The organism is Pararhizobium sp. PWRC1-1 (assembly GCF_049897905.1).
Classification (GTDB): Bacteria; Pseudomonadota; Alphaproteobacteria; order Rhizobiales; family Rhizobiaceae; genus Pararhizobium.
The window spans coordinates 1-55,147 of sequence record NZ_JAFCXE010000006.1; the positions used below are offsets into that span (position 1 = coordinate 1).

At 60.7% G+C, this 55,147-nt stretch carries 56 protein-coding genes and 2 tRNA genes (1 of these 58 cut by a window edge); 37 read left to right on the plus strand and 21 right to left on the minus strand.

Annotated elements, in window-relative coordinates:
- Nucleotides 1-479 precede the first annotated feature (479 nt).
- Entirely contained in the window at nt 480-740 is a 261-nt protein-coding gene (locus tag ACP7E0_RS11320; RefSeq protein ID WP_426124956.1) for a DUF1344 domain-containing protein, read from the plus strand.
- Between the two features lie 121 nt (nt 741-861).
- On the opposite strand, the gene ACP7E0_RS11325 is transcribed toward ACP7E0_RS11320, so the two are convergent.
- The 3 genes from ACP7E0_RS11325 to ACP7E0_RS11335 all read right to left on the minus strand — a co-directional run bounded on the left by ACP7E0_RS11325 (nt 862) and on the right by ACP7E0_RS11335 (nt 3,894).
- Nucleotides 862-2,667, minus strand: coding sequence for a GGDEF domain-containing protein (locus ACP7E0_RS11325; RefSeq protein WP_426124958.1), 1,806 nt, complete (start codon nt 2,665-2,667; stop codon nt 862-864).
- Nucleotides 2,668-2,813: 146 nt separating this feature from the next.
- Entirely contained in the window at nt 2,814-3,362 is a 549-nt protein-coding gene (locus tag ACP7E0_RS11330; RefSeq protein ID WP_426124959.1) for an HdeD family acid-resistance protein, read from the minus strand.
- Nucleotides 3,363-3,456: 94 nt separating this feature from the next.
- Nucleotides 3,457-3,894, minus strand: coding sequence for an EamA family transporter (locus tag ACP7E0_RS11335; protein WP_426124961.1), 438 nt, complete (start codon nt 3,892-3,894; stop codon nt 3,457-3,459).
- A 154-nt stretch (nt 3,895-4,048) separates the two neighbouring features.
- Between ACP7E0_RS11335 and betI the strand changes: the two genes are divergently transcribed.
- From betI to betA, 4 genes are all read left to right on the plus strand, one after another.
- Nucleotides 4,049-4,651: a transcriptional regulator BetI gene (gene betI, locus ACP7E0_RS11340; protein ID WP_426124962.1), complete on the plus strand. Its 603-nt coding sequence runs from the start codon at nt 4,049-4,051 to the stop codon at nt 4,649-4,651.
- On the plus strand, nt 4,648-6,171 hold the full coding sequence (gene betC, locus ACP7E0_RS11345; protein ID WP_426124963.1) for a choline-sulfatase: 1,524 nt from the start codon (nt 4,648-4,650) through the stop codon (nt 6,169-6,171). The genes betI and betC overlap by 4 nt, the downstream gene beginning before the upstream one ends.
- Before the next feature lie 2 nt (nt 6,172-6,173).
- Entirely contained in the window at nt 6,174-7,637 is a 1,464-nt protein-coding gene (gene betB / locus ACP7E0_RS11350; protein WP_426124964.1) for a betaine-aldehyde dehydrogenase, read from the plus strand.
- Nucleotides 7,638-7,979: 342 nt separating this feature from the next.
- A complete protein-coding gene (betA, locus tag ACP7E0_RS11355; RefSeq protein ID WP_426124965.1) occupies nt 7,980-9,632 on the plus strand; it encodes a choline dehydrogenase in 1,653 nt (550 codons plus the stop codon).
- 170 nt (nt 9,633-9,802) lie between these two features.
- Here betA and ACP7E0_RS11360 read toward each other — a convergent pair whose 3' ends face one another.
- Together ACP7E0_RS11360 and ACP7E0_RS11365 are read right to left on the minus strand one after the other, a co-directional pair.
- The gene (locus ACP7E0_RS11360; RefSeq protein ID WP_426124966.1) at nt 9,803-10,282 is read right to left on the minus strand and encodes a DUF6644 family protein; all 480 of its coding nucleotides are present in this window, start codon (nt 10,280-10,282) and stop codon (nt 9,803-9,805) included.
- Nucleotides 10,282-10,620 (minus strand): DUF6152 family protein, encoded by a 339-nt coding sequence (locus ACP7E0_RS11365; protein WP_426125316.1) that lies wholly within the window; start codon nt 10,618-10,620, stop codon nt 10,282-10,284. The genes ACP7E0_RS11360 and ACP7E0_RS11365 overlap by 1 nt, the downstream gene beginning before the upstream one ends.
- Before the next feature lie 356 nt (nt 10,621-10,976).
- Between ACP7E0_RS11365 and ACP7E0_RS11370 the strand changes: the two genes are divergently transcribed.
- From ACP7E0_RS11370 to cysN, 3 genes are read left to right on the plus strand one after another with little or no spacing between them, the layout of a single operon-like run.
- Nucleotides 10,977-11,777: a phosphoadenylyl-sulfate reductase gene (locus ACP7E0_RS11370; protein WP_426124968.1), complete on the plus strand. Its 801-nt coding sequence runs from the start codon at nt 10,977-10,979 to the stop codon at nt 11,775-11,777.
- 41 nt (nt 11,778-11,818) lie between these two features.
- The gene (cysD, locus tag ACP7E0_RS11375) at nt 11,819-12,772 is read left to right on the plus strand and encodes a sulfate adenylyltransferase subunit CysD (RefSeq protein WP_426124970.1); all 954 of its coding nucleotides are present in this window, start codon (nt 11,819-11,821) and stop codon (nt 12,770-12,772) included.
- On the plus strand, nt 12,772-14,280 hold the full coding sequence (cysN, locus tag ACP7E0_RS11380) for a sulfate adenylyltransferase subunit CysN (RefSeq protein ID WP_426124971.1): 1,509 nt from the start codon (nt 12,772-12,774) through the stop codon (nt 14,278-14,280). Before cysD ends, cysN begins: the two co-directional genes overlap by 1 nt.
- A gap of 368 nt (nt 14,281-14,648) precedes the next feature.
- On the opposite strand, the gene ACP7E0_RS11385 is transcribed toward cysN, so the two are convergent.
- Nucleotides 14,649-14,891 (minus strand): hypothetical protein, encoded by a 243-nt coding sequence (locus ACP7E0_RS11385; protein ID WP_426124972.1) that lies wholly within the window; start codon nt 14,889-14,891, stop codon nt 14,649-14,651.
- Between the two features lie 69 nt (nt 14,892-14,960).
- Nucleotides 14,961-15,440, minus strand: coding sequence for a DUF2938 domain-containing protein (locus tag ACP7E0_RS11390; RefSeq protein WP_426124973.1), 480 nt, complete (start codon nt 15,438-15,440; stop codon nt 14,961-14,963).
- Nucleotides 15,441-15,817: 377 nt separating this feature from the next.
- On the opposite strand from ACP7E0_RS11390, the gene ACP7E0_RS11395 reads away from it, so the two are divergent.
- Complete coding sequence (locus ACP7E0_RS11395) at nt 15,818-16,006, plus strand: hypothetical protein (protein ID WP_426124975.1); 189 nt, start codon at nt 15,818-15,820, stop codon at nt 16,004-16,006.
- 195 nt (nt 16,007-16,201) lie between these two features.
- Here ACP7E0_RS11395 and ACP7E0_RS11400 read toward each other — a convergent pair.
- Nucleotides 16,202-16,278, minus strand: a tRNA-Pro gene (locus ACP7E0_RS11400).
- A gap of 376 nt (nt 16,279-16,654) precedes the next feature.
- Between ACP7E0_RS11400 and ACP7E0_RS11405 the strand changes: the two genes are divergently transcribed.
- Entirely contained in the window at nt 16,655-17,065 is a 411-nt protein-coding gene (locus ACP7E0_RS11405) for a hypothetical protein (protein WP_426124976.1), read from the plus strand.
- 83 nt (nt 17,066-17,148) lie between these two features.
- Here the strand turns inward: ACP7E0_RS11405 and ACP7E0_RS11410 are convergent, their stop codons facing one another.
- Entirely contained in the window at nt 17,149-17,325 is a 177-nt protein-coding gene (locus ACP7E0_RS11410; protein ID WP_113316089.1) for a YegP family protein, read from the minus strand.
- Nucleotides 17,326-17,597: 272 nt separating this feature from the next.
- Nucleotides 17,598-17,671 (minus strand) — tRNA-Gln (locus tag ACP7E0_RS11415).
- 393 nt (nt 17,672-18,064) lie between these two features.
- Between ACP7E0_RS11415 and ACP7E0_RS11420 the strand changes: the two genes are divergently transcribed.
- From ACP7E0_RS11420 to ACP7E0_RS11440, 5 genes are all read left to right on the plus strand, one after another.
- Nucleotides 18,065-18,361 carry a cupin domain-containing protein gene (locus ACP7E0_RS11420; RefSeq protein WP_426124978.1) on the plus strand — a complete coding sequence of 99 codons (297 nt, stop codon included), beginning with the start codon at nt 18,065-18,067 and terminating at the stop codon, nt 18,359-18,361.
- A gap of 11 nt (nt 18,362-18,372) precedes the next feature.
- Complete coding sequence (locus ACP7E0_RS11425) at nt 18,373-19,305, plus strand: MBL fold metallo-hydrolase (protein WP_426124979.1); 933 nt, start codon at nt 18,373-18,375, stop codon at nt 19,303-19,305.
- Nucleotides 19,305-19,760 carry a thiol-disulfide oxidoreductase DCC family protein gene (locus tag ACP7E0_RS11430; protein ID WP_426124981.1) on the plus strand — a complete coding sequence of 152 codons (456 nt, stop codon included), beginning with the start codon at nt 19,305-19,307 and terminating at the stop codon, nt 19,758-19,760. Before ACP7E0_RS11425 ends, ACP7E0_RS11430 begins: the two co-directional genes overlap by 1 nt.
- Nucleotides 19,757-21,451 (plus strand): DUF4166 domain-containing protein, encoded by a 1,695-nt coding sequence (locus tag ACP7E0_RS11435; protein ID WP_426124982.1) that lies wholly within the window; start codon nt 19,757-19,759, stop codon nt 21,449-21,451. Before ACP7E0_RS11430 ends, ACP7E0_RS11435 begins: the two co-directional genes overlap by 4 nt.
- 203 nt (nt 21,452-21,654) lie before the next feature.
- Nucleotides 21,655-22,551 carry a LysR substrate-binding domain-containing protein gene (locus ACP7E0_RS11440; RefSeq protein ID WP_426124983.1) on the plus strand — a complete coding sequence of 299 codons (897 nt, stop codon included), beginning with the start codon at nt 21,655-21,657 and terminating at the stop codon, nt 22,549-22,551.
- A gap of 10 nt (nt 22,552-22,561) precedes the next feature.
- On the opposite strand, the gene ACP7E0_RS11445 is transcribed toward ACP7E0_RS11440, so the two are convergent.
- Nucleotides 22,562-23,470, minus strand: coding sequence for a DUF1499 domain-containing protein (locus ACP7E0_RS11445; protein ID WP_426124984.1), 909 nt, complete (start codon nt 23,468-23,470; stop codon nt 22,562-22,564).
- Nucleotides 23,471-23,776: 306 nt separating this feature from the next.
- Between ACP7E0_RS11445 and ACP7E0_RS11450 the strand changes: the two genes are divergently transcribed.
- The 3 genes from ACP7E0_RS11450 to ACP7E0_RS11460 all read left to right on the plus strand — a co-directional run bounded on the left by ACP7E0_RS11450 (nt 23,777) and on the right by ACP7E0_RS11460 (nt 25,437).
- Entirely contained in the window at nt 23,777-24,163 is a 387-nt protein-coding gene (locus ACP7E0_RS11450; RefSeq protein WP_426124986.1) for a hypothetical protein, read from the plus strand.
- A gap of 38 nt (nt 24,164-24,201) precedes the next feature.
- Nucleotides 24,202-24,453, plus strand: a complete 252-nt coding sequence (locus ACP7E0_RS11455) for a hypothetical protein (RefSeq protein ID WP_426124988.1) — start codon at nt 24,202-24,204, stop codon at nt 24,451-24,453.
- Nucleotides 24,454-24,594: 141 nt separating this feature from the next.
- Entirely contained in the window at nt 24,595-25,437 is an 843-nt protein-coding gene (locus ACP7E0_RS11460; protein WP_426124989.1) for an alpha/beta fold hydrolase, read from the plus strand.
- A gap of 53 nt (nt 25,438-25,490) precedes the next feature.
- On the opposite strand, the gene ppdK is transcribed toward ACP7E0_RS11460, so the two are convergent.
- Both ppdK and ACP7E0_RS11470 read right to left on the minus strand, forming a co-directional pair.
- Nucleotides 25,491-28,157 carry a pyruvate, phosphate dikinase gene (ppdK, locus tag ACP7E0_RS11465; protein WP_426124991.1) on the minus strand — a complete coding sequence of 889 codons (2,667 nt, stop codon included), beginning with the start codon at nt 28,155-28,157 and terminating at the stop codon, nt 25,491-25,493.
- A gap of 133 nt (nt 28,158-28,290) precedes the next feature.
- Nucleotides 28,291-29,913 (minus strand): diguanylate cyclase domain-containing protein, encoded by a 1,623-nt coding sequence (locus ACP7E0_RS11470; protein WP_426124993.1) that lies wholly within the window; start codon nt 29,911-29,913, stop codon nt 28,291-28,293.
- Between the two features lie 256 nt (nt 29,914-30,169).
- On the opposite strand from ACP7E0_RS11470, the gene ACP7E0_RS11475 reads away from it, so the two are divergent.
- Nucleotides 30,170-31,969 (plus strand): caspase family protein, encoded by a 1,800-nt coding sequence (locus tag ACP7E0_RS11475; RefSeq protein WP_426124994.1) that lies wholly within the window; start codon nt 30,170-30,172, stop codon nt 31,967-31,969.
- A gap of 3 nt (nt 31,970-31,972) precedes the next feature.
- On the opposite strand, the gene smc is transcribed toward ACP7E0_RS11475, so the two are convergent.
- The 3 genes from smc to ACP7E0_RS11490 form a co-directional block, all read right to left on the minus strand.
- Nucleotides 31,973-35,437, minus strand: a complete 3,465-nt coding sequence (smc, locus tag ACP7E0_RS11480; protein WP_426124996.1) for a chromosome segregation protein SMC — start codon at nt 35,435-35,437, stop codon at nt 31,973-31,975.
- 180 nt (nt 35,438-35,617) lie between these two features.
- Nucleotides 35,618-36,547 carry a DsbA family protein gene (locus tag ACP7E0_RS11485; protein ID WP_426124998.1) on the minus strand — a complete coding sequence of 310 codons (930 nt, stop codon included), beginning with the start codon at nt 36,545-36,547 and terminating at the stop codon, nt 35,618-35,620.
- Between the two features lie 123 nt (nt 36,548-36,670).
- Nucleotides 36,671-37,177 (minus strand): DUF721 domain-containing protein, encoded by a 507-nt coding sequence (locus ACP7E0_RS11490; protein ID WP_426125000.1) that lies wholly within the window; start codon nt 37,175-37,177, stop codon nt 36,671-36,673.
- An 82-nt stretch (nt 37,178-37,259) separates the two neighbouring features.
- Between ACP7E0_RS11490 and mutY the strand changes: the two genes are divergently transcribed.
- The 4 genes from mutY (at nt 37,260) to ACP7E0_RS11510 (ending at nt 40,175) form a co-directional block, all read left to right on the plus strand.
- Nucleotides 37,260-38,378 carry an A/G-specific adenine glycosylase gene (mutY, locus tag ACP7E0_RS11495; protein ID WP_426125002.1) on the plus strand — a complete coding sequence of 373 codons (1,119 nt, stop codon included), beginning with the start codon at nt 37,260-37,262 and terminating at the stop codon, nt 38,376-38,378.
- Nucleotides 38,378-38,995: an HAD family hydrolase gene (locus tag ACP7E0_RS11500; protein ID WP_426125004.1), complete on the plus strand. Its 618-nt coding sequence runs from the start codon at nt 38,378-38,380 to the stop codon at nt 38,993-38,995. Before mutY ends, ACP7E0_RS11500 begins: the two co-directional genes overlap by 1 nt.
- 14 nt (nt 38,996-39,009) lie before the next feature.
- A complete protein-coding gene (locus ACP7E0_RS11505) occupies nt 39,010-39,366 on the plus strand; it encodes a nuclear transport factor 2 family protein (protein ID WP_426125317.1) in 357 nt (118 codons plus the stop codon).
- Nucleotides 39,367-39,974: 608 nt separating this feature from the next.
- Entirely contained in the window at nt 39,975-40,175 is a 201-nt protein-coding gene (locus tag ACP7E0_RS11510) for a hypothetical protein (protein ID WP_426125006.1), read from the plus strand.
- A 55-nt stretch (nt 40,176-40,230) separates the two neighbouring features.
- Here ACP7E0_RS11510 and ACP7E0_RS11515 read toward each other — a convergent pair whose 3' ends face one another.
- A complete protein-coding gene (locus ACP7E0_RS11515) occupies nt 40,231-41,361 on the minus strand; it encodes a site-specific DNA-methyltransferase (RefSeq protein ID WP_426125008.1) in 1,131 nt (376 codons plus the stop codon).
- Nucleotides 41,362-41,502: 141 nt separating this feature from the next.
- Between ACP7E0_RS11515 and ACP7E0_RS11520 the strand changes: the two genes are divergently transcribed.
- The 3 genes from ACP7E0_RS11520 to ACP7E0_RS11530 are packed head-to-tail and all read left to right on the plus strand — an operon-like array spanning nt 41,503 to nt 42,297.
- Nucleotides 41,503-41,799, plus strand: coding sequence for a nucleotidyltransferase family protein (locus ACP7E0_RS11520; protein ID WP_426125010.1), 297 nt, complete (start codon nt 41,503-41,505; stop codon nt 41,797-41,799).
- 32 nt (nt 41,800-41,831) lie between these two features.
- The gene (locus ACP7E0_RS11525) at nt 41,832-41,975 is read left to right on the plus strand and encodes a HepT-like ribonuclease domain-containing protein (RefSeq protein WP_426125318.1); all 144 of its coding nucleotides are present in this window, start codon (nt 41,832-41,834) and stop codon (nt 41,973-41,975) included.
- Nucleotides 41,932-42,297, plus strand: coding sequence for a DUF86 domain-containing protein (locus ACP7E0_RS11530; RefSeq protein ID WP_426125012.1), 366 nt, complete (start codon nt 41,932-41,934; stop codon nt 42,295-42,297). Before ACP7E0_RS11525 ends, ACP7E0_RS11530 begins: the two co-directional genes overlap by 44 nt.
- Here the strand turns inward: ACP7E0_RS11530 and ACP7E0_RS11535 are convergent.
- A complete protein-coding gene (locus tag ACP7E0_RS11535; RefSeq protein WP_426125014.1) occupies nt 42,209-42,574 on the minus strand; it encodes an antibiotic biosynthesis monooxygenase family protein in 366 nt (121 codons plus the stop codon). The two genes, ACP7E0_RS11530 and ACP7E0_RS11535, sit on opposite strands and share 89 nt — an antisense overlap.
- Nucleotides 42,571-42,900 (minus strand): NIPSNAP family protein, encoded by a 330-nt coding sequence (locus ACP7E0_RS11540; protein WP_426125016.1) that lies wholly within the window; start codon nt 42,898-42,900, stop codon nt 42,571-42,573. Before ACP7E0_RS11540 ends, ACP7E0_RS11535 begins: the two co-directional genes overlap by 4 nt.
- Before the next feature lie 117 nt (nt 42,901-43,017).
- On the opposite strand from ACP7E0_RS11540, the gene ACP7E0_RS11545 reads away from it, so the two are divergent.
- A complete protein-coding gene (locus ACP7E0_RS11545; protein ID WP_426125018.1) occupies nt 43,018-43,746 on the plus strand; it encodes an ArsR/SmtB family transcription factor in 729 nt (242 codons plus the stop codon).
- Here the strand turns inward: ACP7E0_RS11545 and ACP7E0_RS11550 are convergent.
- Nucleotides 43,705-44,136, minus strand: a complete 432-nt coding sequence (locus ACP7E0_RS11550) for a DUF1284 domain-containing protein (RefSeq protein ID WP_426125020.1) — start codon at nt 44,134-44,136, stop codon at nt 43,705-43,707. The genes ACP7E0_RS11545 and ACP7E0_RS11550 overlap by 42 nt on opposite strands.
- Nucleotides 44,137-44,347: 211 nt before the next feature.
- Between ACP7E0_RS11550 and ACP7E0_RS11555 the strand changes: the two genes are divergently transcribed.
- The 3 genes from ACP7E0_RS11555 (at nt 44,348) to ACP7E0_RS11565 (ending at nt 45,920) form a co-directional block, all read left to right on the plus strand.
- Nucleotides 44,348-45,043 carry an HAD family hydrolase gene (locus tag ACP7E0_RS11555; protein WP_426125022.1) on the plus strand — a complete coding sequence of 232 codons (696 nt, stop codon included), beginning with the start codon at nt 44,348-44,350 and terminating at the stop codon, nt 45,041-45,043.
- Nucleotides 45,044-45,230: 187 nt separating this feature from the next.
- Nucleotides 45,231-45,626 carry a PIN domain-containing protein gene (locus tag ACP7E0_RS11560; RefSeq protein WP_426125023.1) on the plus strand — a complete coding sequence of 132 codons (396 nt, stop codon included), beginning with the start codon at nt 45,231-45,233 and terminating at the stop codon, nt 45,624-45,626.
- A gap of 33 nt (nt 45,627-45,659) precedes the next feature.
- Nucleotides 45,660-45,920 carry a hypothetical protein gene (locus ACP7E0_RS11565; RefSeq protein WP_426125025.1) on the plus strand — a complete coding sequence of 87 codons (261 nt, stop codon included), beginning with the start codon at nt 45,660-45,662 and terminating at the stop codon, nt 45,918-45,920.
- Between the two features lie 156 nt (nt 45,921-46,076).
- On the opposite strand, the gene ACP7E0_RS11570 is transcribed toward ACP7E0_RS11565, so the two are convergent.
- Nucleotides 46,077-46,631, minus strand: a complete 555-nt coding sequence (locus ACP7E0_RS11570; RefSeq protein ID WP_426125026.1) for a hypothetical protein — start codon at nt 46,629-46,631, stop codon at nt 46,077-46,079.
- 384 nt (nt 46,632-47,015) lie between these two features.
- Here ACP7E0_RS11570 and thrC point away from each other — a divergent pair, with 384 nt between their 5' ends.
- The 7 genes from thrC to ACP7E0_RS11605 form a co-directional block, all read left to right on the plus strand.
- Nucleotides 47,016-48,422 carry a threonine synthase gene (thrC, locus tag ACP7E0_RS11575; protein ID WP_426125028.1) on the plus strand — a complete coding sequence of 469 codons (1,407 nt, stop codon included), beginning with the start codon at nt 47,016-47,018 and terminating at the stop codon, nt 48,420-48,422.
- Nucleotides 48,423-48,438: 16 nt separating this feature from the next.
- Nucleotides 48,439-49,740, plus strand: a complete 1,302-nt coding sequence (locus ACP7E0_RS11580; RefSeq protein ID WP_426125029.1) for a M16 family metallopeptidase — start codon at nt 48,439-48,441, stop codon at nt 49,738-49,740.
- Between the two features lie 88 nt (nt 49,741-49,828).
- Nucleotides 49,829-50,440 (plus strand): GNAT family N-acetyltransferase, encoded by a 612-nt coding sequence (locus ACP7E0_RS11585; RefSeq protein WP_426125030.1) that lies wholly within the window; start codon nt 49,829-49,831, stop codon nt 50,438-50,440.
- Nucleotides 50,440-53,352, plus strand: a complete 2,913-nt coding sequence (locus ACP7E0_RS11590) for an EAL domain-containing protein (protein ID WP_426125032.1) — start codon at nt 50,440-50,442, stop codon at nt 53,350-53,352. The genes ACP7E0_RS11585 and ACP7E0_RS11590 overlap by 1 nt, the downstream gene beginning before the upstream one ends.
- A gap of 348 nt (nt 53,353-53,700) precedes the next feature.
- The gene (locus ACP7E0_RS11595) at nt 53,701-54,573 is read left to right on the plus strand and encodes an AI-2E family transporter (protein WP_426125033.1); all 873 of its coding nucleotides are present in this window, start codon (nt 53,701-53,703) and stop codon (nt 54,571-54,573) included.
- A 69-nt stretch (nt 54,574-54,642) separates the two neighbouring features.
- Nucleotides 54,643-54,807 (plus strand): hypothetical protein, encoded by a 165-nt coding sequence (locus ACP7E0_RS11600; RefSeq protein ID WP_426125034.1) that lies wholly within the window; start codon nt 54,643-54,645, stop codon nt 54,805-54,807.
- Nucleotides 54,804-55,147, plus strand: partial view of a potassium channel family protein gene (locus ACP7E0_RS11605; RefSeq protein ID WP_426125036.1) — the 5' portion only. Its footprint extends 106 nt past the window's final position; the window shows 344 of its 450 coding nt (coding positions 1-344); its start codon is at nt 54,804-54,806; the stop codon falls past the right edge of the window. Before ACP7E0_RS11600 ends, ACP7E0_RS11605 begins: the two co-directional genes overlap by 4 nt.

Genomic DNA, 55,147 nt, shown 5'->3' on the forward strand with positions numbered 1-55,147 from the left:
GTTCAGGTTCGGGTATCAAAAGCGGGCGGAGGACCAGAGCCAGCAAACGGTCTCCAACGACCGGGATCCCGACGGCCTTCCGCCCGCCCCCATTAAAGCACAGTTCAGACACACAGGATTCCTGTGACAGGCACAGGAATGACGGAGGTTTTGACAATCGCAAATTTCCCAAGCGACCTCCCAAATGACGAGAAAATAACTTTTCCTACAGTCTAAACGGCAAAGCCATTGTTTTTCATCCGCCACCCGCACCGGTGCGACTCGAAAGGCCTTGAGCGGCAGGCACTGCGCTGCATCGTGGCAAAATTGCGCCGTGCGCAACCGCGCAAACATTAAGTTTCTTTAATTTGAAACCGCCAAAAACCCGGCCTAGCGTTACAGTCGAACCGGGAGCCGCCGGCGGCTCCCCAGCCGCGACGCGACGGGCTTCGGACGGTTTCGAGACGGTCCCGTGTGCGGGACCAAACAAGGACGACACCATGCGTGCTCTTCTGACCTCATTGACGATCCTCAGCGCCATCACCCTTTCATCGGCTGCTTTTGCTGCCAGCACGACCACCGGCACGATCCGCGCGATCGATGCAAAGGCGATGACGGTGACCTTGAAGAACGGCACCAAATACATGCTGCCGGCGTCCTTCAAGAATCCGGGGCTCAAGGTTGGTGAAAAAGTGACGATCGCCTATGAGACGATGGGTAAGAAGCATCAGGCAACCGCCGTGACGCCGGTTATGCACTGATACCGGTCGCATGAGCGTCCCCGATCGCGGCCAGACGCTTCGGGATCATGCAGAAGCGGGCTGGAACCCATGATGGGTTCCAGCCCGTTTTCGTTTGAGCAAGGCCAGTGCTAATGCGCGCTCACCCCTGTGCGACGCCAAACGTCTCGAAGACCAGGCCGTCGTCGCTGTCCTTGGCCAGGCTCTTGATCTCGGCGATGCGGGCGCTGACGGCCTGGGCGTCGGAGAAGACAAAGCCCTCCGGCAGGATGAGAACGGCGATCGAGCAGCGCATCAGCGGAAAGACGGTGGTCTCGCCGCTGCGGCCATGGCCGGTCATATAGCCGGCCTCGCGATGTTCCGGCGAATAGAGTTGGCGCACGTCGCTGCGGAATTCCGACAGGACGCGGAAGAGAACGGTCGCAATCTCCTCGCGCGTCCAGCCGCTGACGCCGATGAAGAAATCGTCGCCGCCGACATGGCCGAGAAACTTTTCCTCGCCGATGAAGTGGCGGCGCATCAGGGCGGCAAACAGCGAAATCGCCAGATCACCCTTCTGGAAACCGTAATGATCGTTGAACGGCTTAAAGCTGTCGAAATCGCAATAGCAGAAGTAGCGCGCTTCATCGGCATCAAGCACGGCACCCTGCACGTAATCGCGAATGGCGCGGTTGCCGGGGAGGCCGGTCAGCGGGTTCTGCTCCTGCGCTGTCTTCAACTGCTTTTCGCTGATGATCTTCAGGAGCGACGACGCCGACAGAATGCCGGCATAGCGCATGTTTTCCGTCAGAATCACGCAATCGCTGCCATCCATACCGGCAAAGATCTTCAGCATCTCATCGGCCGGCGTCTCCAGATCGGCGATCGGCGCCGGGCTGACGAAATGCGAGATATGGCGCTGATAGAGGTGGTTCTTCAGGAGATCGCGGCCGAAGGGATGATAGATCATTTCCTTGACGTGATATTCATGCAGCACGCCGCGCGGTTCGCCATTGGCGTTCAAAACCGGGAAGAAGCTGCGCTGCGGCGAGCGGCGGAACAGTTCGAACACCGAATCCAGATCGTCGTTCTCGCGCAACGCCGGCACCTGTTCGATCTGCTTGCGGATCAGGATGCTGTCCAGCGAGGTCGATTGGCGCCGCGCGCCGGCGGTCTGCTCCAGATGCGGATAGGCCGGCTGCAGATCGGCGAGATGCACGGTGGGACGGGCGACGAAATAGCCCTGGACGAGATCGCAGCCGAGATCGCGGCAGATGGCAAATTCGGCTTCGGTCTCGACCCCTTCGGCGATCACCCTTGTGCCTAGAACATGGGCGGTGTTGACCGTATGGCGCACCATATGGCGTTTGCGCGGGCTGGATTCGATGCCGGAGATGAAATGCCGGTCAATCTTCAGATAGTCCACCGGCTGGTCGCAGAGCAGTTTCAAACCGTTGAAGCCGACACCGAAATCATCGATCGCCAGCTTGAAACCCGCCAGCCGCAGCCGTTTCACCAGGCCGGAAAAATCCGGCATCTTGCCGCTGTCGAAGCGTTCCGACAGTTCGAAGCAGATCGACGACGGCGGAATATTCGATCGTTTGAGGTGCTTGCCGAGCCGCTCGACGAGATCACCTTCCTGGCCAATCAACCGGCTGTCGAAATTGACGAACAGGGTGCGCGCGGAGAAATCCGGCAGGCTGGCAAACCCCGCAAAGGCGCGGGTGTTGATCATGTGCTCCAGTGCCAGGAGCTGGCCCGCCTCCTCAGCCTTGTCGAGCAGTTCGATCGGCGATTTGAAGCCCAGCCGCTCGAAGCCGCGCATCAGCGTTTCGTAACCGAACACGGCCCCTGTGGCGATCTCGGCGATCGGCTGAAAGGCATTTTCGATCGCAAGCTTGGCAAGCGTGACGATCTGGTCATCACCAAAGCGGCGCAGGGACAGCATTTCGGCGGGAACGGCGGACATGCGGGAACTCCGGAGACGGATGAGATCACGCGCAAGATCGTTCCGCAGGCCTGAATTTTCCGTTTCCCCAACATGACAGTTTGATGAAAGTTCAATGACTGCCGTAAGTTAGCGGCACAACGCAGGCACGGCCCTACAACCCGCCACTACCCTTTGGCGAACACTCCGAAGGCGATGAGGGCAAGGCCCTGCATGACCAGATCGATGGCCAGGAACAGGCCAAGGATCCACAGGCTGTTGACCGGCCAGCCGGCCGCAATGATCAGGCCTGCGATGAGCGTGACGAGACCGCCGAGCGCGATCCATCCCCACCCGGCGAGCGGCCGCAATTTGAACGCCGTCCAGATCCGGAAGCCTCCGGCGATCACCAAGGCAATAGCCATCAGCAACGTCAGAGCGGCTGAGGCGAGCAACGGGTTGAGGAAGGCAAAGACGCCGGCGATCGTGTAGCAGGCACCGCTGAGGATCCAGTAGAACACGCTTTCCCACTTCTTGACGCGGAAGGCCTGCATCAGGTGCAGCACGCCGCCGATCAGCATGATCATGCCGACATAATAGACGGAGGCGACCGTCGCGGCCATGACATTGCCGAAGGCAATGCCGCCGCCCATGATCAGCGCCACGCCAAGGGCGACAAACCATCCCCATTTTTCCTTCAACGAGGGCCTGCGAGCAATATTGACAGCTTCAACCATGATGCAACCTCCAGGTATTTCATCATCGACACATGTAATCCTGGATAGAATAAAAACATTTTAAAATACGCTGCCCGGCTGCGAAATTTCGCGTTCAAATCTTCAGCGCCAGGAGCACCGCACCGCAGCCGACCATGCCAACGCCGAGCCAATGGGCTGGGGAGAGCCGCTCGCCGAGGAACAGCACCGCGAACATGGCCACCAGCACGACGCTCAACTTATCGACCGGCGCGACCTGCGCGGCGTTGCCCATTTTCAGCGCCCGGAAATAGCAGAGCCAGGACGCACCCGTTGCCAGCCCCGACAGGACCAGGAACAGCCAGCTTCTGCCCGACACTGTCACTGGCGCCTGCCAGTTGCCCGTCAGGAACAGCATCAGGGCGATGGCAAGCAGAATGACAATGGTGCGGATGAAGGTGGCGAAATCGGAATTGACGTTTTCGATGCCGATCTTGGCGAAGATGGCGGTGAGAGCAGCAAAGGCCGCCGATAGCAGCGCCCATGCCTGCCAGGATAAAAACAGCGATTTCATGGGCGCACATCCTCCTGCTCTGCCGCTCGGCGCGGCCATTGCCAGTTGAAGCCGGGCCTGTTTCAATGGCAAGAAAATCCTTGGTCACAGTCTCGATTTTTTATTGATTGATGGATCAATCAAAAATACACTGGCGGCAACAAAGGGAACAGCGATGCCGAAAGTCGGAATGGAACCGGTGCGCCGCAAGGCGCTTGTGGATGCGGCATTGCATGTGATCGGCGACCAGGGCACGCTGTCGGTGACCATGTCCGACATCGCGCGGCAGGCCGGCGTTTCGGCGGCGCTCGCCCATCATTATTTCGGCAGCAAGGAGCAATTGCTGGTCGAGACGGTGCGCTCCCTTCTGAAGCAGTTGCGTGACGATACAGTGAGGGCGCTGAGAGCCGCTGCATCGCCGCGCCAGCGGTTGTCGGCGATCGTGCGGGTGAGCTTCCAGGCCGACCAGTTCGCGCCGGAGACCATTGCCGCGTGGCTCGCCTTCTACTCCGAGGCGCAGCGTTCGGAAGAGACGCGGCGGTTCCTGGTCATCTATGCGCGCCGGCTGCATTCCAATCTTGTCGCCAATCTCAAGCAGCTCTGTGTCGCAGATGATGCGCAGCGCATCGCAGAGGGCACGGCGGCGATGATCGACGGGCTTTATATTCGCCGGGCGCTCGGCTCCTCGCCGGTGACGGCGGACGCTTCGATTGCGCTCACCGACGATTACATCACGCTCAATCTCAACGCCCGCCAGACACAGGAACATGCCGCATGACCCGGCCGAACATTCTGATCATCATGGTCGACCAGCTGAACGGAAAATTCTTTCCCGATGGTCCGGCGGACTTCCTGCACGCGCCGCATATGAAGGCGCTGGCCAAGCGCTCGGCCCGCTTCCGCAACAACTATACCTCCTCGCCGCTCTGCGCCCCTGCCCGCGCCTCGCTGATGGCGGGTCAATTGCCCAGCCGGACGCAGGTCTATGACAATGCCGCCGAATATGTCTCGTCGATCCCGACCTATGCCCACCACCTGCGCCGCGCCGGCTATTACACGGCGCTTTCGGGCAAGATGCACTTCGTCGGACCCGATCAGCTGCACGGCTTCGAGGAACGGCTGACGACGGATATCTACCCCGCCGATTTCGGCTGGACGCCGGATTACCGCAAGCCGGGTGAGCGGATCGACTGGTGGTATCACAATCTCGGTTCCGTCACCGGCGCCGGCGTCGCCGAGATCACCAACCAGATGGAATATGACGACGAGGTGGCGTTTCTGGCCAACCAGAAGATCTATCAGCTGTCGCGCGAACACGGTGACGAGGCCAGCCGCCCATGGGCCGTGACGGTCTCCTTCACCCACCCGCACGACCCTTATGTCGCCCGCCGGAAATTCTGGGACCTCTACAACGGCTGCGACCAGCTTCTGCCGGAAGTCGGCGAGATCCCGCTTGTAGACCAGGACCCGCATTCGCAGCGGCTGATCCATGCCTGCGACTACCAGAATTTTTCGGTGACCGAGGAGAACGTCAGGCGTTCACGGCAGGCCTATTTCGCCAATATCTCCTATCTCGACGAGAAGGTCGGCGAACTCGTCGATACGCTGACCCGCACCCGGATGCTGGATGATACGCTGATCCTGTTCTGCTCGGATCACGGCGACATGCTCGGCGAGCGCGGATTGTGGTTCAAGATGAACTTCTTCGAAGGTTCGGCCCGCGTGCCGCTGATGGTCGCCGGTACCGGCATCACCCCCGGCTTGCATCTGGCGCCAACATCCAACCTCGACCTGACGCCGACACTCTGCGATCTCGCCGGGATTTCGATGGACGAAATCATGCCCTGGACCGACGGCGAGAGCCTGGTGCCGGTGATCAATGGCGCGGAGCGCATCGCCCCGGTACTGATGGAGTATGCAGCCGAAGGCTCCTATGCGCCGCTGGTCGGCATTCGCGAAGGCAAGTGGAAATATATCCATTGCCCGCTTGATCCGGACCAGCTGTACAATCTCGAGGCCGATCCGCTGGAACTGACCAACCTTGCCACCGTGCCCGCAAATGCGCCGACGCTGCGCGCCTTTCAGGCGATGCGCGACAGCCGCTGGGACATGGAAGCCTTCGATTCCGCCGTGCGCGAAAGCCAGGCGCGGCGCTGGGTGGTCTATGAGGCACTGAGGAATGGGGCCTATTATCCCTGGGATCATCAGCCGCTGCAAAAAGCATCCGAGCGCTACATGCGCAATCATATGAATCTCGACAATCTCGAAGTGTCCAAACGCTTTCCGCGAGGGGAATAAAGATGAAAGCCCAGCCACCAGCCTCCCATTTCATCGACGGCGAATATGTCGAGGACATCAACGGCGCCGCCTTCGACAGCATCTATCCGGCCACCGGCGAAGTCATCGCCCGGCTACATGCAGCAACCCCTGCCATTGTCGACAGGGCGATCGCGAGCGCCAAGCGCGCGCAGGGCGAATGGGCCGCCATGAGCCCGACCGCGCGCGGCCGCATCCTGAAACGTGCCGCCGATATCATGCGCGAGCGCAACCGCGAACTGTCTGAGCTTGAAACGCTCGACACCGGCAAGCCGATCCAGGAAACCATCGTCGCCGATCCGACCTCCGGCGCCGATGCGTTCGAATTCTTCGGCGGCGTCGCGGCAGCGGCCCTCAACGGCGACTATATCCCGCTCGGCGGCGATTTCGCCTTTACCAAGCGGGTGCCGCTCGGTGTCTGCGTCGGCATCGGCGCCTGGAACTATCCTCAGCAGATCGCCTGCTGGAAGGGTGCACCGGCGCTGATATCCGGCAATGCCATGGTGTTCAAGCCGTCGGAAAACACGCCGCTCGGCGCCTTGAAGATCGCCGAAATCCTGTTCGAGGCCGGCCTGCCAAAGGGCCTCTACAATGTCATCCAGGGCGACCGCTCGACAGGGCCGCTGCTGGTCAACCACAAGGACGTCGCAAAGGTATCGCTCACCGGCTCGGTCGAGACCGGCCGCAAGGTGGCGGGCGCCGCCGCTTCCCAGCTGAAGCATGTGACGATGGAGCTTGGCGGCAAGTCGCCGCTGATCGTTTTTGACGACGCCGATCTCGAAAGCGCCATCGGCGGCGCCATGCTCGGCAATTTCTATTCGACCGGCCAGGTCTGCTCGAACGGCACCCGCGTCTTCGTCCAGAAGGGCATCAAGCAGAAATTCCTGTCGCGGCTGAAGGAGCGCACCGAAAAGATCATCATCGGCGACCCGATGGTTGAGGAAACCCAGCTCGGCCCGATGGTGTCGCGCGCCCAGCTCGACAAGGTGTTTGCCTATATCGAGAAGGGCAAGGCCGAGGGCGCAACGCTTCTGACCGGCGGCGGCATCCCGAACGATGTGCCGGCTGAAGGCACCTACATCCAGCCGACCGTGTTTGCCGATGTGACCGACGATATGACCATTGCCCGCGAGGAGATTTTCGGGCCGGTGATGTGCGTGCTCGATTTCGACAACGAGGACGAGGTGATCGCACGTGCCAACGGCACCGAGTTCGGGCTTTCGGCCGGTGTCTTCACGTCCGACCTCACCCGTGCGCACCGCGTCGTCGACCGGCTGGAAGCGGGCACACTGTGGATCAACACCTATAACCTCGCCCCCGTCGAAGTGCCGTTCGGCGGGTCGAAGCAGTCCGGTTTCGGGCGGGAGAATTCGCTGGCGGCGCTCAATCACTACACGGAGCTGAAGAGCGTCTATGTGGCGATGAGCCCGGTGCAGGCGCCGTATTGACCTTACCTCCCCCTTGAGGGGGGAGGTCGCGCGGTACGCGCGGGTGGGGGTGATGGTCAGGGACACACAAAGTCACCCCACCCCGTCGCTGCGCTCCGACCCTCCCCCTCGAGGGGGAGGGTGAAAATACAATTCGCCACTCTCCTCCGTCATCCTCGGGCGAGCGTAGCGAGTTCCGGGGATCCAGCAGCGCCGCGTCGGCGGCGCTCAAAACTCCCTTCACGCGGCAGACGCCGCAGGGCTGAATTCCTGTGACAAGCACAGGAATGACGGCAACTTAGGAACCACGCGCAGACAAACCGCAGCCTTGCGGCGGAATGGAACTGAGAAAGAACACGCACCATGCAAAGCGCAGATTTCGTCATCATCGGTTCGGGCTCCGCAGGCTCCGCACTCGCATACCGGCTGTCCGAGGACGGCAAGAACACGGTACTGGTATTGGAGTTCGGCGGCAGCGATTTCGGGCCGTTTATCCAAATGCCGGCAGCGCTCGCATGGCCGATGAGCATGAGCCGCTACAACTGGGGTTATCTGTCCGAGCCCGAGCCGAACCTCAACAACCGGCGCATCACCGCGCCGCGCGGCAAGGTGATCGGCGGGTCGTCGTCGATCAATGGCATGGTCTATGTGCGCGGTTCGATGGAGGATTACAACGAGTGGGAAGCGCTTGGCGCCCGCGGCTGGGGCTATGCCGACGTGCTGCCCTATTTCAAGCGGATGGAAAATTCGCATGGCGGCGAGGACGGCTGGCGCGGCACCGACGGGCCGCTGCACGTGCGGCGCGGCTCCTACAAGAACCCGCTGTTCAAGGCCTTCGTCGATGCCGGACAGCAGGCCGGGTTCGAGCTGACCGACGACTATAACGGCTCCAAGCAGGAAGGTTTCGGCCTGATGGAGCAGACCGTTCATAACGGCCGGCGCTGGTCGGCGGCATCGGCTTACCTCAAGCCGGCCTTGAAGCGCCCGAATGTCGAACTCATCCGCTGCTATGCGCGAAAAATCGTCATCGAGAACGGCCGGGCTGTCGGGGTCGAAATCGAGCGCGGCGGCAAGATCGAGGTGGTGAAGGCCAACCGCGAGGTGATCGTCTCGGCCTCCTCGTTCAACTCGCCAAAACTGCTGATGCTGTCGGGCATCGGTCCGGGCGCGCACCTGAAGGAGATGGGCATCGCGGTGAAGGCCGACCGGCCGGGTGTCGGCGCCAATCTGCAGGATCACATGGAATTCTATTTCCAGCAGGTTTCGACCAAACCTGTCTCGCTCTATTCCTGGCTGCCCTGGTTCTGGCAGGGGGTTGCGGGTGCACAATGGCTGTTCACCAAGTCGGGGCTTGGCATTTCCAACCAGTTCGAGGCCTGCGCCTTCCTGCGTTCCGCCCCCGGCATCAAGCAGCCGGATATCCAGTATCACTTCCTGCCGGTGGCGATTTCCTATGACGGCAAGGCGGCGGCCAAGAGCCACGGTTTCCAGGTGCATGTCGGCTACAACCATTCGAAATCGCGTGGCTCGGTGACGCTGCGCTCCCCCGACGTCAAGGCCGATCCAGTCATCCAGTTCAACTATATGAGCCATCCGGAAGACTGGGAGAAATTCCGCCACTGCGTCCGCCTCACCCGCGAGATCTTCGGCCAGCAGGCGTTCGACCAGTATCGCGGCCCCGAAATCCAGCCGGGCGAGAGCGTAACGACCGACGACCAGATCGACGCCTTCCTGCGCGAGCATCTGGAAAGCGCCTATCACCCCTGCGGCACCTGCCGGATGGGTGACAAGAATGATCCGATGGCAGTGGTCGATCCGGAAACACGCGTCATTGGTGTCGATGGGCTGCGCGTGGCCGATTCATCGATCTTCCCGCATGTCACCTACGGAAATCTCAACGGTCCCTCGATCATGACCGGCGAAAAGGCCGCCGATCACATTCTCGGCAAGCAGCCCCTGCCCCGCAGCAATCAGGAACCGTGGATCAATCCGCGCTGGGAGACCAGCGACCGGTAAAGGTGTTGCAGCTCTGTGGTCATCATCTTCGCGCTGATGGCAGCCTCCGAAACAGTGATCGTCTCGCTATCCTCGATTTCGAAAAGCATGATGTAGTCGGTTGAGCCGAATGGAAATGAGACCGTCCGTACCGAGCGCCCGTCATCGACCGTCTCGGCGGAATGTCCCCCTCACAGAAAGCCGATCCACCTGCCCGCCAGAACCGCACCGATCCACACAGCCAGCGATACAAACGCGGCGAGACGAATGCGGATGGAAAGAAGACCATCCGCAATTGCTGCGCGCCAATGCGGATGAAGATGCAGCAAGAGCGCATTGGCGACGCCGAAACAGAGGAGCGCGACCTTCGTCAGGAAAGCGACATTCGTCGCGTAAGCAAGCGGACGCACGCTGAAAAGGCAAAAGCCGGTGACGATTGCCAGCAGGAGGCCCGTCGCCGCCATGCGCGAGAGGAGCGGGCCGACCACGCTGACGGGCACATGTCCGAAAAACCCGAGCAGCCTCAGGTCAAGCGGCAGGATGGCTCCCACCAAAAGCCCGATCGACAGGATATGTGCGGCATTGACGAAGAGGTACAGCGTCGCCGAGCCGCGCATCGCCACGGCGACGGGCCATGCCCCAATCCATGCCAGAAGATCCGGCCCGCTCATCAATTCGTCCGTATGCGCTCCGGATAGATGTCATAGACCTTGCCGGAAACGGTGATCCGGACGGCTTTCAGTCTTTTCTCTTCGGGATCGAGCGAGCGATTGCCGAGCACAACGACTGAATCGCCGGCCTTTGCCGATCCTTGAACGAAGCCCGACCGTTCCGTCTGCCGGGGATTGCCCAGTTCGATCAGCCAGACGCCATCCGTCTGGGTTTCAACATTCAGCGTCGGATGCGGCGGCGCCATCGAAATCTCGCGGATCGTTCCGGAAAGCTCGATCTGATCGGCCTCGGCCCAGGACCAGCCGTGATGCGCGTAGGCGCTTGCAGTAATCATCATCCCGATGAGGCTACCGGTGACAAAGCGCAAGGAAAATGCTCCGGCCATCTCGTGTCTCCTTTTTTGCGACAGGCGATCAGGAAAAACTGGAGCTACAGATGAAAAGAAAAAGGGCCATCACCGATTCTTGAACAGAAGAAGTTGCCGGCAAACAAAGGTGACGGGGGCCGCCGTTCGTTTTCACCACCTCCCGCTAATTGTAAAGAAGGAATAATCTATCAAATTACTAGGTTTTCTTAGAATTTTCCGGTTCGGAGAGATATTTGCTCTTATCCGCCAACATTAGAAATCCATTTTTCTGTCTTTTGTCACACACGGCTGCGATATTCCCTAACAACACAACAGGATATCCTCCCATGACATCCGCATCGCTTGAAAACCGCGCCATAGCGCTCAACAGCCAGCTGGAAAGCCTCGATCTGTCCGGCCGGCTGGCGCTGATCGCGTCGATCGAGGGCAAATCGGTATTCACCACCAGCCTCGGCATCGAGGATCAGGTCATTACGGCTGCGATCGGTACCGGCAGGCACGGTATCGAGGTTTCGACGCTTCAGACCGGCCGCCTCTTCAACGAGACCGTGGCGCTGATCGACAAGACGGAAGAAACCTATGGCATCCTGATCAAGCGATTCTATCCCGAGCAGGACGATATCGACGCCTATGCGGCCAAGTATGGCTTGAACGGCTTTTACGACAGCATCGAAGCCAGGCATGCCTGTTGCGGCGCGCGCAAGGTGAAGCCTCTTGCGCGCGCACTTGAAGGGGCATCCTTCTGGATCACCGGCCTGCGCCGTGGCCAGTCCGGCAACCGTGCCGACACCCCGTTTGCCGAAGCCGATCTCGACCGTGGCCTGATCAAGATCAACGTGCTTGCCGACTGGGACATCGAAAAGATCCGTGCCCATGTCGCTGATGAAGCGATCCCGGTCAATCCGCTGCATGCCCGTGGGTACCCGTCGATCGGCTGCGAACCCTGTACCCGCGCCATCAAGCCGGGCGAGCCGGAGCGCGCCGGCCGCTGGTGGTGGGAAAACGACGAGACGCGCGAATGCGGCCTCCATGTCGCAGAAACCGCAGCCTCGGCTATCCCGCCAACCTCATCGATCTCAAGCAGCCCGCTTTCCAGCAGCCCCCTCTCCAGCAGCATTGCGCGATAATCCGCGCAGGCTCGTATCACAGACACTCCCGGAGACTTGAAATGCCCAGTACTCTTCCGGAAACGGAACTGCATAATCCGCAGACTGCCAAGACACCGCTCGACCCGCATCTGAAGGCGCTTGAGAACGAGGCGATCCACATCTTTCGCGAAGTGGCCGCCGAATTCGACAAGCCGGTCATGCTCTACTCCGTCGGCAAGGATTCCTCCGTCCTGCTGCACCTGGCGCGCAAGGCGTTCTATCCCGGCCGGGTGCCATTTCCGCTCTTGCATGTGAACACCGGCTGGAAATTTGCCGAGATGATCGCGTTCCGCAACGACATCGTCAAGACATACGATCTCGACTTCATCGAGCACATCAATCCCCGCGGCAAGGCCGAGAACGTCACGCCGTTTACCCACGGTTCGGCGCTGTTCACCGACATCATGAAGACCGAAGGCCTGCGCCAGGCGCTGGATGCCGGCGGTTTCGACGCCGCTTTCGGCGGCGCCCGCCGCGATGAGGAAGCCAGCCGCGCCAAGGAACGCATCTATTCTTTCCGCACGCCCGAGCATCGCTGGGATCCGCGCGCACAGCGTCCCGAACTCTGGAACGTCTATAACGGCATGATCCGCAAGGGCGAAAGCGTTCGCGCCTTCCCGCTGTCGAACTGGACCGAGGTCGATATCTGGCGCTACATCCAGGTGGAAGACATCCCGCTGGTGCCGCTCTACTATGCCAAGGAGCGCCCCTATATCGAGCGCGACGGCATGATGATCCTTGCCGAAGATCCACGGCTGGAATTGCAGCCGGGCGAAACCGTCCAGCACGGCTCGATCCGTTTCCGCACCCTTGGCGACTTTCCGCTGACGGGCGCCATCCCCTCTCAGGCCACCAACCTTGAAGAGGTCATTGCCGAACTGGAAATCGCCACGGTTTCCGAACGGCAGGGCCGCGCCATCGACCGCGATCAGTCCGGCTCAATGGAAAAGAAGAAGCGCGAAGGATATTTCTGATGACCGTTTCCGCAACCGCTCAAGCGACTGAGATTACCACCGGCACGATCACCGCTTTCCCGGCAGTCGAGCCCACGCGCGCGGTGCGCGACACGCGCCCGCTGCGCCTCATCACCTGCGGCAGCGTCGATGACGGCAAGTCCACCCTGATCGGCCGTCTGCTCTGGGATACCAAGGCGGTCAAGGAAGACCAGGCAGCAACGCTGCGCCGTGACAGTGGCAAGCAGAACGATCTCGGCCTGCCCGATTTCGCGCTTCTGCTCGACGGCCTGCAGGCTGAACGTGAACAGGGCATCACCATCGATGTCGCCTATCGCTATTTCGCCACCGACAAGCGCTCCTTCATCGTCGCCGACACGCCCGGCCACGAACAGTATACCCGCAACATGGCAACCGGCGCCTCGACCGCCGACCTCGCCGTGCTATTGGTCGATGCCCGCACCGGCCTTCTGGAACAGACCCGCCGCCATGCGACCATCGCCTCGCTGATGGGCATCAAGCAGTTCGTTCTGGCCGTCAACAAGTTCGATCTCGTCGGTTATGACCGGGCGCGTTTCGACCAGATCACCCACGAATTCCGCGAACTCGCCGTATCGCTCGGCGTGCGCCAGATCACCGCCATTCCGATGTCGGCGCTGAAGGGCGAAAACGTCGTCTATGACGGCAAGGCTTCGATGCCCTGGTACGAGGGCCAGACCTTGGTCGAAGCGCTGGAACTGGCAACCGTCCGCTCCGCCCAGACGGTCGGCTTCCGCCTGCCGGTGCAGCGCGTCTCGCGTCCCGGCGAAAGCTTTCGCGGCTATCAGGGCACGGTTGCCGGCGGTTCCGTCAAGCCTGGCGACAGTGTCGTCATCCTGCCCTCCGGCATGGTTGCCAACGTCACCAAGATCGTCACCTTCGATCTGGTGCGCAACGCCGCCGTTGCTGGCGATGCGATCACCCTGGTGCTCGACCGCCAGGTCGACGTGTCGCGCGGCGACATGATCGTTTCGCTCGAAAGCCAGCCGCAGGTCGGTCTCGATTTCGATGCCCATCTGGTTGCCCTGCAGTCGGAAGGCATTCAGCCGGGCCGGCGCTACTGGCTCAAAAGCGGCTCACGGCGCCAGCGGGTCACCGCCAACCCGTTCAGCCAACTTGACCTGAAGACCGGCAATTGGCACCAGCGGACGGGCGTCCTGGCGATGAACGGCATCGGCAAAGTCCATCTTTCCTTCGATGAGAATGCCGTTTTTGACGCCTATGAGCAGAACCGTACCACCGGCGCCTTCATCCTGATCGATCCGGACACTAACAACACGGTGGCGGGTGGCATGATCACCGCCAAGCGCTCCTCGGTGACCGGCCTTCGTTCGGACGAGACCCGCGTGGTTCTCTCGCTACCGGCTGATCTGGCCGACCAGCTGATGGCAACCGAGCTGTTCTCCCGCCGCCGCGACGAAACCGACCTGCTGCGCATGACTGCCAGTGAAGCTTCGCAGATCTTCGAGGATGCTGCCGGCGGCATCTGACATGGTTCTACCGCGCAAGCGCTGCCGCCGACACGAGATCGGCGGCAGCGCTTGCGGCATTTCTAACAGGCTGCTGAAAAACCCTGAAGATGATGATTTGACGAAAGCGGTACCCCACTCTCCGCCCTCCTCGCCCATGTGGCGGGGATCCAGCGACCCGACGTCCTTCGGGTCAAAACACTCTTTCAGCTCAATGACTTGGGCTGGCTGGATTCCTGTGACGAGCACAGGAATGACGGAGGATCTGGCAATCGCATAATTTCCAAAAATGCCGAGAGAATGACTTTATCAGCAGCCTGCTAAAACGTTGAAAGTATCAACGGCCTCGTCGTCTCAGCGGCCGTTGAACCGTTGCGGGTTTGCCATGATCAAGCCCCCGCCTCGACGATGGCCTTCAACCGCTCCAGGTCTGCTGCCTTCAGCGCATCGTCCTCCAGATCGCGCAGCGGCTTGAACCATGCGGCCGCTTCGCTTAGCGGTTCGGCATAGGGCGCCGGATAGCCGCCGAGGCCAAGCACCCATTCGCGGACGGTTTCGCGCTCCATGCGGCCGGCCTTGTAGCGGTCGTGGATGCTGGTCACGGAAGCGATCAGGTCGTCTATCTTTTTCAAGTCATGTCCTCAAACGGCGTTGTGTGCGACAGCCATAACATGCGGTGGCTGGGGCCAGAAACATCTTGCTTACGCCAGGAGCAGCGCCGTGCCGTACATGCCGGCGGCAAACACCGTGTGCGAGACGAAATTCAGCAAACGTACCTTGTTGGCGTTGGGAAGCTTCGAGGCTGCCCAGCCAATACCGAGGCCCGGCTGCAGCAGGAACCAACCGGCACCGATGGTGACGATGCCGACGATCCAGGCCGGCAGGAAGGTTGGCGCGGCGAGCCATGCTGGCCCGGTGACGGCGACCAGCAGGATGCCATAAGCGATGCCGACGGCATAATGGCTGATCCAGCCGAGCGCCTGCTCGTGCGCATAGGGCTCGGCCGTGCCGATATCGTCGTGAAAGACTTTTCCGGTGCGCAGGTGCCAAAACCAGCGCCCGACCGGCGCCCAGTTCGGCTTGCTCTGGCCAGCGACCAGACACAGCAGCAAAGCCCAGACATCCATCAGCACGGTGCCGCCAACGCCGATTGCCACGCTGCGCCATAACATATCGAACATCGGCGGAAATTCCTGCTGAGAAGCCGGGTGACCGCCGGGACAGCGGGCGCGGGACATGACGGGGACTGCAACACTGCAGAGATCAGCCGTTGTAATTCACATTTCGTTTTTCGGTCAAGCAAGACTGCGGTCCGATACAGGGTAGAGCGCCGGTCCGGGGACGAGAGGCCTGATCCAGCCGCCTTGCCGGTGCAAACGCAGGTGCGCAGGTCATCAGCCGGTAACCATCTCTTTCATTTCCCGCCCTGACGGCGGTCGAAAATACGGCGGATGCCGTATGTCCCTTGGACGCTGACCGGCCTAGGCACGGATTCTTCCTGCGCATGCAGCGAAGACACGCTCCGTTTGGAGCCTGTCAGCACTAAAGGAGACAGATCATGAAGTTCATTTTTGCCGTTGCGGTATCGTGCACCCTGGCCGGTGCGGCATTTGCCGCCACCGCGCCGTCGCCCATGAAGACGCAACCCGTCGTGACCCATCAGACGGGATTTGAGGTCGCTAAAGGCGGCGCTCGGTTCAACATATCAGTCCCCAAGGATAAGAATGGCAGAACGTCCAAAGCCTGAACCAGCCCTCCCCTCGGTCACAGGCTGGGGGGGAGGACTTATCCGCGGTGGGGATGCTCCGCGCTCGCCCTATGCCGCTGAACGCGAGCAAACAACGCACACAGCCAACTTCCGCACAAACGGAGGATCCGTTTTGAGGCAATCTGAAAAAATCTGAGATAAGGGGACACAAGGCTTTGAAAGCCTTGAACAAGCTGGTCGGAGTGAGAGGATTCGAACCTCCGACCCCGTCGTCCCGAACGACGTGCGCTACCAGGCTGCGCTACACTCCGTGACCAGCGGCGCCTCTATAGAACAGCATTTTCCTTTCCACAAGGCGCAATTGTGAAAAATCGGCAAGTTGCCTGAAAACAACGGGATAAGCCGTTTAGCGCACCGGGATCGGTGCCGCCCTGCCCCGCTCGCAACGGGAAACAAGGCCGTTCAATCACAGCTTTTACCGGATTTCTGCGGCCATCCGCCGCCCTCGCTGGGGCCTTTCGGCAACGCTTGCAAATTTATGCGCATGACCGCGCATATAAGTCGTTCCACTGATTTTCTTTCAATCGGTTTAGCGCTAGAGGCTCAGGCGACAAGCCTTGGCTGCCAGCGCTTTGCGCCGCCGGGGCGACCGATGTTTCAGAACGAAAGCCAAAGGGACGTGACCAGATGAATTTCCGCTTGATGACTGTGGCTGGCCTTGCGCTGGCGCTTGCCGGCTGCACCACCGTGGGCCCGGCCCGCAATGCCGTCGAAGCCCGCTGGAAAGGACAGCCCGCCGGCGTCTTCTTCGCCGCCTTCGGCCCGCCGCAGTCGGACGTCTCCAGCGGCGACATGACGGTCTATTCCTGGAAGGGCGGCTACAAGAAGCGGACGATCCCGGCGCAATATGCCGAAGGCGAAAACGGCAAGAAGGGCAAGAAGACGGCCTCTGCCCGCACCGAATTCCTCTCCTGCTCCGTCCAGCTGAACGTCTCCTCCGATTACGTCATCCGCTCGATCACGGTGCTCGGCGACGTCAAGAAATCGTCAGGCCCAAGCTGGTGCGAGGAGTTTTTGGCGGGTGAGAAGGCTAAGTAAGGTGTTTTTGCGCTGATTGTACTGATGCAACAAAGCCCGCCGATCTTTACCGGCGGGCTTTGTTTTGAGGCATTTAATGAGATTCAGCTATTATCCTCAACGGGCGCAACGGGGCCATTTTTCTTGATCGAATCGATGGCATTCTGAGCACTCGCCTTGCTGGAATAACCTTCCGTCGCAAACATCACTTCGTTGTTGTATTTGAAGCGAACACGAAATTCGCCAGCCTTGTCTTTGTAGATTTCAAACTTGTGAGCCATGCGCTCCCCCCTCTTATCAGCGTGAATCAAGCCAGCTTAACGTGGCAGCCGCGACCGGCGTTGGCAAGTTTGAACCTGATGTAAAGCGAACGGCGTGCCGGCGAAAATCGGCGGTTTTCTCTTTTTGGGCCGCCAGACCAACGCGCTATCTTCTGCAACGTTTCCGAGGGGCAGGCATAGCCCGCTCAATGTTCATGTAGAGGATCCACAAAGCCGCCATACTAAGGGGCCTTGATATGATCTACAGATCTGAAAAAAACGAGAAATTAAAATGGCTGGGGCGCCTGGATTCGAACCAGGGGTGCCGGTACCAAAAACCAGTGCCTTACCACTTGGCTACGCCCCAACGTTTGGCGTGAACAAATTGCCCTGCCAAATCGAGAGCCGGTTTAGCAAAGCCGCACGTCTGCGACAATGTTTAAGTTTAGGTTTTGCGTGGATTTTTTGCGTGAGTGATGTTGGGAAGGCCATGGGCGGGCACAGTATGCTTGACGGCCCCTCATCCGGCCTGCCGGCCACTTTCTCCCCGTGAACGGGGAGAAAGGACAAACCGCAAACTTTGTCATCCCCTCTCCCCGCCTGCGGGGAGAGGGCTAGGGTGAGGGGCAAGAGCAAGAGGATATTGGGTGATTGTTCGCAATGGCGTATCAGCGTTGAAAAGACGCAAGCCGGAGACCGGAAATGCGTTTCTGTCATCAACTTTCTAGGCTAGGGTCGGGTCGCAAACCCGGAGACCCTCATGAGCATTTTTCGTGCCCGTCCGCCTGCCAAGCCCACCGTTCTTCTCGATGACGACGTGGTGCGCATAACCCGCTGGGATTTCGAGCCGGGGGCGGATACCGGGCATCATGTGCATGGCATGGGTTATGTGGTCATCCCGATGACCGATTGCCGGTTTCTTCTGGAAGAGCCGGGCGGCGAGCGGCGGGTGGATATCGCCAAGGGGCAGGCCTACCGGCGCGAGGCCGGCGTCGAGCACAATGTCATCAATGCCGGCAAGGACTTCATGTCGTTCATCGAAGTCGAGTACAAGTGAAGAGACGGCGCATGGACGGTCCGGATTTTGACCTCGACTTCAAGCCCGCCCATGGCGAGGCTGTGACGGTGGCAGACGGGGTGCAGCGCATCACCGTCAACAATCCCGGCCCCTTCACCTTCCACGGCACCAACAGCTACATCGTCGGCAATAAATCCGTTGCGGTGATCGATCCGGGGCCGGAGGACGAGGCGCATTTCCAGGCGCTGATGGCGGCAATGAAAGGCCGCGAGGTCACCCATATTGCCGTCAGCCACACGCACCGCGACCACTCGCCGCTCGCCCGGCGGCTAAAAGTGGAGACCGGCGCGCTCATCGTCGCCGAGGGGCCGCACCGGGCGGCACGGCTGCTGCATTCAGGCGAGATCAATCCGTTCGCCGAAAGCTCGGACATGGATTTCGTCCCGGATATTGCGCTTGCCGATGGCGACGTAGTCGAGGGCGACGGCTGGTCGCTGACCGCACTTCTGACGCCCGGCCATACCGCCAACCATGCGGCTTTCGCACTCAGCAATCCCGGCGAGACCGGCATCGTCTTTTCCGCCGATCATGTCATGGCGTGGGCGACCTCGATCGTCGCACCGCCGGATGGATCGATGACCGACTACATGGCGTCGCTGGAAAAGCTGCTCGGCCGCGACGACCGGCTCTATCTGCCCGGCCATGGCGGCCCGGTAAAGCAACCCGCAGCATTTCTGCGCGGGCTTCGCGCCCACCGGCGGATGCGCGAGCGCGCCGTGCTGGAGCGGGTGCGTGCCGGCGACAGCCATATTGCCGATATGGTCAAGGTGATCTACGCCACCACCGATCCGCGGCTGCATGGCGCTGCCGCCCTGTCGGTGTTTGCCCATCTGGAAGACCTGCTCGAGCGTGGCCAGGTCGAGACCGATGGAGCACCTTCGCTCACCGGCGCTTTTCGCCTAGTGCCCGGCGGGGCAAGCTGATGCAGCCCAGACCGGCCTATAGCTACCGCAGCGATCCGGCGGTGCCGGGTTTTGCCGACGATCATCCGGTCATCGTCTTCGATAGCGAATGCATTTTCTGCTCGGGCTGGGTCAAATTCGTTTTGCGCCACGACAAACAAGGCCGCTATTGCTTCATCACCGCGCAATCGCCGCTCGGCGAGGCGCTTTACCGGCATTATGGTCTCGATAGCCGCAACTATGAGACCAATATCCTGATCGAGCGCGGCATCGCCTATCTGAAATCAGAGGGCTCCCTGCGCATGGCCGCCGGGCTCGGCTTTCCATGGAAGCTGACAAGCGTCTTACGTGTACTTCCCATAAGCATCCGCGATCCGTTCTACGAACTGGTGGCGCGCAACCGCTACCGGATCGCCGGCCGCCGCAACGCCTGCTTCGTGCCGACGCCGGAGCATCGCGCCCGGTTCCTTGCATGAGCGCAGAACGACTGCGCGTTCTTATCCTCGGCGGTTACGGCACATTCGGCGGCAGGCTGGTGCAGCTCTTGGCCGGCGAACCGCGGCTGACGCTGCTGGTGGCCGGGCGATCGCTCGACAAGGCACGGGCCTTTGTTGAAAGCGTCACCGCGAAAGCCGTGCTTGAGTCCGTTGCGATGGACCGTAACGGCGATGCGGACGCCGTGCTTTCCGTATTGAAACCCGATCTCGTCGTCGATGCCTCCGGGCCGTTTCAGAATGCCGGTCCCGATCCCTACCATCTGGTCAAGACCTGCATCGCGCGCGGGATCTGCTATCTCGACCTTGCCGATGCGACCGCTTTCGTGGCCGGCATCTCCGGTCTCAATGGCATGGCGAAGGACAGTGGTGTCTTTGCGCTTTCCGGCTGCAGCAGCTTTCCGGCGCTTTCCTTTGCAGCCATCGACGCGTTGAAGCCGGGATTTGCCAGTATCGCCACGGTGACATCCGGCATCGCCCCCTCGCCCAAGGTCCGCATGGGCCTCAACGTCATCAAGGCCGTATCGAGCTATGCCGGCAAGCCGGTGGCGCTTATCCGCCACGGCCGGCAGACGGCGGGTTACGGCTTGATGGATGGCATCCGCCGCACGATCGCGCCGCCGGGTGGCATTCCGCTGAACAGCCGCCGGTTCGCGCTCGCCGATGCGCCGGACCTTGCCCTTTTGCCAAGTGCCCTGCCTGGTCTGAAATCCACCTTCACAGGCGCGGGAACAGAGCCGCAGGTCCTGCAGCGCCTGCTGGGTCTTGGTGGCTGGCTGGTGCGGTTGCGGCTTCTGGCGTCGCTTTCGCCGTTCGCCTCGCTGTTTCACCGGGCATCGCATCTGCTCGCCTTCGGCGAACATCGCGGCGGCATGTTCGTCGCCGTCACCGGCCTAGCCGAGGATGGCAGGCCGGTTGCCAAGTCCTGGCATCTGGTAGCCGAAGGTGACGACGGCCCCTTCATTCCGGCAATGGCGGCAGAAGCAATCATCCGCAACTGGCTTAACGGACGGCAGCCGGAGCCCGGAGCCCGCCCGGCTGCCGGCGAACTGGTGCTTGCGGATTTCGAGCCGCTGTTTGCGCGCTTTGCCATCCGCACCGGCATCCGCGACGACGGTCCGTCGCAGGAGACCATTCCGCTGTACCGGCGCATGCTGGGTAGCGCCTGGGCGCACCTGCCGCCCGCTGTCGCTGCCATACATGACAGCACAGTTTCGCGGACAGTCGAAGGCCGCGCCAACGTCGAGCGCGGCACCGGACTGTTGGCGCGGCTGACCGCTGCGATCATCGGCTTTCCTCCTGACAATCCCGATATTCCCGTGCACGTCCGTTTCGAATACGACGGCGGCCGCGAGACCTGGATCCGCACGTTCGGGACCAAATCCTTTCGCAGCGTGCAATCCGTCGCCACCGGCCGCGACGCCTGTTTGCTGGCCGAGGATTTTGGACCGTTCCGGGTGCTGATCGCGCTGGTGCCTGACCAAGGCCGCTTGCAGCTGGTAATTCGCGGCTGGCGCATTTTTGGCCTGCCGCTGCCGCTGTTTCTCGCGCCCAGTGGGGAGACCTACGAGGAGGAACAGGACGGCATCTTCCGGTTTCATGTCGAGATCACCAGTCCGCTGACCGGCCTGATTGTGCGCTACACCGGCTGGCTTCGTCCGGGCTCCGGCTGAACCGCTCGGCGCTGCCGTCCAGAAATGTCCGGGGCCGGGCGCCGTACTGGAAGGTTACGAGCAGAATGATGTCCAACCAGAATCTGAGGAGCGTCGTCATTGTCATCGTCCTTTTCAAATTCAACGATGGCTGAGTATGATCCCGCTTGCCGGCCGGCGACAAACGAGCTTAATGTCGCCTTCGAATGACTTGAGGTTATGCGATGAAGCGCGGACGTTTACCCCTGACCGCCCTGCGCAGTTTCGAAGCAGCCGGTAGGCTGGAGAGTTTTACGCTGGCGGCGGACGAACTGTTCGTCTCGCAAGCGGCCATCAGCCGCCAGGTGCGCGAACTGGAGGCGCTGCTTGGTACTGCCTTGTTCACGCGGCATCATCGCCAAGTGCGCCTGAGCACTGAGGGTGCCCGGCTGCTCGAAACGCTGGCTTCCGCCTTTGATGGCATCGATGCGCGGCTGGAGGAAATCCGGGCGTCGAAGGCTCCTGCGCTTTTGACCATCGATGCCGAACCGGCATTTGCCAGTTGCTGGCTGGTGCCCCATCTCGCCGGTTTTCGGGCGCTGCATCCGCAAATCGATGTTTCGGTGGAATCCGAGGCCCGGCTCGTCGAGTTTCGTGGCAGTGCGACGGAACTCGCTATCCGCCACAGCGCCAAGGCAACCGCCTGGCCACGTTCCGAGGCCCGCAAGCTGTGTGAGGTCGCGATGATACCGGTCCTGTCGCCAGCAATCCTGACCGGGCCGCCGCTTCTGACACCGCAGGACCTTTTATCCTACGCCCTGCTACACGAGGAAAACCGTGATGTCTGGACCCGCTGGTTTGCCGCAGCCGGGCTGACACCCGGCACAGAAGCGATGCGCGGCCCGATCTTTGCCGATTGTGCGCTTGCCCTGCAGGCAGCGATGCGCGGCCATGGGATTGCGCTGGTCGATACCATTCTGGCGCAGGACGACCTTGACGCCGGGCGCGTCGTGCAGCCGTTCGATTTATCGATTCCCCATGGGGCCTATTTTCTGGTGGCGCGCGACTTCGGCCAGTTGTCGCCGGAAGCCACAGCGTTAGCCACATGGATCACCGGCTGCTTTACCGGGACATCCGGCTGACGGCACAGGGTCAGTCCCCAGCGATCCCCAGCAGCTCGGCATCGAGCGCATGCAGGAACTGGTCGGCGAAGGCGGCGCCCAGACCCAGATCATGGCCGCCGTAGCGCGAGGCGACACGCATATCGACAAAGGTGGTTTCGGCCTCTTCGCGCAGCCTGATCAGCACATCGAAACGTAAGCCGATAATCAATGTGCGCCATTCGCCCTGAAGCAGGATATCGGAGGAGCGCCGGTCCGGCGGCATCTCGCCAGTGACGATCTCGGGACGTGAGAGCGGGATTGGCACGTCGTCGGGATCGCTATCGGCCGGGGCGGCATCCGCAGGTTTGACAGCCATGTCCTCAAGGTCGGCCTCGGCGTTTTCGACGCCCTCCTGCGCAACGATGGTGATGCCGTTCTGCTCAGCGACAGTCTTCACGCCCTGAAACACCCGGTCGAGCGCGCCCTCGTAACGGCGGCCGGTGAGGGCGGGATAGGCAAGGACCTGCGCCTCCCGGTCTGCCGGTGTCACCTCGGCGGATCGCTTGAGCCAGCCTTGCGGCGCATTGGGGGGCTTGATCCAGGGCGGCGGCGTGACCGGGTCGGTGCTGACATCGTAGATCGCCGGCTTGGAGAAATATTCACTGAGGGCATAGCCTGCGGTACCGAGCGGCACCACGGCATAGACGAGCGCCGCAAACGACGCGCCGCCGCCGACGGCTGCCACCTGCCAGAGCCTGACAAAACCGATGATCGCAAGAACCACTGCCAGAGCCGCCAATCCGGCCGAAAGCGCAGACAATGCCACAAAATTCGGCGTGGCCAACGGGCCGAACCGATGGGCAAGCAAAGCCGCGACAAACAGACCAAAGGCAAGACGCGCGATCCGGCGTGCCCAGCGGGCAGCAAGGGAGATGGGGCGCTCATACTTGATCATCATCTGGCAGAATCAATCCCTTGGCCCGGATGCGGTAAGCTTTGTCCTGTTTAGAGCATGATGGCGAAGGGTGTGAAGCGGTTTTCGCCGGGATCGCCGCCGTACAGCAAACGGGCAAGGCTGGCGGGTGCAATATTTACAGTTGCTAACATGCCGAAAATTCGCCATTCTTCCTAACGATACCTTAAAAAAACGGGGACCAGCCGTGTTTCCCGGTCCGTTGCGGTACTGGACCGGCTTGCACACACATCAGGATTTCCAGGCATCCGGTAGATTTTATCTCCCGTCTGCCTGAAAAGGAGAGTGAGCATGCTAACAACCGATTTCGACACAGCGACAATGAATACCCATGCGCTGCCTGTTTCAGAATCCGGCCTGACCATGGAACTGTTAGAGTTGGAGCTATCCCTTGACGGCTTTACGACCGGCGAAGACGGCTTTGCCGCCCATGTTCGCGCTGCCGCAGCCTCTATTGAAGGCGCTTTCCTGTTCGAACTCCCAACATCCGGACTGATCGCCAACTGCGACAGGATCGCCGTGCTTCGCGTTCCCATGGACGGCAGCGCCGCGATGGCGACGGTCTTTGTCTGCTTGGAAACCTATGGCAACACGATCCGCATCGAGATGCCTGACGAGACGACCGCCGGCTTGAAGAATTTTGCCGAAGCCTTTGTGGATGTGCTGCAACGCATCTGATAGACAGATTGAAACTGCAATCGTTTCAAGGTCTCAGTATGCATATCCGGAAGATCCTGTCGCTTGTCGCCCTTGGCGCAATCCTTGGCGGTTGCACCACCATGACGCCGCAAGAACGCCGTGCCGCAGACGAGAAAACCTGCCTCTCCTATGGCTTCCGCCGTGGCACCGACGCGCTTGCCACCTGCCTGCAACGCATCGATCTCGACCGGCATGCGGAGTCACGCTCGCTACGATATGGCAACGATCCGATGCTGTGGGGCTGGAACCGGCCGGTCACCGTCCGGTAACCCTGTCGCCGTCCGGTAACGGCCCAGCCCTTTCTGTTTTCGCAAGAAAATTCCCGATTTAGCGCCAAATCGCGCAGGCTTTTGCTTTGGCAAAGGCGATTGCCGCCTATGATGGATGCGACAACAATCGGGAGATTTCTCATGAAAGCCGTATTGAAGATACTGTGCGTCCTCCTCCTCTTTTCCGCCGCGCCGGCACTTGCCGCGGAACGATGGCAGGAACTGCCTGACCCGGCGCCACTGCCGAAAGCGGACAAAAGCGGCACGGCACCGGTCAACGGCATCAACATGTACTACGCCGTCTACGGCTCCGGCCCGCCGGTCCTTTTGATCCACGGCGGCCTCGGCTATGCCGATGTCTGGGGTGCGCAGGTGGCCGATCTTTCGAAGGACCATACCGTCATCGTCGCCGAAAGCCGTGGCCACGGCCGCTCGACCCGCAATGCCGAGCCCTATAGCTACGACCTGATGTCGTCGGACCATCTGGCGCTGCTCGATTACCTGAAGATCGACAAGACGGCGATTGTCGGCTGGAGCGACGGCGGCATTATCGGCCTCGACATCGCCATCCATCACCCGGAGCGGCTGACCAGACTGTTTGCCCAGGCCGCCAATTCCAAGATCGACGGGGTGATCCCGACGGTGATGGAAAACAAAACCTTTGCCACCTACATCGAAAAGGCCGGCGAGGTTTACAAGAAAATTTCGCCGACGCCCACCGAATACGACGCCTTCGTCACCCAGATCAGCGGCATGTGGGCAAGCCAGCCCAACTGGAGCGACGACGACCTGAAGAAAATCACTACGCCGACCGCCATCGTTCTCGGCGATCACGACGAGGCGATCAGCCGCGAACATACCGATTACCTGGCAAAAACCATCCCCGGTGCCGAACTGATCATCCTCAAGAACGCCAGCCATTTCGCCATGCTGCAGGACCCCGACGGGTACAACAAGGCGGTGCGGGATTTCATCGACAAGTAGGAAAGTAAGTTTGTCCGGCAAAGAACTGCTCTTTGCCGGGCAAATGACCTCCCTCACCCCTTGCCATTGATGGCCGCCTGGGCCGCCGCCAGCCTTGCGATCGGCACGCGGAAGGGGGAGCAGGAGACGTAGTCGAGGCCGGTTTCCTCGCAGAAACGGATGGAGGCCGGGTCGCCGCCATGTTCGCCGCAGATGCCGAGTTTTAGGCCGTTCTTGGTGCGGCGGCCGCGTTCGGCGGCGATCTGGATCAGTTCGCCGACACCATCGAAATCGAGCGAGACGAACGGGTCCTTCTCGACGATGCCCTTCTGGATATAGGTGTTGAGGAACTGCGCCGCATCGTCACGCGAGATGCCGAAGGTGGTCTGCGTCAGGTCGTTGGTGCCGAAGGAGAAAAAATCGGCGCTTTCAGCGATGACGTGGGCGCGAAGGGCGGCGCGCGGCAGCTCGATCATCGTGCCGACCAGATATTCGATCTCGATACCGGATTCGCCAATGACCTCCTTCGCCACCGCATCGATGCAGGCCTTCACATAGTCGAGTTCGGATTTGAGACCGACCAGCGGCACCATGATTTCCGGCACGACAGGCGCGCCGGTTTCGCGGGCGGCCTCGACGGCGGCCTCGAAAATGGCGCGGGCCTGCATCTCGCAGATTTCCGGATAGGAAATCGCCAGCCGGCAGCCGCGATGACCAAGCATCGGGTTGAACTCGTGCAGCGCATCGACACGCTGGCGCAGGTCGGCCGGGTTCATGCCGAGCACAGCCGCGACATCGGCAATTTCTTCGTCGGTCTTGGGCAGGAACTCGTGCAACGGCGGATCGAGCAGGCGGATGGTGACCGGCAGGCCGTGCATGATCGAGAACAGCTCGGTGAAGTCCGAGCGCTGCATCGGCAACAGCTTGGCGAGCGATACCCGCCGCCCGGCCTCGTCTGCCGCCAGGATCATTTCGCGCATGACATTGATGCGCTCGCCCTCGAAGAACATGTGCTCGGTGCGGCAAAGCCCAATACCCTCGGCGCCGAAGGAGCGGGCAGCGCGAGCATCGGCCGGGGTCTCGGCATTTGTGCGCACCGTCATGCGGCGGCTGGCATCGGCCCAGGCCATGATCTTGCCGAAGTCGCCGGAAAGTTCGGGTTGGATCATCGGGATCTCGCCCTTCAACACCTGTCCGGACGAGCCGTCGATGGTGATCACCTCGCCCTTTTTCAGCGTCATGCCGGCGCAGATCAGCAGTTCGTTGCGGGCATCGACGCGCAGGTTGCCAGCGCCGGAAACGCAAGGGATGCCCATGCCGCGGGCGACCACGGCCGCATGGCTGGTCATGCCGCCGCGGCACGTCAGAATGCCTTCCGCCGCATGCATGCCGTGGATGTCCTCAGGGCTGGTTTCGACGCGCACCAGGATGACCTTGCGGCCTTCCTTGTTGGCCAATACCGCTTCTTCGGAGGTGAAGACAATTTCGCCTGTCGCAGCACCCGGTGAGGCCGGCAGGCCGGAGCCGATAATATCGCGGCGGGCGCGCGGGTCGATGGTCGGGTGCAGCAGCTGGTCGAGCGAGGCCGGGTCTATCCGGGTGACGGCCTGGTCTTTGGTGATCGTGCGGGCTTCGGCCATGTCGACGGCGATCCGAAGCGCTGCCTTAGCGGTGCGCTTGCCGGACCGGGTCTGTAGCATCCAGAGCTTTCCGCGCTCGATGGTGAATTCCAGGTCCTGCATATCGCGGTAATGGCCTTCCAGCCGATTACAGATCGCCTGGAATTCCTCGAAAGCTTCCGGCATCAGCTTTTCCAGCGACGGCTTGTCGGAACCGGAAGCGATGCGGGCGGCCTCGGTGATGTTCTGCGGCGTGCGAATGCCGGCAACGACATCCTCGCCCTGCGCGTTGACGAGGAATTCGCCGTACAGTTCGTTCTCGCCGGTCGAAGGATTGCGGGTGAAGGCGACGCCGGTGGCCGACGTATTGCCGAGATTGCCGAACACCATGGCCTGCACGTTGACGGCGGTACCCCAGGCGGCGGGGATATTGTGCAGATGGCGATAGGTGATGGCGCGCGGGTTCATCCAGCTGGCAAAGACGGCGCCGATCGCGCCCCAGAGCTGGACTTCCGCATCCTGCGGGAAAGCCTCGCCAAGCTCCTCCTCGATCACCCGCTTGTAGAGCGAGATGATGTGCTGCCATTCGACGGCGGAAAGCTCGGTATCCTGCTCGTGGCCGAGACGGCCCTTTTCGTCTTCGAGGATTTCCTCGAAAACCTCGTGATCGAGCCCCATCACGACATCTGCATACATCTGGATGAAACGGCGATAGCTGTCCCAGGCAAACCGCGCGTCGCCAGCATCATGGCCGAGCGCCTGCACGGTTGCGTCATTGAGACCGAGATTGAGCACGGTGTCCATCATACCCGGCATCGAGGCGCGCGCGCCGGAACGGACCGACAGAAGTAGCGGACGCTCGGTATCCCCGAACACGCGGCCAGTGATCGCCTGCATCTTCTCGATGCCGGCCGAGACCTGAGCCTTTAACTCTTCGGGAATGCTGCGGCCATCGGCATAATATTTGCCGCAAGCTTCGGTGATGATCGTCAGGCCGGGCGGGACCGGCAGGCCGAGATTGCACATCTCCGCAAGGTTGGCCCCCTTGCCGCCCAAGAGATCACGATCGCCCGCATTTCCCTCGGCTTCTCCCCCGCCGAAGGTATAAACCCACTTTGTCATGCTCATTCTCCACCCAAACGGCTCCCACCGAACGCTACAGTATCCTTTTCGGCTTTAAAATGCACCGGCGGCGGAATTTTGCTGCATTGCAGCAAAATCACCAGAAATCCTGTCACAAAGGAGGGTGGAAAGCTCAAGCCGCCGTGCGGCTGCGGCGCCAAGTGCTCTTGCCTGAAGCCTTCGCCTGATAAAGCGCCGTGTCGGCAGCACTCATCAGTTCGTCGGGATCGAACCCGTTGTCGGGCGCTACCGCGATGCCGATGCTGACGCTGATGCCGATCTGGCGGTCTGCGATGCCGAAGGGTTTTCCAAGCGCCAAGATACAGCGGTCAGCGATGTCGGCCACCTTGCTGGCGGAGGCATGCTGGAGAATGGCGAACTCGTCGCCACCGAGCCTCGCCACCAGATCGCCGTTCCGCAGTACGGCTTTCAACCGCTCGGCAACCTGTTTTAGCAGCATGTCGCCAGCGGCATGGCCAAACGTATCATTGACCGGCTTGAAGCCGTCGAGATCGAGATAGTGCACCGCCAGCTCCTGCCCGTCGCGGGCCGCCCTTTCCAGTGCGGATTCAAGCTTCTGGCGAAACTGCATGCGGTTTGGCAGGCCCGTTAGCGGATCGTGATGGGCAAGATGCGTGGCGTGCGCCTCGGCGCGGATCCGGTCGCTGACATCGGCGATCGTCAACAGCAGCCGCCGTGACGGCCCCTCGTTGATGATGCGCACATAGATCAGCACATGATGTTCCGTGCCATCAGCCGCCTTCTGGTGCCAGACGGTGCGCGCCTCGCAATCGCCTTCCAGCCCACGCAGCATGGTTCCCAGCCGCTCGCCTTCGCCACCAGCATGAAAATCGGTAACGCCCTTTTGCCGCATCGCCTCGGCCGGGAAGCCGTAAAGCCTGACCGCCGCACTGTTGACTGCGAGGATATCGAGGCTCACGGCATCGCAGACCATCATCGGCATCGGGTTGGCATCGAACAGAAGCCGGAACGATTCCTCGCGGCGCTTGAGATCGGTGATATCGATGCGCATGCCGATGGCGCCGCCGTCGGGCGTGCGGCGATCGTCGTGGCGCAACCAGCGTCCATCACGCAGCATCTGCTCTTCCTGCGAGACCGGCAGCCTGTGCCGCTTCATCCGCTCCTCGATCCAGTTTTCCGGATCCGTGACCATTTCGGGCATATCGCCACTGGCCAGGCTGATCTCGAGAATCTCACGGAAGGGCATTCCGGGGCGCAGATGACCGGCGATTTCCGGATAAAGCGCTGCATATTTCTCATTCCACAGGATATAGCGGTCCTGCGCATCGAAGACGCAAGCCGCCTGCGGCAGCATGTCGATGAAGAAGCCGAGGCGCCGGTGGGCCGCTCTCGCCTCCAACAAGGCCTCATCGTTCTGCCGCTCCAGTTCAAGCCGCATCGATTCCATCGACCGTTCATCGATGAGATCGCGGATGACGACACCCGTCAGAGCATCGCTGAACCGCACGACCGAGAGTTCAACGGGAATGACGCTGCCATCACCGCGCAGCAATAGGGTTTCACGGCGGAAGGATTTGGCAGAGACGTTGGAGACGGTGTGCCATTCCGGCAGAAGGCGAGACACAGGCGTCCGCGCAAGAGCAGAGCCGCCGCCGGAAACGGTCGCTGCGGCCTCATTGGCAAAAACGATGATGCCGCCCGCATTGACGCACAGCGACGCCACGGGAACGGCTCCCAGCAGCATCAAAGCATCTGCGCCCGTGAAATCCGTCAAGTTTCATACCCTCCGGCGACCCGATGCCGCCTTTGAAAAGGCTGTCGGCGAAAGTGTGCGCCCAGATATGAAAGATTCCCTTACCGACTTGCTACGCCAATGGATTGTGTCCGGGTAACCCCTCTACCGTCTTTGCGCATCACTTAGCCAATGCTAATATTTATAATCAAGATGGATATATCCAGACTTGAGCCGCCTCGAAGAGTGCTTCGAATTTTTCTGCCACACCACGCGTTCCAATCAGTGATAGCCGGGAGTGATCACGACGAGAATGTGCCTGCTATGCCTGTATCTGCTGGTTCTCGCTTTTGCCGCGCCTCTCGACGCGACCGCGGCAGAAACGGGAAAAAGGATCGCACTGGTCATCGGAAATGGACAATACGAAGCCGCCGGCACGCTACCCAACGCAGTCAGCGATGCGCGCGATTTCGGAACGTTTCTGTCCGCTCGCGGGTTTGACGCCGATGTCGTGATCGACGCCGATCGCAGCCATCTGGCGGAGGCGGTGTCACTCTTTGTCCGCAAGATCAACATGGACGATGTGGCGCTATTCTATTTCGCCGGTCACGGCATGCAGCTTCGCGGCGAGAACTATTTGGTCGCCACAGATGCGCGGCTGGCGAGCGAATTCGACGTCGCAGCCGAGACGCTGGCGCTTGCCGATGTCATCGCGGCAATTGAGAAAAAGTCAAAGATTGCCCTCTTCTTTCTCGATGCTTGCCGCAACAATCCGCTCGCCAACCGTCTCAATCAAGAGATCGAAGGTGCGACCAGAAGCATCGCGACACGCGGACTGGCGCCCGTCGAAACAGAGAGCGCGGGTTCCATGGTGGCGTTCGCTGCGGCGCCTGGGCAGGTCGCGTCTGACGGGAGCGGTGAGAATTCGCCCTTCACCACGGCCCTGATCAGCCATCTCGCAGGACCCGGGCTGGAAATCGGCACCGCCTTCAAGCGGGTCATCCGCGACGTAACGGATGGCAAGCAGTCACCGCAGATACTGTCCTCGCTGGCATTGGAGTTCTATTTCAACACCTCTTTGCCGAAAGAGGAGCAGGCACCAGTCATCACGCCGGCGATCGAGCCTAAGATGATCAAGGCCGAGGCGGATTTTCGCAAGGCGTTGCGGATCAATACGCCGCGCATCTGGGGGCTTTTCCTCAAAAAACACCAAATGGGCGAGCAGGCGATTCTTGCGCGGCAATTGCTGTCTCAGTTGTTGCCAGGCCCGGCACAGGGCAGCGGTACCAATGCCGAAACGCGTGAAGCCGGATTGGGATTGAGCAAATCCCTACGGCAAGAGATCCAAGTGGCGCTCATCGGGCGGGGCTTTGCCGCCGGCGAACCGGACGGTGCTTTCGGCCAACAGACGCGGCAGGCGCTCGCCAACTATCAGAAGTCCATCGGCGTCGCCAATTCCGGATATTTCGACGAAGAGACGGCCAAGAGCCTCGGAATGGCGGTGCAAGCCTATGGGAACGGCCTGTACTCCTCGCCGCTGGCACGCACATACAATCCCAAAGATTTCGAAGGGCTCGAAACCGATCCGCGCGTTCTGAAGGCAGTCACCTGCTATCCTTACTATGAAATGAGCTACGGTTCATTCAACGGACATCTCTACGTCCTTATGCGCGGCGGCCTGATCAATCGGAAATCGGCCGCTGCCATTTCCGAACGCTGCGGCGGCTATATCGCAACGATCACCTCGGAGGCGGAAAACAACTTCATCGCGTCGCTTCTCAATAAAGACCCGCGACTGTTTCTGATGGGCTACGATCCCAGGGGCCCTGTTTCCTACAAGATGGGCGCTTGGATCGGCCTCATCCAGGATCCGTCGGGCAAAGAGCCACGCGGCGGCTGGAAGTGGGAGAACGGCGAACCGATGACCTATTCAAAATGGTATAGGGACATGCCGAACGAAGATAAACCCGGTGACGACTACGCCATATACTACGCTCACAGGCAGGGAAAGGCGGATACGAAGACGCAATATGTCGACTCCTGGGACGACATGGGAGACAGCGACGGCACCTACTCTTTTGTCCTGGAACTGGAGTGAGGACTACACCGCCTCGCGCAGCTGCTCGGCCGTCTGCAGATCGACGGAAACGAGCTGGGAAACGCCCTGTTCGGCCATGGTGACGCCGAACAGGCGGTTCATGCGGGCCATGGTGATCGGATTGTGAGTGATGATGACGAAACGGGTCTCGGTCGAGGCAGCCATTTCGTCCATCAGGTTGCAGTAGCGCTCGACATTGTGGTCGTCGAGCGGCGCATCGACTTCGTCCAGCACGCAGATCGGCGCCGGATTGGTGAGGAACACCGCAAAGATCAGTGCCATCGCCGTCAGCGCCTGTTCGCCGCCCGACAGCAGCGTCATCGTCTGCGGCTTCTTACCCGGCGGACGGGCGAGGATTTCAAGGCCGGCGTCGAGCGGATCGTCGCTCTCGATCAGCTGCAGTTCGGCCGTGCCGCCGCCGAACAGGTGGGTGAACAGACGCTGGAACTGGACATTGACGATGTCGAAGGCGGCAAGCAGGCGTTCGCGGCCTTCGCGGTTGAGATTCTGGATCGCCGAGCGCAGCTTGCGGATCGCATCGATGATGTCCTCGCGCTCCTTCAGCATGGCGTCGAGCTTGTCGGAAAGCTCTTTCTGCTCTTCCTCGGCCCGCAGGTTGACGGCGCCCAGCCGCTCGCGCTCGATCTTCAGGCGGTCAAGCTCGCGCTCGATCTGGCGGACATCCGGAAGCTCGGCATCGACGGCAAGGCCGGTCAGCCGCATCACCTCATGTGGGGCGCAGTGAAGCACTTCGCGGATACGGGCTTCGCCTTCGAGGCGCTTTTCGCGGGCGGAAACAAGCCGTTCCTCGGCGCGACCGCGCTTTTCCCGCGTCTCTGCCAGTTCCGACAACGCGGTGACGGCGATCCGGTCGGCATCGCGCTGGCGGGTTTCGGCGACAGTCAGTACGTCCGCCGCCTCGCGGCGCGCTTCTTCGGCCTTCGACAGTTCGTTCATCAGCGCCCGGCGCTTTTCGTCGAACTCATCGGGGGCTTCGAGCAGTTCCTCGACTTCCTCGCGTGCCTCGCTTTCGCGCTCACGCAGGGTCTCGATATGCTCCTGCGCGCTCGCTGCCCTCGTATTCCAGGTTTGCCGCTCAGCTGCGATGGCGCGAATACGGCGTTCGCGGGCTTCGTTTTCGCGGGCAAGGCCATCATTGATGGCGCGGGCTTCCGCCACCAGCGCCCGGTCAGTGGCAACCATGGTCATCTGGCTGTTCAGCTTCAGTTCCAGCCCGGCAACGTCTGGGGCATTTTCCAGCGCCTCGCGGCCGGCTTCCATCTGCTCGCTAATCTCTTCGACCTGCAGCGCCAGCTGGCTCGAGGTTTCGGCAAGGACGGCGCGGCGGCGGACGAGATCACCGGATGCACGCTCGGCCGCCGCCAACGCGTCGCGGGCTTCGGCGAGCTTGCGCACCACCATGCGCTGGGTCTCGCGCGACAGCCGCAGGCGTTCGTCTTCACTGCGGATACGGGCGGTAGCGGCCGCAAGCTCGGCTTCGCGCGCTGCCAGCTGATCGCGGGCATCCGTGAGTTCGCCTTCGAGTTCGGCAAGGCGGTTCTTCTGGGCCAGACGCAGCGCTGCGGCACTTGGCGCATCCGCACCGGTGACATGACCGTCCCAGCGCCAGACGGCACCGTCGCGGGTGACCAGCCTTTGTCCGGCCTTCAACAGCGGCAGCAGGCGCTCCGCCGTGGCGTCGCTGTCGACAATGCCAATCTGGCGCAGGCCGCGATCCAGCGTTTTTGGCGCACGCACATGCTGCGTCAGCGATATGGCGCCATCAGGCAATTGCGGATCATCCGACGCATCGCCGGGCGCGCGCCAATGGGCGGGTGCACCGGGATCGAGCGGCGATTCCAGGTCTTCACCAAGTGCGGCACCCAGCGCCGTCTCGAAACCGCGATCGACCTTCATGTCATCAACGACGGGCGGCGCTGCCCCCTGCACCGCCGATGCATCCAGCATGCGCCGGATAGTGCGGGCTTCGGTTTCGATACCGTTGACCTGCGATCGGGCAGCATCGACGGATGGGCGGGCTGCGATTTCGACTTGCCGGGCAACAGCCAGCGCCTCTTCGATATCGGCAACGGCATTTTCCGCCTGCTCAAGGGCGGATTCGGCAGCTTCGACCTCTTCCTGCTTTTCGGCCGGATCCGGAAGTGTCGAAATCTGCCGGTCGAGTTCGTCGAGGTCACGGTTCTGGTCGGACAGCTGGCGGGCAAGACGTGCCTGCCGCTCGGTCAGATCGCGAATGGTCTTTTCGAGCTGGTTGCGCGATGCCTGGGCTTCCGCCTTCTCGGCGGTCAGCAGGCCGAGCTGCCGTTCGCTTTCGGACAGTTTCTCGCTCGCATCGGCAAGCCTTTCGCGGGCTTCCTCGGCCCGCTCGCCCGCCTCGGCCAGCATGTCGGCAAGCTCTGTTTCTTCCTCGTCGAGACGGGCGAGAATACCGGCATTATCAGCGACCAGACGCTCGTCGCGGACGATATCCTCGCGCAGTTGCGACAGGCGGCGCTGCAACTCGTCGCGGCGGAGCAGAATGCGGCCAGCGTCTTCCTCGAGCTGCGACTTGGCGATCTGCAGGCGCTGCAGGGCAGCGGCCGCCCGGGCCTCGGCTTCGCGCAGTTCCGGCAGTTTTAGGCTTGCGACCGCCTGCGCTTTTGCCGCTTCCATCTGCGCTTGCGCCTTTTCGGCCACCAGCGATGTCGCCTGGTTCAGCTGGCTGTCGGCTTCGCCTTCAGCTTCCTTGGCCTGCACCCAGCGGATATGCAAAAGCATCGCCTCGTGGCGGCGGATATCGGCCGACAGCATCTTGAAGCGATTGGCCTGGCGCGACTGGCGCTTCAGGCTTTCGATCTGGCTTTCGAGCTGCGAGGTCACATCCTCCAGCCGCTCGAGATTGGTCTCAGCACCCTTCAGGCGCAGTTCCGCCTCGTGGCGGCGCGAATGCAGGCCGGAAATGCCGGCGGCTTCTTCGAGCAGCTGGCGCCGTGCCTGGGGCTTGGCGGCGATCAGCTCGCCGATCCGGCCTTGGCCCACCATCGACGGCGAACGCGCGCCGGTCGAGGCATCGGCAAACAACAGCTGCACATCCTTGGCGCGGGCTTCCTTGCCGTTGATGCGGTAGACCGAGCCGTTCTCCCGCTCGATCCGCCGCGTCACCTGGATCTCGTCGCTATCGTTGAAGGCGGCGGGCGCGGTGCGATCGGAATTATCGAGATAAAGGCCGACTTCGGCCGTGTTGCGGGCGGGCCGATGGCCGGAGCCGGAAAAGATCACGTCGTCCATGCCGGACGCACGCATGTTCTTGTAGGAATTCTCGCCCATTACCCAGCGCAACGCTTCAACCAGATTGGACTTGCCACAGCCGTTCGGTCCGACAACCCCGGTCAGCCCGCGCTCGATGACGAATTCGGAAGGTTCGACGAAGGACTTGAAACCGAGAAGGCGAAGTTTGTTGAATTTCATATTGTCACCCTCCCCTTGAGGGGGAGGGTCGGACCGAAGGTCCGGCGTGGGGTGATCTTTCGCGATACCCAATGGGTCACCCCCACCCGCGCATTCGCGCGACCTCCCCCCTCAAGGGGGAGGTACAAAAAAACGGGCGCACTGAGGCGCCCGTCGGCGGTTTTGTCAAAACGCTGGGGATTAGAGCATTGAGTCGATAAGGGCCGACATGGTGTCAACCGACATTTCTCCGGAATACTTCTTGCCATTGACGAAGAAGGTGGGGGTGGCCTTGACGCCGAAATCCTTGTCGCCCTTCTGCATCGTTGCCTGCACATCATCCAGAAGTTTCTGGTTCGTCAAGCAGGCCTCGAAGCTCTCCTGTGTAAAACCGGCGAGTTTCGACATCTGCAGCAACGCGTCGCGGCCATTCGGCGCGGCAGCCCACTGTTCCTGCTGCTTGAACAGCATCGAGATCATCGGGAAATACTGACCTTCCGGCGCGCAGCGCGCCAGCATGAAGGCGGCAGCCGCACGCGGATCGAACGGGAATTCGCGCACAACGAAGCGGACCTGGCCGCTATCGACATACTTGGCCTTGATAGCGTCATAGGTTTCGTTGTGGAAACGGGCGCAATGCGGGCAGGTCATCGACATGTACTCGACGATCGTCACCTTGGCGTCGGCCTTGCCGATCGACATTTCCGGCAGCGGGCCCGGAGCCATCAGCTTGGCAATATCGACTTCGCCTTCCGACTGCGGAACCTCGACCTTGGCTGCGGGCACTGCGGCCTGCGCCACCTGCGTCTGGCCGGCCTCAGCCGTTGCCGGCGTTGCAGCCGAAGACATGGTGGAGGATGTCGTCGTGCTATCGACCGGCTTCATGGCTGTATTGGCGGCCATCATCGAACCACCGTCGGCCGGCTTCATCGCCGTGGCAGAAGACATCATGGAGCCGCCGTCAGCAGGCTTGACTTCGGTCTTGGCTGCCGTGTCGGTGCTTTCTGTCGCAGGCGCGCTTGCAGCCGCATACTTCTTCTCGTCGCTGCAGGCGGCGAGCGTCACAGCAATGGCAGCCACGGCAACGCCGCTCAGGAGGCGCTTGAAAGGGCTCAGTTCAGAAAGGGACATGGTTTCACCTGTGTAAGGGGATAAACGAAAACGGTCGAAAATTCGATAACTTGCCTTGTTCAAGGCGACAAGGGGCTGTTGCTCACCAACGTTCAAACAATTGTGACCGGCTGATGATCGCGTTCATTTTTTTCGCGGCGCAAGCACCGCTGTGCCAAGCCGGGTCAGCGCCGCCTTCAGGGCATCATTCTCGATGCCATCGACCAGCGTCTCCAGATGCCGGGCCCGCTCGCCGGTCAAGGGCTTGGGTTTGCGATAGGGTTTTGGCGGGGCCGAGACCGGTTTCTGCACGATGCGCATCTGGCTGATCGCCGGAAAACCGAAGAAGCCGTTGATCCGCTGGATCAATTCGCCCTGCGCATGGGTGAGGAACAGCGCGCGCGCGCCTTCGCAGGCAATCGTCAGCACGCCCGGCTGATAGCCTCCCTCGCCGGTCATCTCGGAGGCACGGCGCGGCCAGGCGATCTTTTCCGGGCGGGTGCAATCGGCAAAGTCCTCGCCGGCGATCTCATCCCAGGAACCGAGCAACAGCGTGTTGATACCGGCGCGCTTGGCAAGCACCGGATCGATCATGCCATTGGCGATCTCGCTGATCTGACGGCCGCCCTTGCGGGTATAAGGTTGTTTCAACAGATATCTTTCAGGTTCCGATTCCGCCTTGAAGGATGGCGAACACTCCCCCAATGATAGACCCCAACCAACCTTCCGGCAAATGATGCAGCAGACAATGAAATCGGCCGATGCGGCCAAACGGCTTCTCTCCTGGTACGACCGGCATCATCGCGACCTGCCCTGGCGCGTCTCGCCGCCGATGGCACGCGATGGCGTGGTCGCAGACCCCTATCACGTCTGGCTGTCGGAGGTGATGCTGCAGCAGACCACCGTGCAGGCGGTCAAACCCTATTTCCACAAGTTCCTGGCGCTCTGGCCGAAGGTGAGCGACCTTGCGTCTGCCGATACCGAGGAAGTGATGAAGGCCTGGGCGGGCCTTGGCTACTATGCCCGCGCGAGAAACCTGAAGAAATGCGCCGAGGCCGTGGCGCGCGAGCATTCCGGCGTGTTTCCCGATACCGAGGACGGATTGAAGGCACTGCCGGGCATTGGCGACTATACCGCCGCCGCCGTCTCTGCCATCGCCTTCAATAAGCAAAGCGCCGTTCTCGATGGCAATGTCGAGCGGGTGATCTCGCGGCTGCACGCGATCGAGACGCCGCTTCCATCAGCAAAGCCGCAGATGCGGGCACTGGTGGCAGAGATGACGCCGGCGGACCGGCCCGGCGATTTCGCGCAAGGGATGATGGATCTCGGCGCGACGATCTGCACGCCGAAACGGCCGGCCTGTGCGCTCTGTCCGCTGAACGAAAACTGTCTGGCCTTGAAGAGGGCCGACCCGGAGACCTTTCCGCGCAAGGCACCGAAGAAGGACAAGCCGTTGCGTGTCGGTGCCGCCTTCGTCGCCAGCGGTGTCGATGGGGCGGTCTATCTACAGAAGCGCGGCGAAACCGGCCTGCTCGGCGGCATGACGGAGGTTCCGGGCACACCATGGACCTCGCGCATCGACGGCGACAACACGATTTCCTCCCAACCTTTTGCCGCGCCGTGGGAACCCTGCGGAACAATCACACATGTTTTTACGCATTTTGAGTTGCGCTTGTCGGTCTATCGGGCCAAGGTCGCGAATGAGAACAAAACAGGAAACGGCTGGTGGGAGCCGCTCGCCTCGCTCGAGGCCCAGGCTCTGCCGACCGTCATGAAAAAAGCAATCGCCCAGGCTATACCGCACGCTTTCAAAGACGGCCTGGGCAGCCCAAAAAACCTAAGGAACAGCTGATGAGCAGCGTCGAAATCCGCCACATCGTCTTCGACATCGGCAGGGTGCTGATTCATTACGATCCGCATATCCCGTTTTCCCGAATCATTCCCGACGATGCCGAACGCAAGTGGTTCTTCGCCAATGTCTGCACCCATGACTGGAACATCGAGCAGGATCGCGGCCGCGGCTGGCGCGAGGCGGAAGAGTTTTTGATCGCGCAGCATCCTGATCATGCCGACAGCATCCGCGCCTTCCGCAAATACTGGCACGAGATGGTGCCGCACGCCTATGTCGAATGCGTCTCGATCATGGAAAGCCTGATCGCCAAGGGCTATGACGTGACCATGCTGACCAATTTTGCGTCTGACACATTCAAGGAAGCGCAGAAGCTGTTTCCCTTCCTGACACTGCCGCGCGGCGTCACCGTTTCCGGCGATATCCGGCTGATCAAGCCGGACGTGGCGATCTATCAGACGCATACGAAGACGTTCGGCCTTGATCCTGCGGCAACGCTGTTCATCGACGACAGCATGCCCAATGTCGAAGGCGCTCGCGCCGCCGGATGGCATGCTGTGCACTTCACCGATCCGCAGACGCTTCAGTCTGACCTTCTCGCCTATGGGCTGACGGTATGACGGCGAGCATCATCATTCCTTTCGATCCCGCAGCCGCTACCGAGCGCTTCCATGCAGCGATCAGCGATCTCGATTTCAAGGCCATCGAAGATTTCTTCGCCGATGACGCAACCTATTCGTCGGGCAAAGTCGGCGGTCTTACGGGACGCGCCGACATCATGACGGCGTTCCGGCGCTATTTTGCCGAATATCCCGACCAGATTGCCGAAGACAGCCTAGTCGAACAAGTCTCCCCGCTCGCGGCCCGGGCGGTCTGGAGCCTGCGCGCCACCAGTACCGCAACCGGAGAACCTCTTGTCCGCCAGGGTGAGGAAACCATCACCTTCAATGATCAAGGCAAGGTCACCAATGTCGATGTCACTGATTTCTGAGGCTCGTTTCCTGGTGCAGGATGCCGGGGGACAGTTCCGGTTCAGCTGTCATTCACGTTGCCGGCGGCATGATGAGCACTCAGAATCCAGCATGGAACGAGGCTCGCATTCCAATGGCACCAATGACGTCACCACATGCCACGACTTCATCCCTTGGACATTCAGCCAACCGCACGTGGATAAAAGCCTGCCGGCAGGGACCATCTGAGCTTTGTGGCACCGGAAACAGAAACGCCCAGGACCATCGCGGGTCCTGGGCGTTTAAGTCTTCTTCCGGGACTGAAGGTACTAAACCGGTCGAAAACTATCTGTGAACGGAATGGCTTGATGCCACGCCGCCAAGCAATTTACGGGCCTGCCCGCGCGCCTCGCGTGGTTGATCACACGGTCGTCCTTGCTCCTGGTCAAACTACCCGGAAGATGGTTAAATTGTTCTAAAAGGCAGCTTTGTCTCCGCTGATTTCAGGTCCTGTTTCTCTGGATTTTCTTGACGGCAACAGGCACGGTCGGCAACAGCATGCCGACTCACATCTCCAAAAATCCTCCACTATTTTGAAACTCATCTTTTCAGAAATTCGTCCTGTCTGCCGACAGGAAAGGCAGCGCACATGAGCGAGAACAGCGACATCTGGAAAACAGCCAAGGCCGGGCACACTGCGGCAGATATGAACTCGGAATGCCCTGCCCGCTGGGTCATCCACTGCATTTGCTGCGAGCAACCGGTCGAGCCTTGGCAGACCACCGGCTATCCGTTCGGCTACTGTGCCAATTGTTTCGAGGTTCTCATGGAGCCGGCCGGGAAATCGTAAACGCCGCGCACCCTTGCGGATCGCGGCGTTTGATACTCCCTTGGCCGGCAGTTGATCAGTTGATCTTGGCCATGCCGCTACGGATCACGGCGCGCAGGTCGTCGATCGGCTTCAGCGACGTGCCGTCGTCATAATGCCAGAAGGTCCAGCCGTTGCAGGCGTCCAACCCTTGCACCTTGGCGCCAAGGCGGTGGATCGAGCCGGCATCGCCGCCGCTTGCCACCGTTCCGTCGGCGCGCACGATGGCGCTGTAGCGGCGCTTGGCGTCGGTCAATACCGTGCCGGGATTGATCATGCCGCTTTCGATCAGCGTGTTGAAGGCGACGCGCGGTTCAGCCTTCTTGCCGGTCATCACCGACAGGGTTGCCTTGCCGAGCGGCTCGACGGCAGCAATCCGCTCGGATGCCGCGTCGATATAGGCCTGCTCGCGTTCGATACCGACGAAATGGCGGCCGAGGCGCTTGGCAACCGCCCCCGTGGTGCCGGAGCCGAAGAACGGATCGAGCACGATTTCGCCCGGCTTGGTCGAGGCCATCAGGATACGGGCAAGCAGAGCTTCCGGCTTCTGGGTCGGATGCGCCTTCTTGCCGTCGTCGCCCTTCAGCCGCTCGCCGCCCGAGCAGATCGGGAACAGCCAGTCGGAGCGCATCTGCACGTCGTCGTTCGACGCCTTCAGGGCATCGTAGTTGAACGTATAGCCCTTGCCCTTGGCGCTGGGGCTTGCCCATATCAGCGTCTCATGGGCGTTCTGGAACCGGCGGCCCTTGAAGTTCGGCATCGGGTTGGTCTTGCGCCAGATGATGTCGTTGAGGATCCAGAAATTCAGGTCCTGCAGGGTGGCGCCGACGCGGAAGATGTTGTGGTAGGATCCGATGACCCAGAGCGTTCCGGTCGGCTTCAGCACGCGACGGCAGGCGAGCAGCCAAGCGCGGGTGAAGGCGTCATAGGCCTCGAAGGACACGAACTGGTCCCATTCGTCATCGACCGCGTCGACCAGCGACTGGTCCGGCCGGTGCAGCGAACCGCCAAGCTGGAGGTTGTATGGCGGGTCGGCGAAGACGACGTCGACGGAGTTGTCGGGAAGCGCCTCAAGAGCGGCGACGCAATCGCCTTTGATGATGGAATCGAGCCAGCCTGCAGGGCTGACGCCGCGGGAGATTTCGGCCAACGAAACAACTGATGACATGGACACTCGCACCTACGCTTACTCGGAACTGATTGCCCTTATGGTTACCGAACTTGGTTACCAAATGCTGAAGGGCGCGGAAAATTTGCGAAATGATACAGCAGGGTAAAAACTCCTGCACCGATGCGGTATCGTGTTTTTATGGACCGAAGCCACGCGATAGAAAGACTGCAGGAGCAGGCCGACACTGTTCGCGGCATGGGTGCCACGGCACTTTTTCTGTTCGGCTCGACGGCTCGAGACGCCGCGTCTACCGCCAGCGATCTCGACCTGTTCATCGACTACGATCAGGCCAGCAAATTTAATGCCTTTGACCTGATCGGTATTAAACTTTTCTTGGAAACGCAGTTGTCCATACCCGTTGACATCACAACCCGGGACGGACTGCATCCGATGCTGAAATCGGGAATCGAACAGTCCGCCGTACAGGTATTTTGATGGTGCGGGAGTTTCGTCATGCACTTGGCGATATGCTTAACGCGATCACCGGTATCGAGCGGGCTACCGCCGGTAAAACGTTCGAAAACTATCAGGGCGACTGGCTTCTCAAGCACGCCGTGCAGCGGGCCATTGAAATCATATCCGAAGCGAGCCGGGCCCCCCGACGACGTTAAGGCAATCCGGCCGGAAGTACCCTGGCCTCAGGTTCGCACAATCGGCAATGTTCTTCGACATGAGTATCACGGATTGTCCGACAGGATTATCTCGGGCGTCGTGATAGATGAACTGCCTGCTCTGAAAGAGGCGGTCCTAGCACTGAACGAAAAATTCAACCTGCCGCGCCATCTCGCCAGAAGAAAGCAACTTTCAAGGCTGCTCTCTTCGGATAATTCCCGGCTGGGCATGCCTATCGCACCTGGGCTTTCGGCATATCATGAAATACCCGGCTGTCCTGTGGCGCCTCGTCCCGCTCTGACATGCCATAGTCGCGGATAACGCTGGCGATGCGCAGGCGATAGTCTGCGAAAGTGCCGTTGCGGCCGGCCTGCTGGGCGGCGCGATGTTCCCGGCCGTTGCGCCAGGTGGCGATCGCCGCCTCGTCGCGCCAAAACGACAAGGAAAGGATCTTGCCCGGCAATTTCAGGCTTTCGAACCGCTCGATCGACAGGAACCCGTCGATCTCGTTGAGCCTGGCGTGAAGTTGGGCTGCAAGATCGAGATAGGCGCTGCGCCGGTCATCGGCTGGCGTCACCTCGAAGATGACGGCGATCAAAACGACACCGCTTCTGCATGTGGCGCCGAGACGTTCTTGAGAAAAATCCGGTCTTCCCTATGGATGAACCGTTCCTTCCTGGCAAACTGATAGTTTTCGACGCCGAGCGGATCGGAGGCAAGGCGTGCACGATAGGCTTCGTAGGCGGCGAGGCTCTCGATATGATAGGCGGCATAGGCTGTGGTGGCCGAGCCCTCATGGGGTGCGAAATAGCCGATCAGGTCGGCGCCGTTGCGCGGGATCGCTTGTCCCCAATTGCGGGCATAAGTGGCAAACTCCTCGCGCTTGAACGGATCGATTTCGTAGCGGATAAAACAGGTGATCATGGGTCTCTCCTTGGGTTGCGGATGTCCCTTTGTGCCAGTTTCAAAGCACCGGATGCTTCGATGACGATCGAAGCATGAGGCCTTGCCGAGGTTCGGTGCCGCGGTTAACATCCGGGCATGAAGGAAGGTCCAGATATTGCCCAGATCGGATCGCTGATCGGCGATCCCGCCCGCGCCAACATGCTGACCGCGCTGACAGGCGGCAAGGCGTTGACGGCGACCGAGCTTGCCGGGACAGCTGGCATCACCCTGCAGACGGCGAGTTCCCACCTGTCGAAGCTGGAAGCCGGCGGCCTGATCACACAGCGAAAACAGGGGCGCCACCGCTATTTCACCCTTGCCGATGACGATGTCGGACTGATGATCGAGGGCCTGATGGGCTTTGCCGCCTATCGTGGCTTTACCCGCCATCGCACCGGCCCCAAGGACCCGGCACTGCGCAAAGCCCGCGTCTGCTACAATCACCTGGCGGGCGATTATGGCGTTCGCATGCTCGACAGTCTGGTGGCGGAAGAAGTGATCGCCGGCGTCGGCGACAAGCTGCATTTGACGCCATCCGGCGAAGACAGGATGACCACGCTCGGCATTGATCTTCCGGCACTAACACGATTGCGCCGCCCGCTCTGCCGTGCCTGCCTCGACTGGAGCGAGCGCCGCTCGCATCTGTCCGGCTCGCTCGGCCAGGCCTTGCTGACGCTGTTTCTCGACAAGGGCTGGGCCAAACGCGAGCCCGACAGCCGGGCCGTTCGCTTCACCGGCACCGGCGAGAAGGAATTCGCAAAGCTCTTTCCCCTGCCTGCACCGTCAGCGGTCGAGCGCCGTCACGACGACACCGTCGAAGCCTGAACCGGCAATACCGGTGCAGAGCGGCGACCATTCGCAACGCTGGCAAGCTTCCCTGATCGAACCATCACCAAACGCCGCACGTATCCGCTGCAGAAAATCTGCGCCGGGAGTGATCGAAGCGCCCGGACCGGCAGGCATCTTGAGCAGTGCCTCTACGGCTTCACTCGCCTTCATATCCCGATCGGTCACGCTCTCGTTAAGACAGTGCCTATCCGGTTCGCCAAGCATCGGCGCGCAGATATCGTCCGGCCCCTCGACCACCAAAATATCCTCGCCCGCAGAAAGACGGGCGGCGATGCGCATGTAGTTGTCGATGAAGGCTTCAGTGTAGCCTTCGCCGACGAAAGTCAGCATGCAAAGCAGATGATGCGGGCGCAGGCGGACGGTCATGAAGGCCTTGGACGGTGGATCAGAACGGGAGCTATAGCTAAACTCCCTAACCCGCCTGCCACCTCTGCACAACATGTTCGTCTTTTTCTAACGGCCAACCGCTTCTGACATCGAAACGCTCCCCGAGCATACCAGCTACCCGCTTCGCGCAGTTGAGCTTTGAGGCGGCATCGTGTAAACGGCCAGCATCTCCCCGAAGGATTCTCCCGGCATGACCAGCATTGATCTCATCATCTTCGACTGCGACGGCGTTCTCGTCGATTCAGAAATCATCGCCAGCGAAGTCGAAGCCGAGCTTCTGACGGAATCGGGCTATCCGATCAGCACCGAGGAAATGGCCGAACGCTTTGCCGGCATGACCTGGCACAACACATTGCTTGCCATCGAGAAGGAAGCCGATATCCCGTTTTCAGCCTCGATGCTGACCAAGGTTGAAACCATCCTCGACAAGCGGCTGGCTGATGACCTCAACATCATCGACGGCGTCAAGCCCATGCTGACGCAGATCAAGCTGCCGCATTGCATCTGCTCGAACTCGACTTCGGCGCGGCTCTCCTCGATGCTGGCCAAGGTCGGCATCAAGGATCATTTCGGCAAGCATATCTATTCCGCCCGCGATCTCGGCGAAGACAAGGTCAAGCCGAAGCCGGACATTTTCCTGCACGGCGCAAAGCAGTTCGGCGTCCATCCGTCGCGCGTTCTGGTGATCGAGGATTCCGTCCACGGCATCCACGGCGCCATCGCCGCCGGCATGCGCGTCGTCGGCTTCACCGGCGCATCGCACACCTATCCGTCGCATGCAGACAAGTTGACGGAAGCCGGCGCCGAAACGGTGATTTCGCGCATGAGCGCGCTCTCGGGCGTCATCGCCGCGCTATCGGATTGGTCGGAAACGCTGACGGCGTGAGGTGACCTTACCTCGCCCATTACGGGAGAGGATACAAAATCAACATCTTAGCTTCAGCACAATGTTAGAATTTGTTGGTGAGGGCCTTTGGCGGCTCGCAATCAGCCCTCTTCTTCTTGGCCGCCGCCGCCCATCCGCTTCTGAGGGTCGCTTTACACGATATCGCATATGATATCAGAATAAGGCAATGATCGTCGTTGATGCGAATGTCATGCTTTCGGCTTTCCGCTCCGCAAACGGGGCTTCGCACCTCCTTGTTCGCAAGATGATCAGCGGAGACGTTTCATTTTCCGTTTCACCCGCCGTTGCGCTTGAATATGAAGATGTTTTGAAACGGCCCGGGATTTTAGGCGAAAAAGCGTGGCTCAGTCATAGTGAAATCGATGCCGTTCTCGATGCTGTTTTCGCTCGCGCCAAATTGGTGTCTCCCTGGTTTCGGTTCAGGCCATTTCTGAACGATCCCAAAGACGACCTATATAGAATGCGCTCTTGCCGCCAACGCCGATACCATTGTCAGCAGCGACAGGCATTTTCAGCATCCGGCGGTCGAAGCATTCGGTTTGAAAGTTATCAGAGCAGGTGAATTCGTCGCCGAGGTGACGAAAAGGAGATCAACATGAGCACATATCCTTTGCGGCTTGCAGATCATGTGATGGAAGAAGCAAAACAGGTTGCGGCTGAGGACAATGTATCGCTGAACCAGTTGCTATCGGCGTTCATAGCCGACGGAATCGGACATCGCCGCGCGATCATGAAACTGAAGAAACGAGCTGATCGCGGAAACGCTGATGCTGCTCTCGCCATCCTCGATTGCACTCCGAATGTAAAGCCCGATGCTGGCGATGAGCTCGTCGAAGACTTAGGGCCGAAGACGTAGGCAGGCTCACCCCGAAAGGCAACTCTCAGCCGCCGCAGTGAGAAACAAAGCACAGTAAATTTCCCATGCGTCTCTGTAAGGCACACGAGATTGCGCCAGACAAAAAACCGGCGCGAAACCTCGCACCGGTTTTTTCAATTAGGCGAAAGATCCCGCTTATTTCTTCTTCTTGCCTGCAGCTTTGCCTTCGTCGAAGCCGACGTAGATCTTGGCGAAGTCGCCAGCGCCGCCGGGCAGTGCGATGTCGGTCTTGGTGAAGATGAACTGGGTGGTGCCTATGCCCGTCGGCACTTCGACTGGGTACTGCGTCACTTCCGAATAGAGCGTGTTCTTTCCGTCGGTCGCAGCAACCCGGATCGGCAGGTTGACGGTTCCCGCTCCACCCGCGGGACCGGCAACGACGCGACCCTGCACGACAACAGTCATCACCAGCTGGCTCTCGTTCTGCACGCATTGGCGTGTCGTGTCGGCGAGCGACGCCTGATAGACGATCTTGGTCGGGTCGTCCTTGGCGCCCTTGGCGTAGCTGCGGTAGGTGGCGGTTCCATCGAGCAGATAGACCTGCGGGCACGTGCCCTGGATGACGGCAGGGGTCGGCGCTGCGGCGCTGCCGCCGGCGTCGATCGCGCCGCCTGTGTCTGTTTTGTTGCAGCCCGCGATGACCACGAGAAGTGAAATTCCGAGAAGACGGATGGAAACTTTACCAAACACCTGACTTGACCCCCTGCCTTGCACAATGTGATGCCGCAGGCGTGACTGACCGTAAAATAAGGTATTTTTCGGTTTTCAGCCCGGCAACTTGAGCCTTTCAAGACCCTTGGCGATGGTCTATAGCAGCGACGCATTGAAAAATCGATTGGAGTCTGAAGCCGGAACGCCAATTTTTCAGGACGCGCTGAATTGGCCGGTTACAGACGAAAGTCCGATATTTCCGTCAGCTTTGCCAAGGGTTGACGCAAAAAGAACCGCGGTTCCCACCCGGTTCGACTACCAAGTGCTACAGCGGCCTTTGCGCGTCACGAAATGACGCGCGGCGCTGTAGGGTGCCGCTCAATTCCCGCCGCAACGTCTGCGGCAGCAAACAGACGACGAAGGATGGTCACGGTGAAGTATATCTCGACGCGGGGCGAAGCCCCTTCGCTGGGTTTTTGCGATGCGCTTCTGGCTGGTCTCGGCCGCGACGGCGGCCTGTATTTGCCGGCGGAATGGCCAAGCTTCACCAAGAAGGAAATCCGGGCGATGCGCGGAAAATCCTACCAGGAGATCGCGTTTACCGTCCTCACCCCCTTCATTGACGGCGAAATCCCCGACGACAAGTTCCGCGAGATGATCGACGAAGCCTATGCGACCTTCCGTCATCCGGCGATCGCTCCGATTGTCCAGACCGGCCCGAACGCCTTCATCATGGAGCTTTTCCACGGCTCGACGCTCGCCTTCAAGGACGTGGCGATGCAGCTGCTCGGGCGGCTGATGGATTATGTGCTCACCGAACGCAACGAGCGCGCCACCATCGTCGGCGCCACCTCGGGCGATACCGGCGGCGCTGCCATCGACGCCTTTGCCGGGCGTGACCGCACCGACATCTTCATCCTCTTCCCACATGGCAAGGTCTCGCCGGTGCAGCAGCGCCAGATGACCACATCGACGGCCAGCAATGTCCATGCGGTGGCAATCAACGGCAATTTCGACGACTGCCAGAGCCTCGTCAAAGAAATGTTCAACGATGTTGCATTCCGCGACAGCGTGGCGCTGTCCGGCGTCAACTCGATCAACTGGGCCCGCATCATGGCTCAGATCGTCTATTATTTTACCACGGCGTTGGCGCTCGGCGGCCCGGACCGGATGGTTTCCTTCACGGTTCCGACCGGCAATTTCGGCGATATCTTTGCAGGTTACGTGGCGCGCCAGATGGGCCTGCCGATCGACAAGCTGGTCGTCGCCACCAACGAGAACGACATTGTCGCCCGCACGCTGGAGACCGGCCGCTACGAGATGCGCGACGTCAAGGCGACCACCTCGCCGTCAATGGACATCCAGATTTCTTCCAATTTCGAACGGCTGCTGTTTGAGGTCTATGATCGCGACGCCTCCAAGGTGCGCGGCGCCATGGCCAACCTAAAACAGTCCGGCTCCTTCGAAATCGAGGACGATGCGCTGAAATCGATCCGCAAGGTGTTCCGCGCGGGCCGCGCCACCGAGAAGGATGTGGCCAAAACCATCGCCAAGACGCTGGAGACCACCGGCTACCTTCTCGACCCGCATACGGCCATCGGCGTCTTCGTTGCCAACAAGCATGAAACCTCGAGCGTGCCGATGGTGACGCTTGCCACCGCGCATCCGGCGAAATTCCCGGCTGCAGTAAAATCGGCCAGTGGTATTGACCCGGCGCTTCCAACGTGGCTTGCTAATCTGATGGTCAGGGAGGAGCGTTTCGACGTTCTTGACGCCGAGCTAAAAGCTGTTGAAACCTTTATCAACGAGCGGGCCCGCATCCGGAAATAAGGACGCAGAAAGACGTATGATGAAAGTTGAGTGCACCCGGCTACAATCCGGGTTGACGGTCGTCACCGAGAACATGCCGCATCTTGAAAGCGTCGCCCTCGGGGTCTGGATCAAATCCGGTTCACGCGATGAAACCACGGACGAGCACGGAATTGCCCATCTGCTGGAACATATGGCGTTTAAAGGTACCGCACGGCGAACAGCCCGCGATATTGCCGAACAGATCGAAAATGTCGGCGGCGAAGTCAACGCCGCAACATCAACGGAAACCACCTCCTACTACGCCCGTATTCTAGAGGGCGATGTTCCGCTCGCTGTCGATATTCTCGCCGACATCCTGACGGAATCCTCTTTCGACGAGGACGAGCTGCAGCGCGAAAAGCAGGTCATCCTGCAGGAAATCGGCGCCGCCAACGACACGCCCGACGATGTCGTCTTTGACAAGTTCGCCGAAACCGCCTTTGCCAACCAGACGATCGGCCGCCCGATCCTGGGCACGCCGGACACGGTTTTGTCCTTCACACCTCAGCAGATCCGCACCTATCTCGACCGCAACTACACCACCGATCGCATGTTCGTCGTCGGGGCCGGTGCGATCGATCATAATAGCTTTGTGCGACAGGTTGAAGACCGGTTTTCCAGCCTGCCGCAAAAGCCGGCAGCATCTCCGGTCGCCGATGTCGCCCATTATACCGGCGGCGATGTGCGCGAAAGCCGCGACCTGATGGACGCGCAGGTGCTGCTCGGCTTCGAGGGTAAGGCCTATCACGCCCGCGATTTCTACTGTTCGCAGATCCTTGCCAATATACTCGGCGGCGGCATGTCGTCCCGGCTGTTCCAGGAAGTGCGCGAGCATCGCGGTCTGTGCTATTCGGTCTATGCCTTCCATTGGGGCTTTTCCGACACCGGCATTTTCGGCGTTCATGCGGCAACCGGCGGCGAAAACCTGCCGGAACTGATGCCGGTCATCATCGATGAACTGCGCAAGTCGTCGATGAACATCGAACAGCAGGAAATCGACCGTGCCCGGGCGCAGATCCGTGCCCAGCTTTTGATGGGCCAGGAAAGCCCGGCAGCGCGTGCCGGCCAGATCGCCCGCCAGATGATGCTCTACGGCCGCCCGATCCCCAACGAGGAGCTGATGGAACGCCTGTCCGGCATCACCGTCGAGCGCCTGACCGATCTTGCCGGCCGGCTGTTCTTCGATACCGTGCCGACACTCTCGGCCATCGGTCCGGTCGAAAAGCTGGCGCCGATGGACGATATCCTTGGCGCTCTTTCCAACAAGGCTGTCCGGGCTCGGGCTGCCAACGGCTAGCTTTTTTTCGTATGAGCGACCTCCGGGCGTTCGTCGAGCGCCCGGCACTCTCGCATATGGTCTCAACCCATCCGCTGCGGAGGCTTCTATGACACGATCGGTCTTTCGGTTTCTGTCACGGCAGCCGGACCCGATCGAGATTGGCAATGCGACGCATGTGCTGCGCCTACCGAAATCAACCGATTACCGCCAATGGTATCAGCTGCGCAGCGAAAGCCGCGCCTTTCTCGAACCCTGGGAGCCGACCTGGCGTGCCGACGAGATGACAGAGAGTGCGTTTCGCACCCGCGTCATCCGCAACGAACAGGAATTTTCCTCCGGCCAGGCGGTGCCGCTCTTCATCATTTCACGCGACGGCGACCAGCTGATCGGCGGCCTGACCGTCGGCTATATCCGCCGGGGTGCCGCCCAATGCTGCATGATCGGCTACTGGATGGGCGAGCGATATGCCGGCAAGGGACACATGGCACAGGCCGTTAAACTGGCTATTCCCTATATCTTTTCGAGCCTTCAGTTGCACCGTATTGAAGCAGCCTGTATTCCCGAGAACCACAGAAGCATCCGGCTCCTTGAAAAGGCCGGGTTTCAGCGCGAAGGCTACTTGCGGGAATACCTGAAAATCAACGGGCAATGGCGGGATCACCTGATGTTCTCGCTGCTCTCGCAGGACAGCATGCAACATAAGAATTCGAGTGATTGATGTTTTTGACCCGCCTGCCACGTCACCCGTCAGCACGAAGGCTCTTGGCGCTTCTCACCGCCATGATGATCGCGTTCTGCCTGATCGGTAGCGGCGCGGCGCTCGCGACCGAACCCGTCAAGATTTCACGCGAGGACACCGCACTCGATCTGACGGCGACGACGGAAATCTACACCGGCCGCGGCGAAGCCTTCCAGGTCTCGACAGCGCCTGGCACAGACGGCATCGTGCGTCGCATCGAAGTGCGCTCCAGCGCCGAAAACCACCAGGGCGACTGGGCTGTGTTTGCGCTTGCCAACGTTTCGGAAGAGCAGCTGGAGCGCGTCATCGTCGCCCCGCATTTCCGTTTGGTGAATTCAAAACTGTTCTGGCCGGACCTCGGATCGCAGCGCATCCTGTCGATCACCCCTAGCGAAGGCTTTGCGCTCGACCGCCAGCCGAGCGACGAGGCCGACGTGTTCCGCATCACGCTCAACCCCGGCTCGGTCATCACCTTCGTCGCCGAACTCGCCGGTCCCGACCTGCCGCAGATCTACCTCTGGGAGCCGGACGCCTACAAGGACACGGTTAACGCTTTCACACTCTATCGCGGCATCGTGCTGGGCATTGCCGGCCTGCTTGCGGTGTTCCTGACCATCCTATTCGTCGTCAAGGGAACCTCGATGCTGCCCGCGACGGCAGCGCTCGCCTGGGCGGTGCTGGCCTATATCTGTGTCGATTTCGGCTTCCTGTCGAAGCTGATCTCGATCACCGCCGGCGATGAGCGCATATGGCGCGCAGGCAGCGAGGTGTTTCTCGCCGCCGGGCTGGTGATCTTTCTGTTCACCTATCTCAACCTCAACCGGTGGCACCAGCATTTGAGCTACGCGACGCTCGCCTGGATCCTCGGCCTTGGCCTCTTGTTCGGCGTGGCGATCTATGACCCTGCCATCGCCTCCGGTATCGCCCGCCTCTCCTTCGCGCTGACCGGCACGGCCGGGATCGTGCTGATCGCCTATCTCGGGTTCAACCGCTACGACCGCGCCATCCTGCTTGTGCCCGCCTGGCTTCTGATCCTCGTCTGGCTGTTCGGCGCCTGGCTGACCGTCACCGGCCAGCTGGCCAATGACATCGTCCAGCCGGCGCTTGGCGGCGGCCTGGTGCTGATCGTGCTTTTGATCGGCTTTACGGTGATGCAGCATGCCTTTGCCGGCGGCGCCTATAGCCAGGGGCTGTTTTCCGACCTCGAGCGCCAGTCGCTGGCACTGACCGGTTCCGGCGATACCGTTTGGGACTGGGACGTGGCACGCGACCGTGTCGTGACCATTCCCGACATCTCTGCCCAGCTTGGCCTTTCGCCGGGAACGATGCACGGCGCCGCCCGCAACTGGTTACCGCGCCTGCATCCCGATGACCGCGACCGGTTTCGCGCCACCCTGGACGTGCTTCTGGAACACCGCAAGGGACGGCTGAACCACGAGTTCCGCGTTCGCGCCGAAGACGGCCATTATCACTGGCTGTCGATCCGCGCCCGGCCGGTGCTTGGCGCCAACGGCGAAATCATCCGCTGCGTCGGCACCATTGTCGATGTTACCGAGCAGAAGAATTCCATCGACCGGCTGCTGCACAACGCGCTCAACGACAACCTGACCGGGTTGCCGAACCGGCAGATCTTCCTCGACCGGCTGCAATCGCTTCTGTCGCTGGCGCCCGGCTCGACTACCGTGCGCCCCACCGTCATCACTATCGACATCGACCGCTACAAGCACGTCAATGACATGCTGGGCATCGCTGCCGGCGACAATATCCTGGTCGCGCTCACCCGCCGCCTGCGGCGGCTGGTGAAACCGCAGGACACGCTGGCGCGTCTCGGCGGCGACGAATTCGGGCTGATCCTGATGTCCGAGCGCGATACCGCCAAGGTCGCCGATTTCGCCGATGCCGTTTCGAAGGCAATCATGGTGCCGCTCAATTTCGGCAATCGCGAAATCAACCTGACGGCTTCGATCGGCCTCGTCTCCTGGGTCGACCAACAGGAAAATGCCGCAGGCCTGCTCGACGATGCCGAACTGGCGATGTTCCGCGCCAAGAAGGCCGGCGGCAATCGCGTCGAGCCTTTCCGCCCGGCCTTCCGAGCCTCCGGCACCGATCGCTTGCAGCTTGAAACAGATCTGCGCCGCGCCATCGAGCGCAAGGAGCTAAGCCTCGTCTACCAGCCGATCGTGCGCCTGGTGGATGCCGAGATCGCCGGCTTTGAAGCGCTGATGCGCTGGGAGCATCCCAAGCGCGGCAGTATTTCGCCGTCGGAATTCATCCCGATCGCCGAAAACTCCGATCTCATCAACGAATTGGGTATGTTCGCCTTCGAAAGGGCCACCAGCGACCTGACCGAATGGCAGATCCAGACCGGCGACCTGCCGATCTTTGTTTCCGTCAACCTGTCGAGTGCGCAGCTGCTCAACAACGACCTCTATGACGATATCCGCGCGGTGTTGAACAAGAACCATTGTGATCCGCGCAAGGTGAAGGTGGAACTGACCGAATCCGTGGTGATGGAAAACCCGGAACAGGCGCGTCTTGTGCTGGAAAAACTGAAGGATGCGGGCCTGAAGCTGGCGCTCGACGATTTCGGCACCGGCCATTCGTCGCTGGCCTACCTCACCCGCTTTCCATTCGACACGATCAAGATCGACAAGTCACTGGTCAGGGACCCCAGCGACAAGCGCTCGATCCTCTTGCGCTCCGTCATCACCATGGCGCGCGAACTCGAGATGCAGGTTGTGGCCGAAGGCATCGAATCCGAGGAAGACGCCATCCAGCTCGCCCAGATGGGTTGCGATTTCGGCCAGAGCTTCCTGTTCGGCCCACCCATCGGCTCGGAATCGATCCAGCGGCTGCTGAAGGAGCGATTTCCGTTGATGAAGCGGGCGTGAGTGGAGTTTTCAATATCATCTAGCGAATGCCAGCGGCGACTGCTTTTGGCCGATATTGTTGAAAAAGTCCCGAGCGGTGCCATCGGAGCCGTTTCGCCCAGCGACCATTGGAATGAGATTCCCGTGGCCGCATACAGGGCGAATTGTTTCGCGCCAAAATGACAACGACCGTGACGTAACGCATTTTCATTCCGGCTGGCATAAGGCGACAATCGACGCGGCGAGTTTTTCGACAATATCGGCCCGAAGCGGTCCTTACAGAAGCTGACGGCTGCGGTATCCCGTTCTCATGACGTAATGTATGATGACGGAACGTTGGTGACGATCTATCTGGACCGGGAGGGAAAAATGGATTCTAGCGCGTCGAACGCGGACGTCGCGCCGTCAAGACCGTCCATCGTCCATATTGCGGTTCAATTGGGACTAGGCGCCCTTCTGGTCTATGTCTGTGCTAGGATCATATCGCCTTTCTTGGGAATCCTGCTTTGGTCGGCGATCCTGGCGGTCATGCTTTATCCTTTGCATCTCCGCCTGTCCGACCGGCTCGGCAATCGCTGGTCGGCATTTCTCATCGGGATGGTCGGCGTTGCCGTCGTGCTGGTACCTATCTTCGTCGTGGTCACATCGCTCGGATCTTCCATTTATTCGCTTGTTTCAGGCTTGCAGAACCACAGCCTGACTATTCCGCTGCCTCCAACGTGGCTTGCCGATCTGCCGGTGGTCGGAGCGAAGCTCTCGGAGGGTTGGGCGCTCACTGCCGCCAACCTGCCCTTGGCACTCAATAAATACGGCCAGATGCTGACAAAGCCCGCTGCGTGGCTCGCATCCTTCGCTGGCGGCTTGGCCGCTGGCGGCCTGTCCTTCGTTCTTTCCATCGTGATCGCCGCCGTGCTGGTGGCGTATGCCAATGGCGCTGCGGCCTTTGCCCTCAGTCTGCTGGAACTGGTAACCAACAGCAAGGCGCGCGGGGCGCGGCTCGTGAAGCTGACCGCCGCAACGATCCGGGGAGTGGCGGTCGGAGTGGTCGGCGTGGCGGTGATCCAGTCGATGCTCGTTGGCGTTGCTTTCTTCGCCATTGGCCTTCCGGCGGCCGGTGCTCTAACGCTTGTCACGTTTCTCTTGGCAGTCGTTCAGGTGCCGGCGCTGCTGCTGACCCTGCCTGTCATGGCCTATGTCTTTGCCACGGAAGCAACCACACCGGCAATAATTTTTGCCGTTTGATCCCTCGTCGCCGGGCTTAGCGACAATTTCCTCAAACCATTGATGCTCGGCCGTGGATTGGACGTGCCAATGCCGGTCATTTTGGTCGGCGTCATCGGTGGGATGTTAGCCGATGGCCTTCTCGGTATATTTGTTGGCCCCGTGCTACTGGGCGTCGGCTTTGTGCTGCTGATGGAATGGATGCATCAGCGCCCGGTCGGCGACGGAGAGCCGATCGAAGGTTCGGCGCTATGATTGCAGTTGTTGCTCTCGGTTTGCTTGCGATGTCGATATGCCTCGCGCTCCAGGCATTCGCCTCAGTACTCGCCGCGCGGTACTTTGCTCATGCCCAGACACAACCCATGGGCCGAAAACCGTGGCGGACTATCTTCCTGCAATTCTCGATTTTGATGATCGTGCTCATGGTGGGCAATATCGTCCAAGTCGCATTTTGGGCACTGCTATATAGCGTGCTCGGTGCCTTCGAGGACTTCGAAACGGCAATGTATTTTTCGGGCGTCACCTTCACCTCGCTTGGCTATGGCGACGTGGTGCTTGATGGCCGTATTCGGCTGTTGGGACCACTGCAGGCGGC

What these genes read in the sequence shown, in the direction of transcription:
- ACP7E0_RS11510 (WP_426125006.1), top strand. Translation starts at nt 39,975, where the DNA reads ATGAGCGAGAACAGCGACATCTGGAAAACAGCCAAGGCCGGGCACACT.
- ACP7E0_RS11540 (WP_426125016.1), bottom strand. Translation starts at nt 42,900, where the DNA reads ATGATCACCTGTTTTATCCGCTACGAAATCGATCCGTTCAAGCGCGAG.
- ACP7E0_RS11580 (WP_426125029.1), top strand. Translation starts at nt 48,439, where the DNA reads ATGATGAAAGTTGAGTGCACCCGGCTACAATCCGGGTTGACGGTCGTC.
- ACP7E0_RS11600 (WP_426125034.1), top strand. Translation starts at nt 54,643, where the DNA reads ATGCCGGTCATTTTGGTCGGCGTCATCGGTGGGATGTTAGCCGATGGC.
- ACP7E0_RS11410 (WP_113316089.1), bottom strand. Translation starts at nt 17,325, where the DNA reads ATGGCTCACAAGTTTGAAATCTACAAAGACAAGGCTGGCGAATTTCGT.
- ACP7E0_RS11430 (WP_426124981.1), top strand. Translation starts at nt 19,305, where the DNA reads ATGCAGCCCAGACCGGCCTATAGCTACCGCAGCGATCCGGCGGTGCCG.
- betI (WP_426124962.1), top strand. Translation starts at nt 4,049, where the DNA reads ATGCCGAAAGTCGGAATGGAACCGGTGCGCCGCAAGGCGCTTGTGGAT.
- ACP7E0_RS11565 (WP_426125025.1), top strand. Translation starts at nt 45,660, where the DNA reads ATGAGCACATATCCTTTGCGGCTTGCAGATCATGTGATGGAAGAAGCA.
- ACP7E0_RS11405 (WP_426124976.1), top strand. Translation starts at nt 16,655, where the DNA reads ATGAATTTCCGCTTGATGACTGTGGCTGGCCTTGCGCTGGCGCTTGCC.
- ACP7E0_RS11445 (WP_426124984.1), bottom strand. Translation starts at nt 23,470, where the DNA reads ATGATGATCAAGTATGAGCGCCCCATCTCCCTTGCTGCCCGCTGGGCA.
- ACP7E0_RS11325 (WP_426124958.1), bottom strand. Translation starts at nt 2,667, where the DNA reads ATGTCCGCCGTTCCCGCCGAAATGCTGTCCCTGCGCCGCTTTGGTGAT.
- thrC (WP_426125028.1), top strand. Translation starts at nt 47,016, where the DNA reads ATGGTCACGGTGAAGTATATCTCGACGCGGGGCGAAGCCCCTTCGCTG.
- ACP7E0_RS11590 (WP_426125032.1), top strand. Translation starts at nt 50,440, where the DNA reads ATGTTTTTGACCCGCCTGCCACGTCACCCGTCAGCACGAAGGCTCTTG.
- betB (WP_426124964.1), top strand. Translation starts at nt 6,174, where the DNA reads ATGAAAGCCCAGCCACCAGCCTCCCATTTCATCGACGGCGAATATGTC.
- ACP7E0_RS11455 (WP_426124988.1), top strand. Translation starts at nt 24,202, where the DNA reads ATGCATATCCGGAAGATCCTGTCGCTTGTCGCCCTTGGCGCAATCCTT.
- betA (WP_426124965.1), top strand. Translation starts at nt 7,980, where the DNA reads ATGCAAAGCGCAGATTTCGTCATCATCGGTTCGGGCTCCGCAGGCTCC.
- ACP7E0_RS11560 (WP_426125023.1), top strand. Translation starts at nt 45,231, where the DNA reads ATGATCGTCGTTGATGCGAATGTCATGCTTTCGGCTTTCCGCTCCGCA.
- ACP7E0_RS11395 (WP_426124975.1), top strand. Translation starts at nt 15,818, where the DNA reads ATGAAGTTCATTTTTGCCGTTGCGGTATCGTGCACCCTGGCCGGTGCG.
- ACP7E0_RS11500 (WP_426125004.1), top strand. Translation starts at nt 38,378, where the DNA reads ATGAGCAGCGTCGAAATCCGCCACATCGTCTTCGACATCGGCAGGGTG.
- ACP7E0_RS11365 (WP_426125316.1), bottom strand. Translation starts at nt 10,620, where the DNA reads ATGATGATTACTGCAAGCGCCTACGCGCATCACGGCTGGTCCTGGGCC.
- ACP7E0_RS11545 (WP_426125018.1), top strand. Translation starts at nt 43,018, where the DNA reads ATGAAGGAAGGTCCAGATATTGCCCAGATCGGATCGCTGATCGGCGAT.
- ACP7E0_RS11420 (WP_426124978.1), top strand. Translation starts at nt 18,065, where the DNA reads ATGAGCATTTTTCGTGCCCGTCCGCCTGCCAAGCCCACCGTTCTTCTC.
- ACP7E0_RS11320 (WP_426124956.1), top strand. Translation starts at nt 480, where the DNA reads ATGCGTGCTCTTCTGACCTCATTGACGATCCTCAGCGCCATCACCCTT.
- ppdK (WP_426124991.1), bottom strand. Translation starts at nt 28,157, where the DNA reads ATGACAAAGTGGGTTTATACCTTCGGCGGGGGAGAAGCCGAGGGAAAT.
- ACP7E0_RS11360 (WP_426124966.1), bottom strand. Translation starts at nt 10,282, where the DNA reads ATGAGCGGGCCGGATCTTCTGGCATGGATTGGGGCATGGCCCGTCGCC.
- cysN (WP_426124971.1), top strand. Translation starts at nt 12,772, where the DNA reads ATGACCGTTTCCGCAACCGCTCAAGCGACTGAGATTACCACCGGCACG.
- smc (WP_426124996.1), bottom strand. Translation starts at nt 35,437, where the DNA reads ATGAAATTCAACAAACTTCGCCTTCTCGGTTTCAAGTCCTTCGTCGAA.
- mutY (WP_426125002.1), top strand. Translation starts at nt 37,260, where the DNA reads ATGATGCAGCAGACAATGAAATCGGCCGATGCGGCCAAACGGCTTCTC.
- ACP7E0_RS11335 (WP_426124961.1), bottom strand. Translation starts at nt 3,894, where the DNA reads ATGAAATCGCTGTTTTTATCCTGGCAGGCATGGGCGCTGCTATCGGCG.
- ACP7E0_RS11460 (WP_426124989.1), top strand. Translation starts at nt 24,595, where the DNA reads ATGAAAGCCGTATTGAAGATACTGTGCGTCCTCCTCCTCTTTTCCGCC.
- ACP7E0_RS11550 (WP_426125020.1), bottom strand. Translation starts at nt 44,136, where the DNA reads ATGACCGTCCGCCTGCGCCCGCATCATCTGCTTTGCATGCTGACTTTC.
- ACP7E0_RS11390 (WP_426124973.1), bottom strand. Translation starts at nt 15,440, where the DNA reads ATGTTCGATATGTTATGGCGCAGCGTGGCAATCGGCGTTGGCGGCACC.
- cysD (WP_426124970.1), top strand. Translation starts at nt 11,819, where the DNA reads ATGCCCAGTACTCTTCCGGAAACGGAACTGCATAATCCGCAGACTGCC.
- ACP7E0_RS11435 (WP_426124982.1), top strand. Translation starts at nt 19,757, where the DNA reads ATGAGCGCAGAACGACTGCGCGTTCTTATCCTCGGCGGTTACGGCACA.
- ACP7E0_RS11485 (WP_426124998.1), bottom strand. Translation starts at nt 36,547, where the DNA reads ATGTCCCTTTCTGAACTGAGCCCTTTCAAGCGCCTCCTGAGCGGCGTT.
- ACP7E0_RS11555 (WP_426125022.1), top strand. Translation starts at nt 44,348, where the DNA reads ATGACCAGCATTGATCTCATCATCTTCGACTGCGACGGCGTTCTCGTC.
- ACP7E0_RS11440 (WP_426124983.1), top strand. Translation starts at nt 21,655, where the DNA reads ATGAAGCGCGGACGTTTACCCCTGACCGCCCTGCGCAGTTTCGAAGCA.
- ACP7E0_RS11595 (WP_426125033.1), top strand. Translation starts at nt 53,701, where the DNA reads ATGGATTCTAGCGCGTCGAACGCGGACGTCGCGCCGTCAAGACCGTCC.
- ACP7E0_RS11330 (WP_426124959.1), bottom strand. Translation starts at nt 3,362, where the DNA reads ATGGTTGAAGCTGTCAATATTGCTCGCAGGCCCTCGTTGAAGGAAAAA.
- ACP7E0_RS11585 (WP_426125030.1), top strand. Translation starts at nt 49,829, where the DNA reads ATGACACGATCGGTCTTTCGGTTTCTGTCACGGCAGCCGGACCCGATC.
- ACP7E0_RS11425 (WP_426124979.1), top strand. Translation starts at nt 18,373, where the DNA reads ATGGACGGTCCGGATTTTGACCTCGACTTCAAGCCCGCCCATGGCGAG.
- betC (WP_426124963.1), top strand. Translation starts at nt 4,648, where the DNA reads ATGACCCGGCCGAACATTCTGATCATCATGGTCGACCAGCTGAACGGA.
- ACP7E0_RS11370 (WP_426124968.1), top strand. Translation starts at nt 10,977, where the DNA reads ATGACATCCGCATCGCTTGAAAACCGCGCCATAGCGCTCAACAGCCAG.
- ACP7E0_RS11520 (WP_426125010.1), top strand. Translation starts at nt 41,503, where the DNA reads ATGGACCGAAGCCACGCGATAGAAAGACTGCAGGAGCAGGCCGACACT.
- ACP7E0_RS11450 (WP_426124986.1), top strand. Translation starts at nt 23,777, where the DNA reads ATGCTAACAACCGATTTCGACACAGCGACAATGAATACCCATGCGCTG.
- ACP7E0_RS11515 (WP_426125008.1), bottom strand. Translation starts at nt 41,361, where the DNA reads ATGTCATCAGTTGTTTCGTTGGCCGAAATCTCCCGCGGCGTCAGCCCT.
- ACP7E0_RS11525 (WP_426125318.1), top strand. Translation starts at nt 41,832, where the DNA reads ATGCTTAACGCGATCACCGGTATCGAGCGGGCTACCGCCGGTAAAACG.